Source organism: Pararhodobacter oceanensis (assembly GCF_003076755.1).
Lineage (GTDB): Bacteria > Pseudomonadota > Alphaproteobacteria > Rhodobacterales > Rhodobacteraceae > Pararhodobacter > Pararhodobacter oceanensis.
Genome location: NZ_QDKM01000005.1, coordinates 228,572 through 283,052, shown reverse-complemented (window position 1 = coordinate 283,052; position 54,481 = coordinate 228,572). Strand labels below are relative to the sequence as shown.

Annotated in this window: 57 protein-coding genes (2 of these 57 cut by a window edge); 28 read left to right on the top strand and 29 right to left on the bottom strand. The window is 63.6% G+C overall.

The annotated features are described in order from the left end of the window. The 3 genes in view from sdhD to DDE20_RS13150 are tightly spaced (at most 13 nt apart) and all read left to right on the top strand, a layout consistent with a single transcriptional unit that may run on beyond the window. Positions 1-153: the 3' end of a succinate dehydrogenase, hydrophobic membrane anchor protein gene (sdhD, locus tag DDE20_RS13160; protein ID WP_116558964.1), read on the top strand. 228 nt of this gene lie to the left of the window's left edge; 153 of the gene's 381 nt are visible here — the last part of the coding sequence; its start codon lies beyond the left edge, outside the window; its stop codon occupies positions 151-153. 10 nt (positions 154-163) lie between these two features. Beyond that, positions 164-1,969, top strand: a complete 1,806-nt coding sequence (sdhA, locus tag DDE20_RS13155; protein WP_116558963.1) for a succinate dehydrogenase flavoprotein subunit — start codon at positions 164-166, stop codon at positions 1,967-1,969. A gap of 13 nt (positions 1,970-1,982) precedes the next feature. Next, positions 1,983-2,762, top strand: coding sequence for a succinate dehydrogenase iron-sulfur subunit (locus tag DDE20_RS13150; protein WP_116558962.1), 780 nt, complete (start codon positions 1,983-1,985; stop codon positions 2,760-2,762). Positions 2,763-2,961: 199 nt separating this feature from the next. Here DDE20_RS13150 and DDE20_RS13145 read toward each other — a convergent pair whose 3' ends face one another. The 6 genes from DDE20_RS13145 to DDE20_RS13120 form a co-directional block, all read right to left on the bottom strand. Then, positions 2,962-3,783 carry a DUF1217 domain-containing protein gene (locus tag DDE20_RS13145; RefSeq protein ID WP_116558961.1) on the bottom strand — a complete coding sequence of 274 codons (822 nt, stop codon included), beginning with the start codon at positions 3,781-3,783 and terminating at the stop codon, positions 2,962-2,964. Continuing rightward, positions 3,780-4,184, bottom strand: coding sequence for a flagellar biosynthesis repressor FlbT (gene flbT, locus DDE20_RS13140; RefSeq protein WP_116558960.1), 405 nt, complete (start codon positions 4,182-4,184; stop codon positions 3,780-3,782). Before flbT ends, DDE20_RS13145 begins: the two co-directional genes overlap by 4 nt. Next, positions 4,181-4,561: a flagellar biosynthesis regulator FlaF gene (gene flaF, locus DDE20_RS13135; RefSeq protein WP_116558959.1), complete on the bottom strand. Its 381-nt coding sequence runs from the start codon at positions 4,559-4,561 to the stop codon at positions 4,181-4,183. The genes flbT and flaF overlap by 4 nt, the downstream gene beginning before the upstream one ends. Before the next feature lie 127 nt (positions 4,562-4,688). Then, complete coding sequence (locus DDE20_RS13130) at positions 4,689-5,516, bottom strand: flagellin N-terminal helical domain-containing protein (RefSeq protein ID WP_116558958.1); 828 nt, start codon at positions 5,514-5,516, stop codon at positions 4,689-4,691. 265 nt (positions 5,517-5,781) lie between these two features. Further along, positions 5,782-6,141 (bottom strand): hypothetical protein, encoded by a 360-nt coding sequence (locus DDE20_RS13125; RefSeq protein WP_116558957.1) that lies wholly within the window; start codon positions 6,139-6,141, stop codon positions 5,782-5,784. Continuing rightward, a complete protein-coding gene (locus DDE20_RS13120; RefSeq protein WP_116558956.1) occupies positions 6,138-6,437 on the bottom strand; it encodes a rod-binding protein in 300 nt (99 codons plus the stop codon). The genes DDE20_RS13125 and DDE20_RS13120 overlap by 4 nt, the downstream gene beginning before the upstream one ends. Before the next feature lie 100 nt (positions 6,438-6,537). Between DDE20_RS13120 and DDE20_RS13115 the strand changes: the two genes are divergently transcribed. Next, complete coding sequence (locus DDE20_RS13115; protein WP_116558955.1) at positions 6,538-7,959, top strand: flagellar hook-length control protein FliK; 1,422 nt, start codon at positions 6,538-6,540, stop codon at positions 7,957-7,959. Between the two features lie 12 nt (positions 7,960-7,971). Further along, positions 7,972-8,631 (top strand): flagellar hook capping FlgD N-terminal domain-containing protein, encoded by a 660-nt coding sequence (locus DDE20_RS13110; RefSeq protein WP_116558954.1) that lies wholly within the window; start codon positions 7,972-7,974, stop codon positions 8,629-8,631. A 67-nt stretch (positions 8,632-8,698) separates the two neighbouring features. Here DDE20_RS13110 and ubiB read toward each other — a convergent pair whose 3' ends face one another. Beyond that, entirely contained in the window at positions 8,699-10,231 is a 1,533-nt protein-coding gene (gene ubiB, locus DDE20_RS13105; protein ID WP_116558953.1) for a 2-polyprenylphenol 6-hydroxylase, read from the bottom strand. Between the two features lies 1 nt (position 10,232). After that, on the bottom strand, positions 10,233-11,000 hold the full coding sequence (gene ubiE, locus DDE20_RS13100; protein WP_116558952.1) for a bifunctional demethylmenaquinone methyltransferase/2-methoxy-6-polyprenyl-1,4-benzoquinol methylase UbiE: 768 nt from the start codon (positions 10,998-11,000) through the stop codon (positions 10,233-10,235). A gap of 94 nt (positions 11,001-11,094) precedes the next feature. Between ubiE and mutM the strand changes: the two genes are divergently transcribed. From mutM to gyrB, 9 genes are all read left to right on the top strand, one after another. Next, positions 11,095-11,958, top strand: coding sequence for a bifunctional DNA-formamidopyrimidine glycosylase/DNA-(apurinic or apyrimidinic site) lyase (mutM, locus tag DDE20_RS13095; RefSeq protein WP_116558951.1), 864 nt, complete (start codon positions 11,095-11,097; stop codon positions 11,956-11,958). 61 nt (positions 11,959-12,019) lie between these two features. After that, on the top strand, positions 12,020-12,796 hold the full coding sequence (locus DDE20_RS13090) for an enoyl-CoA hydratase (protein WP_116558950.1): 777 nt from the start codon (positions 12,020-12,022) through the stop codon (positions 12,794-12,796). A gap of 276 nt (positions 12,797-13,072) precedes the next feature. Beyond that, positions 13,073-13,339, top strand: coding sequence for a 30S ribosomal protein S20 (rpsT, locus tag DDE20_RS13085; RefSeq protein ID WP_116558949.1), 267 nt, complete (start codon positions 13,073-13,075; stop codon positions 13,337-13,339). 466 nt (positions 13,340-13,805) lie between these two features. Then, positions 13,806-15,203 (top strand): chromosomal replication initiator protein DnaA, encoded by a 1,398-nt coding sequence (gene dnaA / locus DDE20_RS13080; RefSeq protein WP_116558948.1) that lies wholly within the window; start codon positions 13,806-13,808, stop codon positions 15,201-15,203. Positions 15,204-15,305: 102 nt separating this feature from the next. Then, positions 15,306-16,424, top strand: coding sequence for a DNA polymerase III subunit beta (dnaN, locus tag DDE20_RS13075; protein WP_116558947.1), 1,119 nt, complete (start codon positions 15,306-15,308; stop codon positions 16,422-16,424). A 20-nt stretch (positions 16,425-16,444) separates the two neighbouring features. Further along, entirely contained in the window at positions 16,445-17,536 is a 1,092-nt protein-coding gene (gene recF, locus DDE20_RS13070; protein WP_116558946.1) for a DNA replication/repair protein RecF, read from the top strand. Beyond that, entirely contained in the window at positions 17,536-17,979 is a 444-nt protein-coding gene (locus DDE20_RS13065) for a VOC family protein (protein WP_420812368.1), read from the top strand. Before recF ends, DDE20_RS13065 begins: the two co-directional genes overlap by 1 nt. Further along, positions 17,976-18,596 (top strand): LysE family translocator, encoded by a 621-nt coding sequence (locus DDE20_RS13060; RefSeq protein WP_116558945.1) that lies wholly within the window; start codon positions 17,976-17,978, stop codon positions 18,594-18,596. Before DDE20_RS13065 ends, DDE20_RS13060 begins: the two co-directional genes overlap by 4 nt. A 147-nt stretch (positions 18,597-18,743) precedes the next feature. Beyond that, complete coding sequence (gene gyrB, locus DDE20_RS13055) at positions 18,744-21,179, top strand: DNA topoisomerase (ATP-hydrolyzing) subunit B (protein WP_116558944.1); 2,436 nt, start codon at positions 18,744-18,746, stop codon at positions 21,177-21,179. Between the two features lie 74 nt (positions 21,180-21,253). On the opposite strand, the gene DDE20_RS13050 is transcribed toward gyrB, so the two are convergent. Next, on the bottom strand, positions 21,254-22,243 hold the full coding sequence (locus tag DDE20_RS13050; RefSeq protein ID WP_116558943.1) for a glutathione S-transferase family protein: 990 nt from the start codon (positions 22,241-22,243) through the stop codon (positions 21,254-21,256). A 190-nt stretch (positions 22,244-22,433) separates the two neighbouring features. Here DDE20_RS13050 and DDE20_RS13045 point away from each other — a divergent pair, with 190 nt between their 5' ends. Continuing rightward, entirely contained in the window at positions 22,434-22,793 is a 360-nt protein-coding gene (locus tag DDE20_RS13045; RefSeq protein ID WP_116558942.1) for a hypothetical protein, read from the top strand. Positions 22,794-22,845: 52 nt separating this feature from the next. Here the strand turns inward: DDE20_RS13045 and DDE20_RS13040 are convergent, their stop codons facing one another. Continuing rightward, a complete protein-coding gene (locus tag DDE20_RS13040; RefSeq protein WP_116558941.1) occupies positions 22,846-24,018 on the bottom strand; it encodes a MalY/PatB family protein in 1,173 nt (390 codons plus the stop codon). Between the two features lie 125 nt (positions 24,019-24,143). Here DDE20_RS13040 and def (DDE20_RS13035) point away from each other — a divergent pair, with 125 nt between their 5' ends. From def (DDE20_RS13035) to fmt, 3 genes are all read left to right on the top strand, one after another. Beyond that, a complete protein-coding gene (def, locus tag DDE20_RS13035) occupies positions 24,144-24,665 on the top strand; it encodes a peptide deformylase (RefSeq protein ID WP_116558991.1) in 522 nt (173 codons plus the stop codon). A 93-nt stretch (positions 24,666-24,758) separates the two neighbouring features. Continuing rightward, entirely contained in the window at positions 24,759-25,262 is a 504-nt protein-coding gene (gene def, locus DDE20_RS13030) for a peptide deformylase (protein WP_116558940.1), read from the top strand. Positions 25,263-25,274: 12 nt separating this feature from the next. Further along, positions 25,275-26,189, top strand: a complete 915-nt coding sequence (gene fmt / locus DDE20_RS13025; RefSeq protein ID WP_116558939.1) for a methionyl-tRNA formyltransferase — start codon at positions 25,275-25,277, stop codon at positions 26,187-26,189. Positions 26,190-26,295: 106 nt separating this feature from the next. On the opposite strand, the gene smpB is transcribed toward fmt, so the two are convergent. After that, complete coding sequence (smpB, locus tag DDE20_RS13020; protein ID WP_116558938.1) at positions 26,296-26,772, bottom strand: SsrA-binding protein SmpB; 477 nt, start codon at positions 26,770-26,772, stop codon at positions 26,296-26,298. 79 nt (positions 26,773-26,851) lie between these two features. On the opposite strand from smpB, the gene DDE20_RS13015 reads away from it, so the two are divergent. From DDE20_RS13015 to DDE20_RS13005, 3 genes are all read left to right on the top strand, one after another. After that, complete coding sequence (locus DDE20_RS13015; protein ID WP_116558937.1) at positions 26,852-27,133, top strand: I78 family peptidase inhibitor; 282 nt, start codon at positions 26,852-26,854, stop codon at positions 27,131-27,133. Between the two features lie 274 nt (positions 27,134-27,407). Continuing rightward, the gene (locus DDE20_RS13010; RefSeq protein WP_338066515.1) at positions 27,408-27,713 is read left to right on the top strand and encodes a DUF2794 domain-containing protein; all 306 of its coding nucleotides are present in this window, start codon (positions 27,408-27,410) and stop codon (positions 27,711-27,713) included. 41 nt (positions 27,714-27,754) lie between these two features. Next, positions 27,755-28,450, top strand: a complete 696-nt coding sequence (locus DDE20_RS13005) for an RluA family pseudouridine synthase (RefSeq protein ID WP_116558935.1) — start codon at positions 27,755-27,757, stop codon at positions 28,448-28,450. 603 nt (positions 28,451-29,053) lie between these two features. On the opposite strand, the gene DDE20_RS13000 is transcribed toward DDE20_RS13005, so the two are convergent. From DDE20_RS13000 to DDE20_RS12950, 11 genes are all read right to left on the bottom strand, one after another. After that, the gene (locus DDE20_RS13000; RefSeq protein ID WP_116558934.1) at positions 29,054-29,518 is read right to left on the bottom strand and encodes a PTS sugar transporter subunit IIA; all 465 of its coding nucleotides are present in this window, start codon (positions 29,516-29,518) and stop codon (positions 29,054-29,056) included. Between the two features lie 68 nt (positions 29,519-29,586). Then, the gene (gene hpf, locus DDE20_RS12995; RefSeq protein ID WP_116558933.1) at positions 29,587-30,153 is read right to left on the bottom strand and encodes a ribosome hibernation-promoting factor, HPF/YfiA family; all 567 of its coding nucleotides are present in this window, start codon (positions 30,151-30,153) and stop codon (positions 29,587-29,589) included. Positions 30,154-30,233: 80 nt separating this feature from the next. Further along, positions 30,234-31,520 (bottom strand): RNA polymerase factor sigma-54, encoded by a 1,287-nt coding sequence (locus tag DDE20_RS12990; RefSeq protein WP_116558932.1) that lies wholly within the window; start codon positions 31,518-31,520, stop codon positions 30,234-30,236. A gap of 40 nt (positions 31,521-31,560) precedes the next feature. Beyond that, entirely contained in the window at positions 31,561-32,301 is a 741-nt protein-coding gene (gene lptB / locus DDE20_RS12985; protein WP_116558931.1) for an LPS export ABC transporter ATP-binding protein, read from the bottom strand. Positions 32,302-32,310: 9 nt separating this feature from the next. Beyond that, entirely contained in the window at positions 32,311-32,856 is a 546-nt protein-coding gene (locus tag DDE20_RS12980) for an LptA/OstA family protein (protein ID WP_240608043.1), read from the bottom strand. A gap of 10 nt (positions 32,857-32,866) precedes the next feature. Then, complete coding sequence (locus DDE20_RS12975; RefSeq protein ID WP_116558930.1) at positions 32,867-33,511, bottom strand: hypothetical protein; 645 nt, start codon at positions 33,509-33,511, stop codon at positions 32,867-32,869. Positions 33,512-33,529: 18 nt separating this feature from the next. After that, positions 33,530-34,141 (bottom strand): ribonuclease D, encoded by a 612-nt coding sequence (locus DDE20_RS12970; protein ID WP_116558929.1) that lies wholly within the window; start codon positions 34,139-34,141, stop codon positions 33,530-33,532. 143 nt (positions 34,142-34,284) lie between these two features. Further along, a complete protein-coding gene (locus DDE20_RS12965) occupies positions 34,285-35,253 on the bottom strand; it encodes a formylglycine-generating enzyme family protein (RefSeq protein WP_116558928.1) in 969 nt (322 codons plus the stop codon). A gap of 6 nt (positions 35,254-35,259) precedes the next feature. Then, positions 35,260-36,009 (bottom strand): maleate cis-trans isomerase family protein, encoded by a 750-nt coding sequence (locus DDE20_RS12960; RefSeq protein WP_116558927.1) that lies wholly within the window; start codon positions 36,007-36,009, stop codon positions 35,260-35,262. After that, the gene (locus tag DDE20_RS12955) at positions 36,006-37,199 is read right to left on the bottom strand and encodes a M24 family metallopeptidase (protein WP_116558926.1); all 1,194 of its coding nucleotides are present in this window, start codon (positions 37,197-37,199) and stop codon (positions 36,006-36,008) included. The genes DDE20_RS12960 and DDE20_RS12955 overlap by 4 nt, the downstream gene beginning before the upstream one ends. Then, positions 37,192-38,241, bottom strand: a complete 1,050-nt coding sequence (locus DDE20_RS12950; RefSeq protein WP_116558925.1) for a pyridoxal-phosphate dependent enzyme — start codon at positions 38,239-38,241, stop codon at positions 37,192-37,194. Before DDE20_RS12950 ends, DDE20_RS12955 begins: the two co-directional genes overlap by 8 nt. Before the next feature lie 255 nt (positions 38,242-38,496). Here DDE20_RS12950 and DDE20_RS12945 point away from each other — a divergent pair, with 255 nt between their 5' ends. The 3 genes from DDE20_RS12945 (at position 38,497) to DDE20_RS12935 (ending at position 41,722) form a co-directional block, all read left to right on the top strand. Next, entirely contained in the window at positions 38,497-39,402 is a 906-nt protein-coding gene (locus DDE20_RS12945; RefSeq protein ID WP_165814519.1) for a LysR family transcriptional regulator, read from the top strand. Between the two features lie 228 nt (positions 39,403-39,630). Beyond that, a complete protein-coding gene (locus DDE20_RS12940) occupies positions 39,631-40,611 on the top strand; it encodes a membrane dipeptidase (RefSeq protein ID WP_116558923.1) in 981 nt (326 codons plus the stop codon). A gap of 97 nt (positions 40,612-40,708) precedes the next feature. Continuing rightward, entirely contained in the window at positions 40,709-41,722 is a 1,014-nt protein-coding gene (locus DDE20_RS12935) for an Ldh family oxidoreductase (protein WP_116558922.1), read from the top strand. 18 nt (positions 41,723-41,740) lie between these two features. On the opposite strand, the gene DDE20_RS12930 is transcribed toward DDE20_RS12935, so the two are convergent. Continuing rightward, on the bottom strand, positions 41,741-42,715 hold the full coding sequence (locus DDE20_RS12930; protein ID WP_116558921.1) for an ornithine cyclodeaminase family protein: 975 nt from the start codon (positions 42,713-42,715) through the stop codon (positions 41,741-41,743). Positions 42,716-42,908: 193 nt separating this feature from the next. Between DDE20_RS12930 and DDE20_RS12925 the strand changes: the two genes are divergently transcribed. After that, a complete protein-coding gene (locus tag DDE20_RS12925; protein ID WP_116558920.1) occupies positions 42,909-43,424 on the top strand; it encodes an MgtC/SapB family protein in 516 nt (171 codons plus the stop codon). 45 nt (positions 43,425-43,469) lie between these two features. On the opposite strand, the gene DDE20_RS12920 is transcribed toward DDE20_RS12925, so the two are convergent. Genes DDE20_RS12920 through DDE20_RS12910 form a run of 3 tightly spaced genes read right to left on the bottom strand, consistent with a single transcriptional unit; the run spans position 43,470 to position 47,184 of the window. Beyond that, positions 43,470-45,827 carry a xanthine dehydrogenase family protein molybdopterin-binding subunit gene (locus DDE20_RS12920; protein ID WP_116558919.1) on the bottom strand — a complete coding sequence of 786 codons (2,358 nt, stop codon included), beginning with the start codon at positions 45,825-45,827 and terminating at the stop codon, positions 43,470-43,472. Continuing rightward, complete coding sequence (locus DDE20_RS12915) at positions 45,824-46,318, bottom strand: (2Fe-2S)-binding protein (RefSeq protein ID WP_116558918.1); 495 nt, start codon at positions 46,316-46,318, stop codon at positions 45,824-45,826. Before DDE20_RS12915 ends, DDE20_RS12920 begins: the two co-directional genes overlap by 4 nt. Then, positions 46,315-47,184 (bottom strand): FAD binding domain-containing protein, encoded by an 870-nt coding sequence (locus DDE20_RS12910; RefSeq protein ID WP_116558917.1) that lies wholly within the window; start codon positions 47,182-47,184, stop codon positions 46,315-46,317. The genes DDE20_RS12915 and DDE20_RS12910 overlap by 4 nt, the downstream gene beginning before the upstream one ends. A gap of 221 nt (positions 47,185-47,405) precedes the next feature. On the opposite strand from DDE20_RS12910, the gene DDE20_RS12905 reads away from it, so the two are divergent. The 3 genes from DDE20_RS12905 to DDE20_RS12895 all read left to right on the top strand — a co-directional run bounded on the left by DDE20_RS12905 (position 47,406) and on the right by DDE20_RS12895 (position 53,013). Further along, entirely contained in the window at positions 47,406-48,677 is a 1,272-nt protein-coding gene (locus DDE20_RS12905) for an ArgE/DapE family deacylase (RefSeq protein WP_116558916.1), read from the top strand. A gap of 54 nt (positions 48,678-48,731) precedes the next feature. Beyond that, positions 48,732-49,367 carry an SRPBCC family protein gene (locus DDE20_RS12900; RefSeq protein ID WP_116558915.1) on the top strand — a complete coding sequence of 212 codons (636 nt, stop codon included), beginning with the start codon at positions 48,732-48,734 and terminating at the stop codon, positions 49,365-49,367. A 205-nt stretch (positions 49,368-49,572) separates the two neighbouring features. Then, the gene (locus DDE20_RS12895; protein WP_116558914.1) at positions 49,573-53,013 is read left to right on the top strand and encodes a pyruvate carboxylase; all 3,441 of its coding nucleotides are present in this window, start codon (positions 49,573-49,575) and stop codon (positions 53,011-53,013) included. 263 nt (positions 53,014-53,276) lie between these two features. On the opposite strand, the gene DDE20_RS12890 is transcribed toward DDE20_RS12895, so the two are convergent. The 3 genes from DDE20_RS12890 to DDE20_RS12880 all read right to left on the bottom strand — a co-directional run. Further along, positions 53,277-53,960 (bottom strand): GntR family transcriptional regulator, encoded by a 684-nt coding sequence (locus DDE20_RS12890; RefSeq protein WP_165814518.1) that lies wholly within the window; start codon positions 53,958-53,960, stop codon positions 53,277-53,279. Positions 53,961-54,040: 80 nt separating this feature from the next. Continuing rightward, entirely contained in the window at positions 54,041-54,373 is a 333-nt protein-coding gene (locus DDE20_RS12885; protein ID WP_116558912.1) for a cupin domain-containing protein, read from the bottom strand. Positions 54,374-54,440: 67 nt separating this feature from the next. After that, positions 54,441-54,481 carry the end of a thiamine pyrophosphate-binding protein gene (locus DDE20_RS12880; RefSeq protein WP_116558911.1) on the bottom strand. It continues 1,621 nt past the right edge of the window, so 41 of the gene's 1,662 nt are visible here — the last part of the coding sequence; the start codon falls outside the window, past its right edge; its stop codon occupies positions 54,441-54,443.

Sequence of the window (54,481 nt, the reverse complement as noted above, 5' to 3'; positions counted from 1 at the left end):
TGGCATTTCTCCATCGGCATCCAAGTGGTGATCGAAGATTACATCCATGGCACGGGCGCGCGCGTCGCGCTTTTGATCCTGACCAAGCTGTTCAGCTATACGCTGGCCGCCGCCGGTATTCTGGCGATCGCCAAAATCCTGTTCAGCGCCTGAGGACCCAAAAATGTCTGCATATCCTATTGAACAACATACCTATGATGTGGTCGTGGTCGGCGCCGGTGGTGCCGGTCTGCGTGCCACTTTGGGCATGGCCGAGCAGGGGCTAAAGACCGCCTGCGTGACCAAAGTTTTCCCGACCCGTTCGCATACCGTGGCCGCGCAGGGGGGCATTGCCGCCTCGCTGTCGAACATGGGCCCCGACAATTGGCAGTGGCATATGTATGACACGGTCAAAGGCTCGGATTGGCTGGGCGATATGGACGCGATGGAATATCTGACCCGTGAGGCGCCGAAAGCGGTTTACGAGTTGGAGCATTACGGCGTGCCCTTCTCGCGCACCGAGGACGGCAAGATTTACCAGCGTCCCTTTGGTGGCCATACCACCGAGTTTGGCGAAGGCCCGCCGGTGCAGCGCACCTGTGCCGCCGCCGACCGCACCGGCCATGCGATGCTGCACACGCTGTATGGGCGCTCGCTGAAGGAAAAGGCCGAGTTCTACATCGAATATTTCGCCATCGACCTGTTGATGAGCGATGACGGCGAATGCACCGGCGTGCTGGCGTGGAAGCTGGACGACGGCACCCTGCACCAGTTCAACGCGAAGACCGTGGTGCTGGCCACCGGCGGTTACGGGCGGGCGTTCTTCTCGGCGACCTCGGCGCATACCTGCACCGGTGACGGCAACGGGATGGCGGCGCGCGCGGGTCTGCCGCTGCAGGATATGGAGTTCGTGCAATTCCACCCGACCGGGATTTACGGCGCTGGCTGTCTGATCACCGAGGGCGCGCGCGGCGAGGGTGGTTATCTGACCAACTCGGAAGGCGAGCGGTTCATGGAGCGTTATGCACCGACCTATAAGGATCTGGCCTCGCGCGATGTGGTGTCGCGCTGCATGACCATGGAGATCCGCGAAGGCCGCGGGGTGGGGCCGAATAAGGACCACATCCATCTGCACCTGAACCATCTGCCGCCCGAGACTTTGGCGCTGCGGCTGCCGGGGATCTCGGAATCGGCGCGGATTTTTGCCGGTGTTGACCTGAACAAAGAGCCGATTCCGGTGCTGCCGACGGTGCATTACAACATGGGCGGCGTGCCGACGAACTATTGGGGCGAAGTGCTGAACGCCGATGCCGAGAACCCGACGCGCACCGCGCCGGGCCTGATGGCGGTGGGCGAAGCCGCCTGCGCCTCGGTGCATGGGGCGAACCGTCTGGGCTCGAACTCGCTGATCGATCTGGTGGTCTTTGGCCGTGCGGCGGCGATCCGCGCCGGTCAATTGATCGACCCGAATTCGGCCAACCGCGAAAGCTCGAAAGCCGCGGTCGAGAAAGCCGTGGAGCGGTTCGACCGTTTGCGCAACGCCAATGGCGGCACCCCGACCGCCGAGCTTCGGTTGGAGATGCAGACCACGATGCAGGCCGATGCGGCGGTGTTCCGCACCGATAAAACGCTGGCCGAAGGGGTCGAGAAGATGACCCAGGTGGCGGCGAAAATGGATGATCTAAAGGTCACCGACCGCTCCTTGGTGTGGAACTCGGACCTGATGGAAACGCTGGAGCTGGAAAACCTGATGCCGAGCGCGCTGGCCACGATCCACGGCGCCGAGGCGCGTAAGGAATCGCGCGGCGCCCATGCGCATGAGGATTACCCCGACCGCGACGATGTGAACTGGCGCAAGCATTCGCTGGCCTGGGTCGAGGGCAATCAGGTGCGTCTCGATTACCGCGGAGTGGTCACCGAGCCGCTGACCTCGCTGGACGAGGGCGGCATTGATCCGAAGAAAATCGCGCCCAAAGCGCGCGTGTATTAAGGAGGCGGCGACAATGGTGGAACTGGCACTCCCGAAGAATTCGAAAATCCGCACCGGCAAGACCTGGCCGAAACCGGCGGGGGCGAAGAACCTGCGCACCTTCCGGATTTACCGCTGGTCGCCCGATGACGGGGAAAATCCGCGCGTCGATACCTATTTCATCGACCTCGATAGCTGCGGGCCGATGGTTCTGGACGCGCTGATCAAGATCAAGAACGAGATTGATCCGACGCTGACTTTCCGGCGGTCCTGCCGTGAGGGGATTTGCGGCTCTTGCGCGATGAATATCGACGGGCGCAACACGCTGGCCTGTATTTTCGGCATGGATGAGGTGAAGGGCGACGTCAAAATCTACCCGCTGCCGCATATGCCGGTGGTCAAGGATCTGATCCCCGATCTGACGAATTTCTACGCGCAGCATGAATCGATCATGCCCTGGCTGGAAACCAAGACCAACACGCCGGCGAAGGAATGGCGCCAGTCGATCGACGACCGCGCCAAGCTGGACGGGCTTTATGAATGCGTGATGTGCGCCTGTTGCTCGACCGCCTGCCCCAGCTATTGGTGGAACTCGGATCGCTATCTGGGCCCTGCGGCGCTGCTGCATGCCTACCGCTGGATCATCGATTCGCGCGATGAGGCTCAGGGTGAGCGGTTGGATGATCTGCATGATCCGTTCAAACTCTATCGCTGCCACACGATCATGAATTGCACCTCGACCTGCCCGAAGGGGTTGAACCCCGCCAAGGCGATTGCCGAGGTGAAAAAGCTGATGGTCGAGCGCGTCGTCTAAGCGGTGCTATAGCGAGAATTGCAAAGGCCGCGACATGGTTTGTCGCGGCCTTTGGCTTTTATGGTTTGGGGATGAAACGCCGGGTATCGAAGCGGCGCTTGGTGCATTTTGCGTTGAGTTGCCCCCTTGGCGTGGCTGCAATTGCCCTGCGATCATCGCCCCCGCCGAACAGATAGCCCCTTAGCGGATGCGGCGGGTGTTAGCGGCCGAGCAGCGCGTTGAGCGAGGCTTGGCCGTTTTGCAGCAGGCTCAGGGCCGAGCTACCGGCGCTTTGGGCCTGAATCGCCTGCACCTGACCAGCGAGGAAGAAGCGTTCGGTCAAGGCATTCATCGCCTCGGGATCGGTGAATTGCGAGATCGAGTCGCTGCCGGTCAGCCGTTCGGTGCGCGATTGCAGGATATCCACCTGCCGGTCGATATCGAGCGTGCCGAAACTGCTGGGCAGCATAAAGGCGGTCTCGAAGACGCGGCGCAGGCTGGGGGTGCCGAGAATGGTGAACCATTTCGCCGATTCGGAACTGTCTTGACCGGCGAGCTCGGAGAGGTCGCGTTCGAGGGCCAGCGCCATACGCATATTGTCATTCTGCGCGCCCACCGCCTCTTCGAAACTGCGGTTCTGGAATTTCGCGATCAGGTCATCGGCAAAACTGGGCAATTGCGTGCGCGGGACCAGACGGTCGCCAAAGGCGAAGGCCTCGGCGAGTTTGTGATAGCGTTTGTCGGTCAGGCGGTTGACGAAACTGCCCTCTTCTTTGGTCGAGCTTTCCAGCACTTTCTCGATATAGGCGCGGTTTGGCAGATCCTCGGCGAGCCCGTAAGCGGTCAGCGCGATGCGCAGCATGCGGCGGTCGGCGACCAGCTCCTGCGCGGAGGTGATCGCGCCGATATTCTCGCGCACATAGGCTTCGTCGCGCTGCGCCATCGGGGTGGAGGCATGGGCGGCGGATTGGCTGGGCAAAGTGCGCTGCAAAAAGCGCCAGCCGACAAAACCGTCGAGAGGGATGACCGGTTGATAGCTCATTGCCGTGTCACGGCCAGAAGCCGTTTCTCGCGCGGCAAAAGCGCCCGCAGATGGCGCATCGCCGGATAGAATTCACCATTCATCACCGCCTCGGAAGCGCGGTTCAACAGGTTGCGGCTGTCGAGATCGGTGAGCACCTGACTGAGCTGTTCGATCCCGCGCAGCAATTGCGGCTCGGCCTCCTCGGCGGTGGTATCGCCCGACAGCACCAGCTGCGCGATATAGCAAACGCGGCTGACCGGCGTGCTGGCATCCTCAGGGTGGATTGCGTCGCGCAGACGCAGGATATTGGCATGCGGCGAGACGATGGAGAAACGGCTGCGCCGGTCGCCATTCTCGATCACCGCGCCGTTGATCAGCACCCGCTCATGCGGGGCAAGTTTTAGAATGAGGCCACTCATGCAGCCTGCCCCTGGCCGCGCAAGCCACGCATCACCGAGGTGTTGATTTCAACGAGAACATCGGCCGAGGCCTTGCCCGCCAGCACCTTATGGGTGTGTTGCAGGGTGAATTCCGCCAGATAGAACATCTGCGCGCGCAGGTCTTGCGGGAACCCATTGTCTTTATCGGCCAGATCCGTCGCGAACGTGGTCCAGAGGCGGCGGTTTTCATCGAGAACGGCGACCAACTCGGGCGTAAGGCGTTTGGCGTCTTGCGGCAGATGCTTTTGCAGGCGTCCGGTGATGCGGGCCAAGACATCATATTCGATGTCGCGCGGGGTTTTGAGAATTCTTGTCGTCGACCCGTAGGCCGATTGTGCATGTGCTGCGACGTTCATTTCAGAGCCTCATGGTGCGAGTCATGGGATGGAAGATGGCGAAGAGAAGACGGGAGGCGGCGGTTAGAAGACGGTCAACGGGAGGATGGGCGAAAGAGGCCGGAGCCCGAAGGCTCCGGCCAGTATTTTAGCGGAACAGCGAGAGGATGTTCTGCGGCGCCTGGTTGGCGATCGACAGCGCCTGAATGCCCAGCTGCTGCTGAACCTGCAGCGCCTGCAATCTGGCCGAGGTCTCTTCCATATCGGCATCGACCAGCGAGCCAATCCCCGAACGCATGGAGTCGGTCAGGCTGGAGATATACTCGCTTTGGATGTCGATCCGGCCCTGCACCGAACCGAATGCGGCGGCAGCGTCGATGGTTGTGGCAATCGCAGCTTCGACCGAGGTCAGATGCGCCTGCGTGCCGCCAGCGGTCACATCAATGCCGGCAGCGTCGACGCCCAGGGTCGCAGCCGAAAGATCAGCAGCCACCACGTCGATGGAGCTTGCCGTCACAACGCCAGCTGCACGGTCCATAGACGAGAGGACAGTGGTGTCGGTGCTGCCGTTTTCAACGAGATTCAGACCGTTGAACTGCGCCGCTTTCACGACACCGTCGATCTGCGCTGCGTAGCCGGCGATATCGGCCTGGATCTTGGCATGGTCAACGTTTTCACCCTGCGCCGAAACGATTTTCTCTTTCATCTCGGTCAGCAGTTCAGTGACCGTTTCAGCGGCCGAACGGGCCACCGCAACCGTCGAAGAGCCAAGCGCGAGCGCGTCGCTCACCCCGTTGAAACCTTGCACATCCGCTTCCATGGTTTTCGAGATCGCCCAGACAGCAGCGTTATCTTTGGCCGTTGCCACCGACTTACCGGTCGAAATCTGGCTCTGGGTCTCGGCCATGTTGCTGTTGATGTTGCGCAGGGTTGCCAGCGCAACCATTGCGCTATTGTTGGTCATGATTGAGGACATTATTTTTCCTTAGAGATTGGGCGCATTCACGCCGGTTCACTGCCGCATCTTGCGGCAAACACGCCCATTCTGGACCTACGGCTATTCAGGTTTCCTGCCAGCCGCGCCACCGTATTGGTGCCCCCTCAACCTCGCCGGTAATCCCTAACATGACCTTAACCGCGCAACGCCCTACCGGGTATTTTTCACTCAAATGCGAGACAGTTACGGGCTGGCCGCGGGTGGCGAATCGCCGGGGGTGCGGATTCGCCGGAAGACCGCTGAGTCACGCGCGCCGTTGCACGGTTCCGGCGGGCGGATCGATCACCTGACGGGCGCCATCGCGGCTATAGGTGCGGTCATCCGGCGGGGCAGTGCAGCGGGTGATCAGGCTGCGCGCGTCCTGCAACCCCTGGATCGCGGCCTGATATAGCTGTGCATTCTCGCGCGCGCCGTCGCGCACCGCATGAACCAGCGATTCGGCGCCATCCTGCGGGGCGATCCCCGCCTCAAGCCGTGCCAGCAGCGCCTCTTTGCGCGGGGCGAGGCGCGAGAGCCGGTCGAGGTCATAGGCGCGCAGGGCCTTACGCTCTTGCTCAAGCAGGGTTAACATCCGCGTCAGATCGGGTTTCGACGAGCGGCTCATACGCCACCGCCTTGCCGCGCGATCAGCGTGCGCTCGATGTGATCGGCCAGCCCGATGCCGCCGCGGGCGACCATGGCGCGGGCATGGGCATCGGCGATAAACGAGGTGAATTGCGCCTCCCCCTCGCCGCCGCCGAATGATTCGCCGGGTTTGAACACACCGGCGTTTTTCAGCATTTCCGCCAGAAAGGCGCTTTCCAATGCCTCGGCGCTTTGGCGGATTCGTGAGGGATTGTCAGGGGTTACAGCGGTGGTGCCGGGTATTTGTGGCGGCAGGGAAGGCAGAATCACGGTCATGGGAACTCCTGTTTGATAGGGACAGTTTCTGCGCTGCCGGTAAAGAAGCGGTAACTTTCTGCTGCTAAACCTAAGAAAACCCAGTGAAGGGGACAGGTTTATGGTCGCTATGTTGCCGATTGATTCGAATTTGCCGCCGCCGCGTGCGGGGGGGCCGCTGCCGGAGGGTAAAAACGGCGGGGCGGAGTTTACCTCGCTGATGACGGCCCTGCGCGCGGAGACGGCGCCGCAGGATGGTGCCGAGGATGCGACGGCTCTGGCCGAGCAGGCGGAGGTGGAGGCGCCCAAGGATCAGGGGGATGTCGAGGCGCTGGCCGATGCCGAGCCGCAGGTGGCTGGCGAGGGTGCTGTTGATACGGTGTCCGAGGGGCCGGTGACGGGGTTTGAGGCGCTGGCGGGTTTGCCCGTGGTGCCTGCCGTTGCGGGTGTCGCTGAGGGGGCTGGCATGGGGGAGGCCAAACAGGCGTCCGATCCCAAAGCCGAACAGCAGGTCACACAACAGACCGCAGAAAAGAGCGCGAAAAAAGCCGGCGCGGCGCAGAAAGCGGAGGCGGCGCGGGAGGGTGTGGAAACACGGGCAACCGCGCTCTGGTTCGGGCGTTTGTCGCTGCAGGGCTCGGGCGGAGTTGGGGCCGGTGTTGGGGCTGAGTCGGGGGCATTGGCGGGCGCCGCGCAAGACCCGCTCATCACATCTATTATAGGCGCCACCACGATAGGGGCTGCAGGGACTGCAGCCCCGACCGCATCCACGTCCACGGCGCAGAGCACTGCGGGCGCCGCGCTCACCGCGCAACTGACCGAGGCGGATATGCTGCGTTTGGGCATCGGCGGAGGGGTGCCGAAGGTGAAGGGTCTTGCCGACAAAGCGCTGCCGACCGAGGCCCCCACCGCAGTCACGCCAACAACCGCCCCGCCAACCGCAGCACCCACCGCGCCTGAGATGCCGAATGCCATCGCCGCGCTGGCCTCGAACGACGGCCCTGCCCCCGCACCGCTTGGCGCGTTGTCCGCTGTGACGGCGGCGGGGTTCTCGGTGGAAACGCTGATGCCGCTTGACCCCGCCACGCCCGCGACCAGAGCCAGCCCGGCGGTGATCCAGAGCATCGCCCAGCAACTCGCGCCGCATCTGCCCGCCGCCAATACCCGCGGCTTCGAGATCGCGCTGGCGCCCGAGGAACTGGGTCGCGTGCGTATGCGGCTGACCGGCACCGAGACCCAAAGCACGCTGATCATTCAGGTCGAACGCCCCGAAACCTTGGTGCTGATGCGCCAGCATATCACCGCGCTGGAGCAGGATCTGCGCCTGCTTGGCCATGACAATCTATCGGTGAGGTTCGCCGGTGAATCGGGCGGCGGCGCCACCGGAGAACAGACCGGACAACAAACGGGTCAGCAAATGGGCCAACAGGCGGGACACCAGAGCGCGCAACCCGCCGCGGCGCAAACCCCGCCGGATAAGGGCGATAGCGCGGCGCCATCTGCGCCCGAGATGCCCGATGACCACCTTGATCTGCGCTTATAACAGGAGCCGCATATGGACGTTTCAGCCACCACCGCCACAACCACCCAAGCCACCAGCACCGCCGCCGCAGCGGGCGAGCAATCGGACTATCAGACATTCCTCAACATGCTGACCGTGCAGATGCGCAACCAAGACCCGCTGAACCCGATGAATTCCACCGATTTCGCCGTGCAACTCGCCACATTCTCGGGGGTTGAGCAGCAAAGCCATACCAATCAACTGCTGACCTCGATGCTGAGTCAGGCGGGGCTGGCCGGGCTGGGCACCTGGGTCGGGATGGAGGCGCGGATTTACGGCGGCGTGACATTCACCGGCGCGCCGATCGAACTGACGCCGGATCCGGCGCTGGGGGCCGATGCGGTCACTTTGATCGTGCGCGACCGTGACGGCGCAATTGTTGACAGCCGGGTGTTGGCGCCAGATACGCTGAGTTATCAATGGGATGGCGTCGGGCCTGAGGGTGTGCCCCTGCCCGAGGGCGCCTATACATTCGAGATTGATTCGCGGCTGAACGGCGAGGTGATGGATACCCAGCCCGTCGCCGCCTATGTGCCGGTTCTCGAAGCGCGCTATGAAAACGGCGCGACGATGCTGGTGATGCCCGGTGATCTCTGGATCGACAGTTCGGCGGTGACCGGCCTGCGGCCTGCGGTGGCAGAGGCGCAGATTTAACCCGCGTAATTACAAGCCGCCCTGTCAACGGGGCGGCTTGGTTCATCGGGGCGGGCGCTGACGGGGGTTAAAAGAGAAACAACACCGTCAGCATCCCCGCCCAAGCCAGACCGGCACCGGCGAGAAACCATGCCACCGGCGTATAATCGCGCGGCGCGGGCTGGCGCACCTCGGGGGTGCGGGCGCGCAAAAGCGCGGTTTCAACGGCTTTCGGCAAATGCGGGCCAAAGCGGCTGAGCACCAGCGCGGTGCGTTTGAGATCCAGCGCCAAAGCCTTCGGGCCGAGGCTGGTGCGGATGTAATCCTCGACCACCGGCTGCCCGACCTTCCAGATATTGATCGACGGGTTGAGCGAGCGCGAGACGCCTTCGACCACCACCATGGTGCGCTGCAACAGGATCAGCTCGGTGCGGGTTTCCATGCCGAAACGCTCGGTCACTTCGAGCAGATAGTTCAGCAGCCGCGCCATCGAGATATGGGTCGCATCCATGCCGAAAATCGGCTCGCCAACCGAGCGCAGGGCGCGGGCGAATTCGTCGATATCGCGGTCGGCGGGGACATAGCCGGCCTCGAAATGCACCTCGGCGACGCGGCGGTAATCCTTGGAAATAAAGCCGAAGAGGATCTCGGCATAGACGCGGCGGGTGTATTCGTCGATCTGCCCCATGATGCCGAAATCATAGGCGATCAGATCGCCATTCGCCGCGACTTTCAGGTTGCCCTGATGCATATCGGCGTGGAAATACCCGTCGCGCAGCGCGTGTTTGAGGAACAATTGCAAGACCCGCTCGCTGAGCTCGGCGCGGTCAACGCCCAGAGCGTCAATCGCGGCATTGTCGCCCAAAGAGGCGCCCTCGGCCCAGCCCAGCGTCATCACCTCGCGGCCCGAGAGGTTCCAGACCGGTTTCGGCACCTGAAATCCGGCGTCGCCCTCGGTATTGGCGGCGAATTCGGCGGCGGCGGCGGTTTCCAGCCGCAGGTCCAATTCGCCCATCACCACGCCCTCGAAATGCGTGATCACATCATTCGGGCGCAACCGGCGGGCCGAGGGCAGCGCCCATTCGACAAGGCTGGCGATCAGGTAGAAAGCGTTGATATCACGGCGAAACGCCCGCACGATCCCGGGGCGCAGCACTTTCACCGCGACATCCTCGCCGGTGGCTTTGACGCGGGCGCGGTGGACCTGCGCGATCGAGGCGGCGGCGACGGGTTCCGAGAACTCCGAGAACAGCGTATCGACCGGCGCGTCCAGCTCGGCCTCGATCATCGCGCGGGCCTGCGCGGTGGGGAACGGCGGCAGTTGGTCTTGCAGATAGCGCAGTTGCGTGGCCAGTTCCGGCCCGACGATATCGGGGCGGGTCGAGAGGATTTGACCGAATTTGATATAGGCCGGACCCAGCGCCGAGAGCGCGCGGGTCACTGGCGGCAGTTCGGGATCACCGCGCAACCCGAGGAATTTGAACGGCCAGCCGAGCACCCGCGCCAGAACGCGCAGACGCGGCGGGACATTGGCGGCCTCGAACACCACTTGCATGGCGCCGGTGCGCTCGAATGTGGCGCCGGTGCGGATCAACCGCCAGATGTTGTGTGGGCCGCGCATGTCAGAGCTTCCAACCCGAGTGCAGGGCGGCGATGCCCATGGTCAGATTGCGGTATTTGACCTGCTCGAATCCGGCCTCGCGGATCATCTGGGCGAAACGCTCTTGATCGGGGAATTTGCGAATGGATTCAACGAGGTATTGATAGGACTCGCGGTCATTGGCGATCACTTTGCCCATCACCGGAATCACATTGAAGGAATAGAGATCATAGGCTTTTTGCATCGCGTCATTGGGTAGCTGGCTGAATTCCAGCACCATCAGACGGCCACCGGGACGCAGCACGCGGTAGGCCTCACTCAGTGCGTCGGGAATGCGGGTGACGTTGCGGATGCCAAAGCTGATTGTGTAGACGTCAAAGCTGTTGTCGGCAAAGGGCAGCGCCATCGCGTCACCGACAACCCACTCCAGATGCTCGGATTTCTGCGCGGCCTCGGCGCGTTGACGACCGGCTTCAAGCATCGAGGCGGTCATATCGCAGACCGTGGCCTGTGCGCTGTCGCCCGCGCGCTCCAGAAAGCGGAAGGCGACATCGCCGGTGCCGCCCGCCACATCCAGCAGATGCTGCGACGGGCGCGGCGCCAGCCAGTCCATCATCGCGTCTTTCCAGATGCGGTGGATGCCCATCGACATCACGTCATTCATAATGTCGTATTTCGACGCCACATTGGTGAAGACTTCATGAACCATGCCCGCCTTGGCGTCCTCATCGACGGTTTGAAAGCCGAAATGCGTGGTGCGCTGGTTTTCTTCGCGCCTGTCTTGGCTCATGCTGCCATCCTCTGCCGATCTTCGGTGGATCTTGCGTGTTGCTCTTCCTTATCCGAGGATAGAGGCCAAGCACAATGCGACGCCGGAGCCCGAAGTGCCCGAATTACCCGAAGTCGAGACCGTTCGCCGCGGATTGACCCCCGCGATGGAGGGCCGCGTGATCACCAGCGCCGAGGTGCGCCGCGAGGGGCTGCGCTGGCCCTTCCCCGAAGGCATGGCCGAACGGCTGCAAAATGCGCGGGTCGAGCGGCTGCGGCGGCGGTCGAAATACATCCTGATTGATCTCGATAGCGGCGAGACTTTGCTGGTGCATCTGGGCATGTCGGGGCGGATGACGATCTCGGGGCTGGCGGCGCCCTTTGTGCCCGGGGTGTTCCATCATCACCATCCGGCGGCGCTGAAACATGATCATGTGGTGCTGCATATGGAGGGGGATGTGCGCGTCACCTTCAATGATCCGCGGCGCTTCGGGGCGCTGGATCTGGCGCCGACGCCGCAAATGGACGGGCATCTGCTGCTGCGCAATCTGGGACCGGAGCCTTTGGGCAACCAATTCTCGGCGCAGCATCTACAGGCGGCGCTGAAGGGGCGGAAAGCGCCGATCAAAACCCTGCTTTTGGACCAGCGAATCGTTGCTGGCTTGGGCAATATCTATGTTTGCGAGGCGCTGCACAGGGCGCGTATCCACCCCGAGCGGGCGGGCGGGCGTATCGGCATGGCGCGGCTGGAGGCGCTGGTGGTGATCATCCGCGAGGTGCTGATGGAGGCGATCGAGGCGGGCGGCTCGAGCCTCAAGGACTTTCGGCAGGCGGGCGGCGAATTGGGTTATTTTCAACATAATTTCCGCACCTATGACCGCGAATCCCACCCCTGCCCCAGCGAGGGCTGCGCGGGCGTGATCCGGCGCATCGTGCAATCGGGACGCTCGACCTACTACTGCCCGCAATGTCAGAGATAGCTTGATCCCAGCAATTGGAGTGGTAGAGGTGGGCGCTGAATTCAAGGAGCGAGGCATCCTGATGGCATATGAGACCATTACTGTTGAGGTCGAGCATTACGTCGCTCTGATCCGGCTGAACCGGCCCGAAGCGCTGAACGCATTGAACGCGCAGCTTCTGACCGAATTGGCCGATGCGATGAAATGCGCCGACCGCAATGAAAAAGTGCGCTGTCTGGTGATCACCGGATCCGACAAAGCCTTTGCCGCTGGCGCTGATATCAGCGAAATGGCCAAGCAGAGCTTTGTCGATATGTTCGAGAGCGACTATTTCACCCCCGAGACCGATGCGATCTGCGCCACCCGCAAGCCGGTGATTGCCGCCGTGGCGGGCTATGCTTTGGGCGGTGGCTGCGAATTGGCGATGATGTGCGATTTTATCATTGCCGCGGATACCGCGAAATTCGGCCAGCCCGAGATCAATCTGGGCGTCGTCGCCGGTATCGGTGGCACCCAGCGGCTGACGCGGTTTGTCGGCAAATCCAAAGCGATGGATATGCATTTGACCGGCCGCTTTATGGACGCCGAAGAGGCCGAGCGCTCGGGGCTGGTGAGCCGCGTGGTGCCCGCCAAAAAGCTGATCGAAGAAGCGATGGCGGCGGCGGAAAAGATCGCCGCGAAATCGGCAATTGCCACCAAAGTGGTGAAAGAAGCGGTGAACCGCAGCTATGAAACGACGCTGCGCGAAGGTCTGTTGTTCGAGCGGCGGGTGTTCCATTCACTCTTTGCCACCGAAGACCAGAAAGAGGGCATGAATGCCTTTTTGGAAAAGCGCGAAGCGCAGTTCCGCGACCGCTGATTCGGGTGAAACCCGTGGAAAGGCCGGGCCTGAGCGCCCGGCCTTTCGCATTTCGGGGCGGATTTAGCGGTTTCGCGCCGAAATCTGGCATTTCATTGAGGGAAATCGCCCCATGGCCGCGCCGCTGGCGGTTTGCGCTTTCCTTTCTGCCCGCGCTGGCCTATACGCCGCGTCACATGCGCGTGGGCCCGCTTCGGCAAGAGATGACCTGTTCCTTTAGGAATCGGTGGGTCTGTGTGCAATTGCAATTGAAACAGATCCGAAAGAGCCCAGACCATGGCCAATACCCGTCAGTCCCAAAAACGCGCCCGCCAGAACGACGCCCGCTTTGAAATCAACAAAGCCCGCCGTTCGCGTATCCGCACCCATCTGCGCGCCGTCGAAGAAGCGATTGCCACCGGCAACGCCGACACCGCCAAAGCCGCCCTGGCTGCGGCCCAGCCCGAGCTGATGCGCGGCGTCACCAAAGGCGTGCTGCACAAGAACACCGCCGCGCGCAAAATGTCGCGCCTCTCGGCCCGCGTGAAAGCGCTGAACGTCTGATTTCAGGATGTTTTTCAAGTGAGTCGCTGCTGCATTGCAGCGTGAAAGGCGCATCTTCGGATGCGCCTTTTTGCGTTCCCATGGCAATTTGCAACGATTTTTCGCGACCTGTGGCAGGAAACCCACGCCCGTTTGATTCCTTCCCCCCCGATCTGTGTCAAGCGCGTTGTTCGGTTGCCGCCGCCGCCCGCGGCTTGCTAGTTTGAACCTGCGATTCACGAACCCTGGGGGGGTTCCGAGCCGGTCCGAGTAGTCCTTGATCCCACGCGCTTTGCGTGGGGCGTGTGTTTTATACGCCGCGTCAGTTGACGCGCTGCGATGTGCCTTTTCCTCCCGCACCTTTGATGCCGCACCACCTGCAGGCACCGGGGTTTTGTGTCTTGCCGCAATCTATGCCCCGGAGAACCGGGCCGCAAAAACAAGAACACTGCGCGCTAACGCCGCGTGGATAATGGGTCGGGACAGGATGACGATAGAAGCGTGGAGCGACGTACGAAGACACTTGCGCGGGCAAGTCGGTGAAAACAACTTCATCACCTGGATTGCGCCGCTGGAACTGGCCACGGTGGATGACGGTGTCGCGCGGATTTCCGCGCCGACGAACTTCATCGCCAATTGGGTGAACCGCAATTTCGCCGAGCAGATCCTGCGCAGCATGACCCAGCACGGGATGGTGACGCATCGCATCCAGATCGATGTCCAGCCGCGCGCTGCGGCCTCGGCTGCCGAACGGGTGCAGCGCACGATTGACGCGCCCGCCGATGGCGCCCAGATCACCCCGCCCGCCAGCACCGCCGCCGCCCCGCCGCAGGTGGAAAGCGATGTGCAATCGGCCGCACTTGATGCGCGGTTCACCTTTGACAATTTCGTTGTCGGCAAACCGAACGCACTGGCCCATGCCGCCGCGCGCCGTGTTGCCGAGGGCGGCGAGGTGACCTTTAACCCGCTGTTTCTTTATGGGGGCGTGGGGCTCGGGAAGACCCACCTGATGCACGCCATCGCCCATGAGTTGAAGATCCGCCAACCGGGCGCGCGTGTGCTCTATCTCTCTGCCGAGCAGTTCATGTACCGGTTTGTGCAGGCGCTGCGCGAACGCCAGATCATGGACTTCAAGAGCCTGTTCCGCTCGGTTGATATCCTGATGGTCGATGACGTGCAGTTCATCGCCGGCAAGGAAAGCACGCAGGAGGAATTCTTCCATACGTTCAACGCCTTGGTGGACCAGCGCAAACAGATCGTGATCTCGGCTGACCGCGCGCCGGGGGAGATCAAGGGACTGGAAGAGCGGATCAAGAGCCGCCTCTCCTCGGGCCTCGTGGTGGACCTGCATCCGACCGACTATGAATTGCGCCTCGGTATCCTGCAGCAGAAGGTCGAGTTGAACAATGTGACCTACGGCGATGTGCATATCGGCACCGGCGTGCTGGAGTTTCTGGCGCATCGGATCACCACCAACGTGCGCGTGCTTGAAGGGGCGCTGACCCGTCTGTTCGCGCTCGCCTCTCTGGTCGGGCGTGAGGTGACGCTGGATCTGGCGCAGGATTGTCTGGCGGATATTCTGCGCTCGTCGGATCGCAAGGTCACCGTTGAGGAGATCCAGCGCAAGGTTGCCGAGCATTACAACATCCGCCTGTCGGATATGATCGGCCCGAAACGCGTGCGCCAGATTGCCCGCCCGCGGCAGATCGCGATGTATCTGTCGAAACAGATGACCACGCGGTCCCTGCCCGATATCGGGCGGCGATTCGGTGGCCGTGATCACACCACGATCATGCACGGGGTGCGCAAAGTCGAAGAATTGCGCACAAACGACCCGCAACTGTCCGAAGACCTTGATTTGCTGCGGCGTCTTTTGGAAAGCTAACTTGACGTTGCCCGCAAAGGGCCGCAAACAAATGACAATGAATTTTAAAAAGGCCGGGCTGGCGGATGTCAGCACCGGCCTGACCTGTCGGAGGGGACCGCGATGAAACTGAGCATCGAGCGCGCAACGCTGCTAAAAGCCGTGTCACAGGCTCAGTCCGTGGTCGAGCGGCGCAACACCATTCCAATTCTGGCCAATGTGTTGATCGAAGCCGAGGGTGATACCGTCAGCTTTCGCGCCACCGATCTGGACATCGAGGTGGTCGACCGCGCCAATGCGATGGTCGAACGCGCCGGCGCCACCACCGTCTCGGCGGTGATGCTGCATGAGATCGTGCGCAAACTGCCCGATGGCGCCTTGGTGTCGCTGACCGATGACCAGCGCACCGGACGGCTGTCGGTGGAGGCGGGGCGCTCGACATTCTCGCTGGCGACATTGCCGCGTGAGGATTTTCCGGTGATGGCGAGCTCGGAATACCAGAGCAATTTCACCGCCAAGGCGGGTGATTTGCGGCGGCTGTTCGAGAAGTCGAAATTCGCCATTTCCACCGAAGAGACGCGCTATTACCTGAACGGTGTCTATATGCATGTGGCCGATGGCGACGAGGGGCGCGCGCTGCGCTGTGTCGCCACCGATGGCCACCGTCTGGCACGGATCGACGCCGCCCTGCCCGAGAATGCCGAGGGCATGCCCGGGGTGATCGTGCCGCGCAAAACCGTCAATGAGCTGCGTAAACTGCTGGAAGATGACGACGCCGATATCGCGATCTCGGTCTCGGAAACCAAAGTGCGCTTTGCCACGCCTGATCTGGCGCTGACCTCGAAAGTGATCGACGGCACCTTCCCCGATTACACGCGGGTGATCCCCGCCGGCAACACCAAGCGGCTGGAAGTCGACGCCACGGAATTCGCCAAAGCGGTGGACCGGGTGGCGACGGTCTCCTCGGAACGCTCGCGCGCGGTGAAGCTGAACCTTGAGGAAGACAAGCTGACCCTCTCGGTGAACTCGCCGGACAGTGGCAACGCGCAGGAAGAACTGGTCGTGGCTTACGGTGACGAGGCGCTGGAGATCGGGTTCAACGCCAAATACCTGCAGGAAATCGCCAACCAGATCGACCGCGAGAACGCCGTCTTCATGTTCAACTCCTCGGGCGATCCTGCTCTGGTGCGCGAAGGCTCCGACGCCAGCGCGGTCTATGTTGTGATGCCGATGCGCGTGTGATGCGTGTCTGACCTCGTGCTTTGACCCATCTGACCACCCTGCGCCTGTCGCATTTCCGCTCGCATATTGCTGCCTCTGCCGCATTTGACGGGCGGCCGGTGGTGTTGTTTGGCGATAATGGTGCGGGGAAGACCAATCTGCTGGAGGCGATCTCGCTGTTGTCGCCGGGCCGTGGATTGCGCCGCGCTTTGGGCGAGGATCTGATCGGGCGGCCTGCGGGGCTGGGCTGGAAAATCAGCGCCACGCTGACCCATAATGGCACCCCCCATGAGATCGAGACCGAGGCCCGCCCCGGCGCGCCGCGCAGCGTGCGGATCAACGGCAAGACGGCGACGCAGACCGCGCTTGGGCGGCTTTGCCCGATGCTCTGGTTAACGCCGGTGATGGACCGGCTGTGGCTGGAGGGGGCCGAGGGGCGGCGGCGGTTTCTCGACCGGCTGGTGCTGGGGTTTCATCCCGACCATGCCGAGGCGGTGCTGGAATATGAGAAGGCCATGCGCGAGCGTAACCGGCTGTTGCGTGACGAGATCCGCGATCCGGCGTGGTATGGCGCACTCGAGACCCGTATGGCGCAGGCGGGCGCGCAGATCACCGCCAATCGGCTGGCCACTTTGACCCGGTTGCACGCGGCTGCCGACCCTGACAGCGTCTTTCCGCAAGCCGATCTGACGCTACTGGACGATGCGCCGCGCAGTGAATTCGATCTGGCGCAGGCCTTTGCCGAGGGGCGCGCCCGCGATATGGCGGCGGGGCGCACATTGACGGGGCCGCACCGCGCCGATCTGGGCGCCTATTGGGCGGCGCGGGATATGCCCGCCGCGCAATGCTCGACCGGTGAGCAAAAGGCGCTGTTGATCGCGCTGATCTTGAGCCATGCGCGCGCACTCTCGCAGGACAGTGGCACGCCGCCGATTGTGCTGCTCGATGAGGTCGCGGCGCATCTTGACGAGGGGCGGCGCATCGCGCTCTATGACGCGATCTGTGCGTTGCGGGCGCAGGCGGTGATGACCGGCACCGGGCCGGAGTTATTCGCGCCATTGGGGGCCCGCGCGCAGGTGTTTGAATTGCGTGAAACCGGTGGCGCCTCCACCCTGAGCGAAAGCCCGCTGTGATGAGTTCCAAACCCCCTGCCCTGCCCGCGCAACGTGTCACCCTGATCACCCTCGGGGTGCAGGATCTGGCGCGCAGCATGGCGTTTTATGCACGGCTGGGCTGGACGCCGGACGAGCAGACCGAGAGCGTGGCGTTTTATGATCTGGGCGGGATGAAGCTGGGGCTCTTTGGGCTGGAGGCGCTGGCTGCGGATCAGGGGCGCGCGGGGGCGGAACTGGGCGTGGGTGCGGTGACGCTGGCGCAGAATTACGCCGATCGCGCAGGCGTCGATGCGGCGTTCGCGCTGGCCGAGGCGGCGGGGGCCGAGCTGCTCAAACGTCCCGAAGCGGTGTTTTGGGGCGGGTATTCGGGCTATTTCGCCGATCCTGACGGGCATGTCTGGGAATTGGCGCATAATCCCTTTTGGGGTTTGGACGGCAACGGAAAGTTAACCTCTGCATGACACTCTCGGCGCAGGAGCTCTTGATATACGCGGGCGCGATGGCGCTTTTGTGGGCGGTGCCCGGGCCGGTCTGGGTGGCGCTGATCGCGCGCTCGCTGTCGGGCGGGATGCGCGGGGCGTGGCCCTTGGCGGTGGGCGTGGCGCTCGGTGATCTGATCTGGCCGCTCTGCGCGGTCTTCGGGCTGGCGTGGATCCTCTCGGTTTACGGCGGGTTTCTGGAGGCCTTGCGCTGGGTGGCGGCGGGCGTGTTCATCATCATGGGGGTGATGATCTGGCGCAAACCGGCGGAAACCCTGACCGCCGACCGGCGGATGACGCGGCCCGGTGTCCTGCCCGGATTTCTGGTCGGGCTGGCGGCGGTGACCGGCAATCCCAAGGCGATCCTGTTCTATATGGGGGTGCTGCCGGGGTTCTTTGACCTGACCCGCATCACCGCGCTGGATATCGCCGCGATCATCGCGGTGTCGGCGATTGTGCCGATGCTGGGCAATCTGGGGCTGGCGCTGTTTTTGGACCGCGCGCGGCGGCTGTTGCAAAGCCCGCAGGCGATGCAGCGGCTCAATATGGTCTCTGGCGTGCTGCTGGTTCTGGTCGGTCTGGTGATCCCTTTCACCTGATCCGCGACCATGCCCGCGCGGAAGCCCGCGCAGTGACCAGCGCAGTGGCCCGACCAAAGCCCGAGACCCCCTAAATCTTGTGGCCAAGGCGTGACAACCCCGGCAAAAACCGCTACAAGTCGTGGAGGTTATTCACGGATTTATAGCATGACTGCAGTACCCGCCCCGCGCGAAGATTATGGCGCGGATTCTATCAAGGTTCTCAAAGGCTTGGATGCTGTCCGCAAACGTCCGGGCATGTATATCGGCGATACGGATGATGGCTCGGGCCTGCACCATATGGTGTATGAGGTCGTGGACAACGGTATTGACGAGGCGCTGGCCGGCCATGCGACCTCGGTGACGGTGAAAATCCACGCCGATAGCTCGGTTTCGGTGCGCGACAACGGCCGCGGCATTCCGACCGCGATCCACCAGGAAGAGGGCGTCAGCGCCGCCGAGGTCATCATGACCCAGCTGCATGCGGGCGGTAAATTCGACAGCAACAGCTATAAGGTCTCGGGCGGTTTGCACGGGGTTGGCGTCTCGGTGGTCAACGCGCTGAGCGACTGGCTGGAACTGCGTATCTGGCGCAATGACAAGGAATGGGTCGCACGGTTCGAGCGTGGCGATACCGTCGAGCATCTGCGCGAGGTCGGCCCGGCAAACGGCCAGTCCGGCACCGAAGTGCGGTTTCTGGCCAGCGTCAAAACCAGCGCCGATGACGGCACGTTTTCGAACCTCGACTATGTGTTCAAAACGCTGGAAAACCGGCTGCGTGAGTTGGCGTTCCTGAACTCGGGCGTGAAAATCGTCCTCGAGGATGAGCGTCCCGCCGAGCCCCTGCGCACCGAATTCTGCTTTGAGGGCGGGGTGCGCGAGTTTGTGCGTTTCATCGACCGCTCGAAATCGCCGGTGCTCTCCGAGCCGATCTATATCGAAGGCATGCGCGACGATATCGGCGTTGAGGTGGCGATGTGGTGGAACGATAGCTACCATGAGACGGTGCTGCCGTTTACCAACAATATCCCGCAGCGCGATGGCGGCACCCATATGGCGGGCTTTCGCGGCGCGCTGACCCGCACGATCAACTCTTATGCGCAATCCTCGGGGATCGCCAAGCGCGAGAAGGTGAATTTCACCGGCGATGACGCGCGCGAAGGGCTGACCTGCGTGCTCTCGGTGAAAGTGCCGGACCCGAAATTCTCGAGCCAAACCAAGGACAAACTGGTGTCCTCGGAGGTGCGTCCGGCAGTGGAGAACCTCGTCGGCGAGAAACTCTCGGAGTGGTTCGAGGAAAACCCGCAGGACGCCAAACAGATCGTCGGCAAGATCATCGAGGCGGCGCTCGCCCGCGAGGCGGCGCGCAAGGCGCGTGACCTGACGCGGCGCAAAACCGCGCTGGATGTGGCCAGCCTGCCCGGCAAACTGGCCGATTGCCAAGAGCGCGATCCGGCGAAATCCGAAATCTTCATCGTCGAGGGTGACTCGGCCGGTGGTTCGGCGAAACAGGGCCGCAGCCGCAACAATCAGGCGGTGCTGCCGTTGAAGGGTAAGATCCTCAACGTCGAGCGCGCGCGGTTTGACCGGATGCTGGCCAGCCAGGAGATCGGCACGCTGATCACCGCATTGGGCACCGGTATTGGCCGTGATGAGTTCGACCTGAGCAAACTGCGCTACCATAAGATCGTGATCATGACCGACGCCGACGTGGACGGCGCGCATATCCGCACGCTGTTGCTGACGTTTTTCTACCGGCAGATGCCCTCGCTGATCGAGGCGGGGCATTTGTATATTGCTGAGCCGCCGCTTTATAAGGTCGCGCGGGGCCGGTCCGAGGTCTATCTGAAAGACGAGCTGGCGCTGGATGATTATCTGGTCGAACAGGGGATCGAGGGCGCGATCCTGCGGCTGAAATCCGGCGACGAGATTGCCGGTGCCGACCTGATGCGCGTGGTCACCGAGGCGCGGCAGGTGCAGCGTATTCTGGGCGCCTTCCCGACCAATTACCCGCGCAATATCCTTGAGCAGGCGACGATTGCCGGCGCGCTGTTGCCGGGGCAGATGGACAGCAATGCGCAGGGCGTCGCCGATGCCGTGGCCGCGCGTCTGGACCTGATCGCACCGGAATATGAAAAGGGCTGGCAGGGGCGTCCGACACAGGATCACGGGCTGCGGCTGTCGCGGATTCTGCGCGGCGTCGAGGAACAGCGGCTGTTGGACGGGCCGGTGTTGCGCTCGGGCGAGGCGCAGAAGCTGGCGACTTATACTGGCGCGCTGCAAGAGGTTTACCGCGACACCACCACTTTGGTGCGCCGTGACCGCAGCGTGAAGATCAACGGCCCGCTGGACCTGTTGCAGGCGATTCTGGCCGAGGGCGAGAAGGGTCTGACCATGCAGCGCTATAAGGGTCTGGGCGAGATGAACCCGAACCAGCTGTGGGAAACCACCCTCGACCCCGAGGCGCGGACGCTGTTGCAGGTGCATATCGACGATGTCGCCGAGGCCGATGATATCTTTAGCAAGCTGATGGGCGATGTGGTTGAACCCCGCCGCGAATTCATCCAGCGCAACGCGCTGAGCGTGTCCAATCTGGATACGTGACGGCGCGGTCAAAGGTTAAATGAAAAACGCCCGGCTTTGATTGCCGGGCGTTTTTTATGAGCATTGCCAGTCGCTTAGGCGGGTAGCGCTGCGCCGCGATCATGGGGGGCCATGAAGTCGAGATCGGGGCCGATGGGCACGATGCGGTGCGGATTGATCGTCTCGTGCGAGTAGTGATAATGCCGCGTGATGTGGTCCATATTCACCGTCCCGGCGACGCCCGGCACTTGGTAAAGCGCGCGGGTATAGGCCCAGAGGTTGGGGTAATCGACCACGCGGCGGCGGTTGCATTTGAAATGCCCGTGGTAGACCGCATCAAAGCGCACCAGCGTGGTGAACAGCCGCCAATCGGCCTCGGTCAGCCTATCGCCCATCAGAAAGCGGTTCTCGGAAAGATGCGCCTCCAGCCAGTCCATCGTCTCGAACAGCGGGATCACCGCGGCCTCATAAGCCTCTTGCGAGGTGGCGAAACCGGCTTTGTAAACGCCGTTGTTGAACGTGTTGTAAATCCGGTCGTTGATCGGCTCGATCGCCGCGCGCAGGTCTTCGGGCCAGAGGTCCAGCGTATTGCCGGTGACCTGATCAAAGGCCGAGTTGAACATGCGGATGATCTCGGCGCTTTCATTCGAGACGATGGTGCCGCGCTGTTTGTCCCAGAGCACCGGCACGGTCACACGGCCCGAGGCCTGAGGGTCGGCGCGGGTGTAGATCTGGTGCATGAAATCAGCACCGAAAAGGTCATCGCCGGTGGCGCCGGGGTAGTCGGTGGCGAAGGTCCAGCCATTCTCGAGCATGTCGGGATGCACGGCGGAGATCGAGATATGATCCTCGAGCCCCTTCAGCGCGCGGAAAATCAGCGTGCGATGCGCCCAGGGGCAGGCGTAACAGACATAGAGGTGATAGCGCCCGCTTTCGGCGGGAAAGCCACCCTCGCCCGAGGGGCCGGCGCTGCCATCGGCGGTGATCCAATTGCGAAACTTGGCGGTGGTGCGTTTGAACGCCCCGCCGGTGGCCTTGGTGTCATACCAGCCGGTGGTCCACTGACCGTCGATTAACTGTCCCATAAGAAACTCCTTGCTATGGTGGTAAAGATGGGATCGCCGGTCTGTTCGTCAATCGGGGGGTAAGCGCAGCTATTGTGCAGGGGTGCACAGAGAGGCCGCGCGCCGCCAAAAAACCCCGAGTGTGTCCCGCCTGCATCTTGTTTTTGCCCCGCCGCGCGACGACCATATAAGAGAGAATCAGGAGCAAGAGATGCTGGAATTTTTGCCGGAAGATGTCCGTCGTGGTTTGGAAATGGCGCGCAAACGCGAGGCCCGCAAAGGCTCGCGGCTCTGCGTGCATATCGGCGAAGAGGTCTATCCGATTCAGGATCTTGGCGATGAGGGGTTCGCCGTGGATCGCACCCGCGTGCCGGGGCTGCGCGGGCTGGTCGATATCTATGACGGGCCGCGGCATCTGAGCCAGGCGCTGATCATTGCCGCCGATGAGGACGGCGATTTGATGCGCTATGAGTTCAAACGCGAAACACCGGTGAGCGACGATCCGATCCGCGATTACGCCGAGGAACGCGAGACGCCGCGCGGGCTGTTGAACGGGCCGATTGCGATGTGATCACAGCCCCCGCGCGCGGCGCTAATACCGCGCGCGAGGGCTCTGAACATGGTTACTGCAGATCGCTGAACGCCGCTTGCATGCGCGCGACCGCCTCGACCACGCGGACGCGCGGGGTGGCGACATTGAAGCGCAGGAAACGCTCGCCGCCCATGCCGAAGGATTCGCCGTGGTTGGCGGCAATCTTTGCGGCTTCCTGCACGCGGCGTTGCAGTTCTTCGACCTCCATTCCGGTGTCGGTGAAATCGCCCCAGACCAGATAGGTCGCCTGTAGCGGGATCACTTTGGCACCGGGGATCGCGGCGATCCCCTGCTCCATGATCTTGCGGTTTTCATCGAGATATTCGACCAGCGCATCGACCCAAGCCGCGCCCTCGGGGCTGTAGGCGGCGGTGATCATCGCCAGACCGAAAGAGTTGGCCGAGATGCCCAAACCGTTCATCACGCTGGCAAATTTCTCACGCAGCACCGGATCGGCAATGATCACATTGCCGGTATGGGCGCCGGCGATGTTGAAGGTCTTGGACGCGGCGGTCATCATCACCAAACGGTCCGAGACCTCGGGCGCGGCCAGCGGCATGACCGTGTGTGTATGGCCCGGCATCACCAGATCATGGTGGATCTCATCCGAGACCAGCACCAGATCATGACGCTTGGCGAATTCGGCGACCCCGCGCAATTCCTCGGACGTCCAGACCTGCCCACCGGGGTTATGCGGCGAGCAAAGGATCAGCATTTTCTCGCGGCCACTCATCTGCGCGTCATAGGCGGCGAAATCCATCACCATGCGGCCGTTAACTTCGGTTAACGGGCATTCCACCACCTCGCGTCCGGCGCTGCGGATCACGCGGGCGAAGGCATGGTAAACCGGCGAGAACAGCACCACGCCGTCGCCCGGCTGGGTGAAGGCCTGCACGCAGAGGCCGGTGCCGTTGACCAGCCCGTGGGTGGTGAAAATATGGGCGGGATCAACCTCCCATCCGTGGCGGTTTTGCATCCACCAGCGGATCGCGTCTTTATACTCGGCATCACCGCCGAAATAGCCGTAGATCCCGTGCTCAAGCATCCGCGCCAGCGCGTCCTGCACCACCTGCGGCGGCTTGAAGTCCATATCGGCGACCCACATCGGCAACCCGTCCTCAGGGCTGACGCCGTAAACAGTCTCCATCGCGTCCCATTTTGCCGAATGGGTGCCGCGGCGCTCGATGATCTCGTCGAAATTCATATGGCTCTCCTAGATTTGGCCGCAGTGTGCCGCGCAAATCGACAGGCGCAAGCCCTAGGCGTGGCAAATCGCATAAATGCACCGAAACCGTTGCACCCGCGCCGGTGATCCCCTATCTGATCGCCATGACCCTGCGCCCGATCCTGATCCATCCCGACCCGCGGCTGAAAAAGCGCTGCGCCCCCGTTGACTCGGTGACGCCCGAGATTGGCGCGCTGGCCGAGGATATGCTGCAAACCATGTATGACGCGCCCGGCGTTGGCCTTGCCGCACCGCAGATCGGCGTGTTGCAGCGGCTGTTCGTGATGGATTGCGTCAAGGAAGAGGGCGAGGCGCCGCAGCCGATGGTGTTGATCAATCCCGAGGTGATCTGGACCTCGGAAGAGACCAACACCCATGAGGAAGGCTGCCTGTCGATCCCCGATCAATACGCCGAGGTGACGCGCCCCGAACGGGTGCAGATGCGCTGGCTGGGGCTGGACGGCAAGCTGCATGAGGACGAGTTCGACGGGCTCTGGGCGACCTGCGCGCAGCATGAGTTGGACCATCTGAACGGCAAGCTGTTCATTGATTATCTGGGCGTGATGAAGCGGCAGTTGATCACCCGGCGGATGGAGAAACTCAAGCGCGAGCGGGCGCGGGGGTAAGCCCTTTGGCCCCTGCTCTCGGGCATTGCTCGGTGGACGCAGCGGCGGGCGAATGGTAGCTGCGGGCAGATTTTTGACCCGTCAGGAGCGCCGATGATCCGCAGATGTATTCCATGGCCCGACAAACGCCTGCGCACTGCGGCGGCCGAGGTCGATGCGATCACCGATGAGGTGCGCGTGGTCTGGGACGATATGATCGACACGATGGAGGCGATGCCCGGCGTTGGCATGGGCGCGCCGCAGATCGGGGTGATGCTGCGGTTGGCGGTGGTTGATGCCTCGACGGCGCGCGGGCAAGTGGTGCGGATGGCCAATCCCGAGGTGTTGCACGCCTCGGTGCAGCCGCGCAGCCATGAGGAGGCGAGCCCCAATCTGCCCGGTGTGCATGCCGAGATTTCCCGCCCGCGGGCGGTGACGGTGCGGTTTATGAATGAGGCCGGCGAGGTCGAAGAGCGCGATTTCGTCGGGCTTTGGGCGACCAGCGTGCAGCACCAGATCGACCATCTGAACGGGGTGATGTATTTCGATCACTTAAGCAAAACCAAACGCGATATGCTACTGCGGCGGGCGAAGAAATTCGCCGGTAAGCCGGGCTAAAGGGGGGCGGACATGCGGGTGATTTTCATGGGCAGCCCCGAGTTTTCGGTGCCGGTGCTGGAGGCTTTGCACGCCGAACATGAGGTGGTCTGCGTCTATTGCCAGCCGCCGCGTCCGGCGGGGCGTGGCAAGAAGGACCGGCCGACAGCGGTGCAGGCGCGGGCCGAGGAACTGGGCCTGATGGTGCGCCACCCTGAGCGGTTGCGCGATGCGGCGGCGCAGGCGGAGTTTGCCGCGTTGCAGGCGGATGTCGCGGTGGTGGTGGCTTACGGGTTGATCCTGCCGCAGGCGGTGCTGGATGCGCCGCGCTTGGGGTGCCTGAATATTCACGCCTCGCTGCTGCCACGCTGGCGTGGCGCCGCGCCCATTCACCGCGCGATCATCGCGGGGGATGCGGAAACCGGCGTCTGCATCATGCAGATGGAGGCGGGGCTGGACACCGGGCCGGTGCTCTTGCGCGAGACGCTGGCGATTGGTGGCGAGGAGACCACCGGAGAACTGCATGACCGGCTGTCGCTGATGGGCGCGGAGTTGATCGTGCGGGCGCTGGATCAATTGCCGGAGTTGACGCCGGAAGTGCAGCCCGACGAGGGTGTGAGTTATGCGCATAAGATCGACAAGGCGGAGGCGCGGGTGGATTGGCGGAGGTCAGCGGAAGAGGTGGCGCGGTTGATCAACGGGCTGTCGCCGTTTCCGGGGGCTTGGTGCGAGACGCCGGCGGGGCGGCTGAAGCTGCTCAAGGCGCGGGTGGTGGCGGGGGATGGTGCCGCCGGTGAGGTGCTCGGCGGGCTGGTGATTGCTTGCGGCAGCGGCGCGGTGGAGATCCTGCGCGCGCAGCGGCAGGGCAAGCGGGTGATGGAGGCCGACGAGCTGTTGCGCGGGTTGGACCTGCCGGTGGGCACGGTGTTGGACGCGCCGCCTGCGTGATGCGGGGTTAGGGGGCGCTGCCCCCTCGCCCTTCGGGCTCTCCCCCGGGATATTTTTGGACAGATGAGGGCGGTTTTAGATAAATTGTCGGGATTTAGAGCAGACGTCAGCCGTTTTCTTTGAGCAACCGGCGCTTTTGGCGGTCCCAGTCGCGTTTGGCGCTGGTCTCGCGTTTGTCGTGGTTCTTTTTGCCCTTGGCGATGCCGATCTTCAGCTTCACCCGCCCGCGGTCGTTGAAATACATCCGCAAGGGCACCAGCGTCATCCCCTGTTTCGCCGTCGCGGCCCAGAGTTTCGCCAGTTCTTTCTTGCTGACCAGTAGCTTACGCTTGCGGCGCTCGTCATGGCCCCAGGTTTTCGCCTGTAGATAGGGGGCGATATAGCCGTTGATCAGCCACAATTCACCGTCTTCAACGCTGGCGTAGCTTTCGGCGATATTGGCGCCGCCCTCGCGCAGGGATTTCACCTCGGAGCCGAACAGCACCACGCCGCATTCGAGATCATCCTCGATGAAATAATCATAGCGGGCGCGCCGGTTGTCGGCGATCAATTTGCTGTTGGGGTCGTGTTTTTTCTGGCTCATCCATGCGAGATATGGGTTCGAAGCTGCTCTGTCCAGTCTTGGCAGGGGCAGAAACCGCTTTGTGCAAAGGAGTATCGAGATGAGAGTGATCTTGGGGATGGCCGTTCTGGCGCTGATCGCGGGTTGCACCACCGAACTGCCGCAAGAGCGCGCGGATAATGCGGATCCGGTGGATGCCTGCGGGGCCGCGCAGTTGCAGCATCTGGTCGGCGCGCCACTGCCGCAGCCGTTTAGCCATCAGGGCGATGTGCGGATTTACACCAGCGGCTCGCCGGTGACGATGGATAACCGGCCCGACCGGCTGAACATCGAACTGGCGCCAAGCGGCGGCCAGCAGGTGGTGGCGGTAAGCTGCGGGTAAAACCGGTGCCGGGCCGCCAAGGCGCACCCGGCACCATAACTTGCGCCGCGCATCTTTGACCCGACGAGTGGGGGCCCGGCGGAGATACACGGCGCTTAGGCGCAGAGTATCCGCGAAATATGGCGCATATGCGGCGCGATTGTGGCGGCACTGGCACTGAGGGCGGGAATTTTGCGCCTGCGATTGCTGCGGGCGCGAAACACTTGCTTTTGCCGGCCACCGGCGGCAGTTTGAGGCGATGACCCTGCATTCGCTTCGCCCGCACCCCGCCCCTATGCCCGAGCAGACCAGCTTTGACCGGCATGAGCTGGGCGAGATCCTGCGGCTTTACGGGCGGTTTGTGGCGGCGGGGATCTGGCGCGATTACGGGATTTCCTGTCTGCGCGAGCGGGCGGTGTTCTCGGTGTTTCGCCATGCCGCCGAGACGCCGCGCTACCGGATCGAGAAAATCCCCGCGCTGCGCCACAAACAGGGGCTTTACGCGCTGTTCGGACCGGCGGGGCAATTGGTCAAACGCGGTTCGACCCTGCGCTCGGTGATGGCGCCATTGGAGCGTAAATTGCTGCGGGCGCTGGACTGAGCCTCTGGACGGGAGCCCCGCGCGCGGGATATGCGGGCGCTATGAGTGAAAAAGCCCAGAGTGAACACGCCGCGGATGAACAGGCCGCGCGTAGGTTTATCTACAACCCGCCGCCGGATGCTGCCGCGATCCTGCATGCCGACGACGATATTCTGGTGGTCGATAAGCCCGCCGGTCTGCTGTCGGTGCCCGGCCGTGGCGCGGACCGTGCGGATTGTCTGATTGCGCGGCTGCGGGTGGAATTCCCCGATGTGCTGCTGGTGCATCGGCTGGATCTGGACACCTCGGGGGTGATTATCTTCGGGCTGACCAAACAGGCGCAGGCGCATCTGGGCAAGCAGTTCGAGACCCGCAAGACCCAGAAGCGCTATGTGGCGCTGGTTGCGGGGCATCTGGCCGAGGCGCGCGGGCGGGTGGATCTGCCGCTGATTGTCGACTGGCCGAACCGGCCGCGGCAGATGGTCTGTCATGAGACCGGCAAAGCGGCGCAGACCGACTGGCGGGTGGCGCGGCAGGAGGGCGAGAACACGCGGGTGATCCTGAAGCCCCTGACCGGCCGCAGCCACCAGTTGCGGGTGCATATGCTGGCGCTGGGGCATCCGATTCTGGGCGATCCGCTCTATGCCAGCGGCGCGGCGGCGGCGTTCCCGCGGTTGATGCTGCATGCCGAGGAATTGCGGCTGCGGCATCCAGCGACGGGAGCGGCGATGAGTTTTAAGGCGAAGGTGCCGTTTTAGGGGCGGACTTGCTGTTTCGCCCGGGGGCACCCCGGGCCGCGCCCGACCCTCCCCCCGGGAGGGCGCATTGGCGATGCCGCACGCTGTTCGCATGACATGAGTGCTTTTGAGCGTGATCTGCTGTGGCGAGCGAGCGGGCGCCCACCCAGGGTCGGGCGCGGCCCTTAGGGCTTTCGAATGGTTATTGAACGGCGGGTTCAGGCGGCGCTGGTAACTGGGTCGCCATTGATCAGCCGTCTGGCGCATGGGGACCGCGGGCAGCGACCGACGCTTGGCGCTTCGGTTGGCGCGGAATGGTGGCAGGCGCTGGTAGATGAGTCGCCGCTGTTCAACCGTCTGGCGCGTGGGCACCACGGGCCGCGCCCGACCCTCCCCATGGGAGGGCGCATTGGCGATGTCATTCGCTGCTCGGACGACATGGATGCTTTGGAGGGCAGTCTGCTGTGGAGAGGGAGCGGCGCCCACCCAGGGTCGGGCGCGGCCCTTATCGCTTTGCTCCGCGGGTGTTGCAGACAGCGGTTCAGGCGGGTGATTTCAAGCCAAGCATCATCGGACACGCAGCCTTCAGGGCTTATACCACCGGTTAAACCCGTGGCCGCCTGATCAGGCGGCTTTGGTTTCGGGATGCTCGCAGAGGATCGCGAAGAGTTTGTCGGGATCGTCATTCGCCCGCAGTTTCGCGCAGATCGCCGGATCGCGCAGGGTGCGGGACACGAGGGCCAGCGCCTTGAGATGCTCGACCCCGGCCTCGCGCGGGGCGAAGAGCGCCAGCACCAGATCCACCGGCGCGCGGTCCACCGAGCCGTAATCCAGCGGGCGATCCAGCCGGATGAACACGCCTTTCACCCGCTCGATCCCGTCAATCCGCGCATGCGGCAGCGCCACACCACGGCCCACGCCGGTGGGGCCGAGGCTCTCGCGTTCCTGCAGCGCGTCAATCGCCAGCGAGTCGTCGATCTGATGCGCCTGTCGGGCGGTTTCGGCAAGGTCCTGGAACAGACGCTTCTTGCTTTTCACAGCATTGCACACCCGGATTGCGCCCGGGGTCAACAAATCAGCCAGTTCCATTCAGGCCTCCTGCTCGAGTCATTCTGTAGGCGGGCCAATGGCGGCGTGCCACCACTGGCCTTGTCCTGTTAGTCCGGATCGATCCAACCGATGTTGCCGTCGTTGCGGCGGTGCACCACGTTGATCTTGCCGTGTCGTTCGTTGCGGAACACCAGAACATCTGACTGCCCCAATTCCATCTGCATCACCGCCTCACCGACCGAGATCGACGGAATACGGGTTTCCATCTCGGCAATGATCATCGGCTGCAGCGAATCCGGCTCGTCGCCGTTCACGGCGTCTTCTGCGGCGAGGATATACGACGGGGCGCCCGCGAATTCAACGGGCGAGCGGCGATCTTTGTAATGGTCCTTCAATCGCCGTTTGTAGCGACGCAATTGCTTGTCCATCCGCTCGGCACAGGATTCGAACGCATTGTAGATTTCGTTGGCCTGACCGCGGGCTTGCACCGTCAGACCACTGGAAAGATGAACCGTTGCTTCGCAAACATGATGGTGGGCATCGCGGGAAAACACGACTTGGGCGTCGGTCGGTCGCTGGGCATATTTCGCCATCAACTCATCGACTTCGGTCTCGACATGGGTCTGCAGGGCTTCCCCGATGTCGATCTGTTTTCCGCTTATTTGATACCGCATAGGCCTCTCCTCTTTGGCGCGGAGCCAGCGGGGTCAAAACGGCCCCGAGGGTCTCCGCCATCTCGGCCTGTCGTTGCGGATCATTCCCCGGTGTCGGCGCCCCGTCTGGCTTTGGCCAAGCGGCGCCGTACCGCCGACGAGGGAATGCGCAGGCCTTGCCTGTATTTGGCGACAGTTCGACGTGCGATGTCAACGCCTTCCGCATTCAGTTTTTCGACAAGTGATTCGTCGGACAGGGGCTGGCCCGCGGGTTCACCGGCGATCAGCTCGGCCAGACGCTTTTTCACCGCGCCCGCCGCGACCGGCCCATCGGCGCCTTTGATCGCGCTGGAAAAGAACACCGAGAGCGGCCAGAGACGCCCGTCCACATCAATCGCCTTGCCCGAAACCGCGCGGCTGATCGTCGAGGGGTGCAATTGCAGATCGGCGGCGAGATCGCCGCGGGTGCAGGGGGTCAAACCCTTCGGCCCCTCGGCGAAAAACCGCGCTTGATTGAGCGCCAGCCAATCGCCGATTCGGGAGAGCGTCTGGCCGCGTTGCTCGAGCGCAGCGATCAGGGCGCGGGCGCGCTCCAGCAACTCAGGCGCGAAGCCGTCGTCACTGGCGCGGGCGACCATGGCGCGGTCGAGATGCAGCGCGGGATGGGCGCGGCGCTCGGGCAGGATGCTGAGCGTGCCGTCGCTGTTGCGCTCAAGCCGCAGATCGGCGCGCAGATGCTGGGCGGGGGCTGCCATGGTCTCGGGCACGGGGCGCGGGGTCAGGCTTTGCAACAGCGTGGCGCGGGCTTTGAGTGCGGGCAGCGGCAGGGACAGCGCCTTGCGCAGCGCCGGCCAGTCGCGACGGCCAAAACCGTCGAGATGGGCGAGGGTCTGGGTGGCGTCCTCCTCGCCCAGCCCTTTGGCGCGCAATTGCAGATGCAGACATTCGGGCAGGGTGCGCGCGCCGATCCCCGCCGGTTCGCAGGCTTGCAGGGCGCGCAGCCCGTCCTCGAGCAGCGCCAGCGGCAGCGCGAGTTCCGTGGACAGCTCGGCCAGCGTCACATCCAGAAACCCGTCGTCACGCAATTCGCCGATCAGGAAGTCGGCGGCGGCGGCGGTTTTGGGCGGCAGGTCCTGGCGCGAGAGTTGCAGGCGCAGGTCTTCATGGAAGCCCAGCGCAGGGGCGATCTGCTCGGCGACCATGCCATCAGAGGGCGCGGGCGCAGCGGGCGGGCTGTGCAGCAGGAAGGGGTTGCGCGCGGCCTCGCGGGCGACCTCTTCGGCCAGCTCCAAGGGCGACATGCGCAAGACCGCCAGCCGCGTGCGCAATTGCGGCGTCAGGGCGAGGCGCTGCTTGAGTTGCAGGTCAAGCCGTGGCGTCAGGCTCATAATGCCCCTTTCTCGCCGCCGTAACTGCCCCAGCAGCGGGCTACTTGAAGCTGTCGCCCAGATAGACGCGGCGCACGTCTTCGTCCTGCACAACCTCTTCGGGCGTGCCGCTCATCAGCACTTTGCCATCATGCAGGATATAGGCGCGGTCAACGATCTCAAGGGTCTCGCGGACGTTATGATCGGTGATCAACACGCCGATGCCGCGTTCGGTCAGATCACCGACCAGCGCGCGGATATCGCCGACGGCAATCGGGTCAACACCGGCGAAAGGCTCATCAAGCAGCACAAACGAGGGGTTGGAGGCGAGGCAACGGGCGATCTCGGTGCGCCGCCGCTCACCGCCCGAAAGCGCCATCGCGGGGGATTTGCGCAGGCGGGTGATGGAAAATTCCTCGAGCAATTCCTCCAGCCGCGCGGCGCGTTGCGTGCGGTCGGGGACCGAGAGTTCCAAAATCGCGTTGATATTATCCTCTACCGACATGCCGCGAAAGATCGACATTTCCTGCGGCAGATAGCCGATGCCGAGGCGCGCGCGGCGATACATCGGCCAGCCGGAAACATCGCGCCCGTCGATCAACACCTGCCCCGCATCGGCGGGCACCAGACCGGCGACGCAGTAAAAACATGTGGTCTTGCCCGAGCCATTCGGCCCCAAAAGCGCCACCACCTCGCCACGGGCCAGCGACAGGTCGATGCCGCGCAGCACCGGCCGGCGTTTGTAGGCTTTGCGCAGGCCTGCAATCTGCAGCCCGCTGTCTGGCGTCGCATGGTCAGTCATAGGGGGAAATCAATCAAATTGGATAATCGTCCGCACGCGGCCCATCATACGGCCAGTGCCATTGCGCAGATCGGCGATGAAACGCTCGCCCGAGAGCAGGTTCGGCCCCTGCACCAGCATCACATCGCCGGTCATCTCGAGGGTCTGGGCGCGCATCGAATAGACCGCGCGTTCGGCCTCGACCGCCTCTTCGCTGGTCACCATGGCAACGTCGCCGGTGGCGGTCAGCGTGCCGATCCGCCGCGAGCCTTCGGTGGCGCCTGCTTCATAGACCAGTTGCAGCAGATTGGCCGAAATCCGCATATCGCCCTGCGCGGCCAGCACATTGCCGGTGAACACGGTGGCGCCGGTGGTCTGGTCAACCTCGAGCGAGTCGGCGGTGACCTCGAGCGCGCTTTCCTCCAGCCGAAGCGACGAGCCGAAACGGATTTGCACATCCTGCGCCTGTGCCGGTAGCGAGACCATCAGCGCCGCAGCCAGCACCGCCATGAGAAAGCCGCTCAATACAGGGCCCATGGCGTAGGTCAGGACGGGTCGCGGCATCGGATGGATCATTCGGCGCTCCTCAGTTCTCTGGTTGATATATCAACCGCACACCGCCCCCGAAAACAAGCACATAACCCTGTTCCATGGGCGAATCGACGCGCATTACCATGTTTCCGGCGTGGATTTCCCCCGCAGGCGCCCGTCCCGAGACCTCGCCCGGGGCGCGGATATGGGTGGAATCCAGCAGCCCCTCGATGCGTTCGGTGCGCAGATCATAGCCCGGTGTCGCGCTCAGCCGCAGCCCGCCGCTCATCTCGAAGCTGCCGGCGCCGCGGTCAACCACGCCGGACTCGGCATGGGCCATCAGCGTCTCGCCCTCGGCGCCCTCAAGGCTCAGATCCAAGCCGGTGACCTCGAGCCGCATCGCTGCATTGGGGTCGGAACGCGCGGTCTCGGTGACAATGGTCAGCGCCGCCCCGTCCTCGGTGACACCGGCAAAGCGCGCGCCGGACAGACGCGGATCGCGGGCGCGGTCCTCGACATCAATCGAGGCCATCGAGATCCCCTGCGTCGGGTCAATCGTGCGCGCCAGCAGGAACACCAGCGACAGCAGCACCAGCGCGGTCAGCGGCAGCACGATCTTGAGCACGCCGATCAGCCGTGAATACCGCGAGCGCGTCGCGCGTGCCCCCTGCCGTGATCCTTGCCTGATGAGACGCGCCATGCCCCTGATCTCCGTGGGTTAATGCGAGAAGATATCCGTGTCGGACCAGCCGGCGATATCCAGTAGCGCGCGCTGCGGCAGAAAGTCGAAACACGCCTGCGCGAGGGCCACGCGGTCTTCGCGCACCAGCATGAATTGCAGCCGCTCCTTGAGCCGGTGCAGATAGAGCACATCCGAGGCGGCATAGTCACGCTGCGCCTGAGAGATATCCGCCGCGCCCCAGTCGCTGGATTGTTGCAGTTTCGAGATATCGACGTTGAGGAGTTCGCTGAGCAGGTTTTTCAGCCCGTGGCGGTCGGTATAGGTGCGCACCAGTTTCGAGGCGATCTTGGTGCACCAGACCGGTGCCGCCAAAACGCCAAAGCGGTGATAAAGCGCGGCGATATCAAAGCGGCCGTAGTGAAAGAGTTTAAGCACCTGCGGATCGGCCAAGAGCCGCGTCAGATTGGGCGCTTCGCTCTGGTCTGGGCTGATCTGCACCAGATGCGCGTTGCCGTCTCCGCATGATAGCTGCACCAGACAGAGCCGGTCGCGCTGCGGGTTCAGCCCCATAGTTTCGCAATCAATCGCCACCACCGCGCCGAGATCGAGATCATCGGGCAGGTCGTTTTTATAGAGATGAATTGCCATAGCGCCCCTTTCGGCCCCGTTTCCTATTCGCGGTTTGATCGCGGCGGGTGTAATCGCCTAGCCCGCGCGGCGATAGCGCTTTCTGCCCGATCCGCTGCTGTCAGGCAACTCGGGCGGCCATTCGGGCCGGGTTTACCCCGCGTCTAGGCGGGCGCGGCGACGCGAAACCCGATATTGCCGGTGGAGCTTTCGGGGTCGTTGCGGGTGCGTGAATGCACATGATACCGGTCGCAATAGCTGTCGTGGCAGAGATAGGAGCCCCCGCGCTGCACCCGTGCATGGCCGGTGGCGGCGCCCTGCGGCTCGCGGTCGGGCTTGCCCTTGATCGGTGCCGGATGCGGGCCGAAGCGGTCGCTCACCCATTCCCAGACATTGCCGGTCATATTGTAGAGGCCGTAAGCGTTGGGCTGATAGGCGCGCACCGGCGCGGTGCCGATATAGCCGTCCTCGGCGGTGTTCTGCTGCGGGAAACTGCCTTGAAAGATGTTCATCGCGTGCTGGCCCTGCGGCAGCAGCGTATCGCCCCAGGGGTATTTTTTATGCGCCAGCCCGCCGCGGGCGGCGCGTTCCCATTGCGCCTCACTGGGCAGGATCAGACCGGCCCAGCGGCAATAGGCCTGTGCGTCAAACCAGCTGATATGCACCGCCGGATGGTCCATGCGGGTGGTGATACTGCTGCCCGGCCCCTCGGGGTGCTGCCATGACGCGCCATGAACTTGCCGCCACCAGTTCAGGCCCGGCGGGCTGGTCGGATGCGCCTCGGGGTCAGCGAGTAGAAGGTGGAAGACAAAGCTCCAGCCCTCCGCCTCGGCAACGGTGCGGTAGCCGGTGGCTGTGGTGAACCGCGCAAACTCGGCATTGGTGACCGAGGTCGGCGCGATCAGATAGGGGCGCAGATGCACCTTGCGGCGCGGGCTGTCGCCATCGTCGGGATAGGTCGAGCGCCGTGTGCCCATGTCAAAGAACCCGCCGGGGATTTCGACCAGTGCGTCGCGCAATTCCGCCTGCACCTCCGGCGTGGCGGGGGTGACCTCTGCCAGCGCCGCCTCGCAGCGCGCGGTCAATGCCGCCATCGGGTCAATCTCGGGGGTGCAGCAGGGTTTTGTGTCCATCTCGGCTCACTCGGTTAGGGCGCGCAGCAATTGGCCCGGCGCGCCCTTGGGCAGTGTTAGCCCGCAGTGCCGCGCCATCTGCCAAGCCAGCGCCTGATTGCTGCTGATGACCGGCAGGCCCAGTTTCTGCTCCAGATCGTCCAGAATATCCAGCGTGCGCAGATTGGTGCAAGAGATGAACACCGCTTCGACGCCCTCGGTGCGGCCCGCTTGTAGCGCGGCGGCGTGGATCGAAGCGGGATCTATGCGCGCGACATTGGCCTCGACGGTCTCGCCGAAGGACAGGGTGGCAGGGATGTGGAAACCGGCGCCCTCAAAAGCGCGGCGGATCGGCTGCGCGACCGCCTCGATATAGGGCGAGACAATGGCCAGAGAGCGGGTGCGCAGATGGGTGAAGGCGCCCAGCGCGGCAGTCAGGGGATCGGCCACCTGTGCGGTATTGCAGGCGGAGTGGATCATCCCCGCGACGGCCTCGGCGCCGATCAATGTGGTGCCCGAGGTGCAGCCGTAGCCGACAGAGTCGAACGCGGCGGCGGGCGGCAGGAGGGCGGCGGCGCGGGGCAGGTCCACAGCCATTTGCCCGATGGTGTCGGGGTTGAGATCGGCGCCCGAGGGGATGCGGCTGATATGGAGCGCGAGTTGCGGGTCGGGGAAGAGGCGGCGGAAGTCCTGCTCGATGGTCTCATCGACCTGCAACACAATCAGCCCGAGGGTCTTGCGGCCAATCGGACCGGTGAGACGATAGGGCTGACTCATAGCGCCAGTTCCGGAAGGATGGCGGGAGCGCGAGGTGACAAGAGCTCCGGCCCCGTGTCGCGCAGCACGATGTTTTCCTCATGCACGAGGATCTTGCCCTTGGCCACCTCAACCCCCGGTTCCAGCGTCAGCACCATGCCCGCGCGCAGCTCGGTCTGGTCCCGCGCGGTGAGCGAGGGCCATTCGGTCAGGGTCAGCCCCAAACCGTGGCCCAAGCGCCCGCCCAGCGGCGTGGCGCCTTTGGCGCTTAGGGCGTCGCAGAGGATCCGGTGCAGATCGGCGGCGCGCATGCCGGGGCGCAAGGTGGCGAGCGCGACTTCGGTGGCATGAGTGAGCGCGTCATGGGCGCGGCGCGCATCATCCGAGGGTGGGCCGACGGCATAATTGCGGTCAAAATCGCAGAAATACCCGTCACGCACCGCGCCGGTGTCGAGCATCACTATATCGCCTTTGCGCAGCGGCACGGCCTCGGCGGGCGAGATCACATCGCCGTAGCCCCCCTGCCCCGCGCCGCCTGCGGTATAGCTGACCCAATCCGCCCCCGCTTGCAGCAGCGCCACCTGAAAATCGCGAAACACCTGATCCAAAGGCACACCCGCGGCGGCGAACTCGGGCACCTGCGCGAAGGCCTGATCGGCAATGCCGCAGATGGCGCGGATCTTGGCGATCTCGGCGTCGGATTTCACCTCGCGCACCCGCTGCACCGTGGCGGTGGCATCGAGGATGCGGCGCGGGGCAAGGCGCTGGATCACCCGCGCATAATCGCCCAAGGGCATGCGCAGATGCGTCTCCAGCCCCATCGGCACCCCGATGGCGCCCGATGGCGGCACCAGTTCGGCCAAAGCCTCGGATAGCAGGCTGACGCCATCGTCCTGCGGATCGGGCGCCTCCCATGTGCGGATGTCACGGACCCATGTGCGCGCCATCAGATCGGCGCCAATCGCGGGGATCACCGCGACAGGGGCGCCCAAGGCAGGGACGACCACGAACCACGGGCGCGCGGGGCTTTCCCAGAAGCGGGTCAGAAAGCCGGTGGTATAGTAGATATCGGGCGGGGTGGTCAGCAGCAGCGCCTCCATCCCCGCCTGCGCCATAGATGCTTGCAGGGCGGTGACGCGGCGCTGGTATTCCGCGGGCGGAAAGCCGCGCGCGGGCAGAGGTGTGGCTGCGGGGGCTGCCGCCTCAGGCATCCTCGGGGCCTTCGCTGAGGATCGCCAGCACCTGCGCCTCGGGGCCGATCTCGGGCAGACCGGCGATCAGCGCCGCCAGCCCCGCCGCGCCCGAAGGCGTCGAGGCGAACCCCTGCTGCGCCATCACCGCGACGCCGCGCTCGGCCTCGGCATCGCTGATGGTGACGAAATAATCGGCGTCGCGCGCCAGTCCGGCCAGCGCCACCAGCGAGGGCGTCTTGCAATCGAGCCGCCCCATATTCGACACCCCGCCCTGCGTCTCGACCAGAGCGCCGGCGCGGATGCTATCGGCAAGGGCGGGCGCCTGATCGGGCTCGACGACGATGATTTTCGGCGCCTCGCCCCATGCCGCGCGGGCTTTGACAGCGACGGCAGCGGCAAGCCCGCCGACACCGGCCTGCAACAGGATATGGCTGGGCGGGGTGACCATCTGCGCGACAATCTCGGCGGCGAGCTGCACATAGCCCTCCATCACCCGCGTCGGCACCTCGATATAGCCGGGCCATGAACTGTCGGACAAGAGCGTCCAATCATTGGCATCGGCGGCCTGCGCGGCGGCCTCCATCGAGGCCTCGTAATTGGCACCCGCGCGCACCACCTGCGCGCCCATATCGCGCAGACGGCGGGCGAAAGCCTCGGGCACGGTCTCGGCCAGATAGATCACCGCCTGCGCGCCGAAAACCCGCGCCCCCGCAGCCACCGAAAGCCCGTGATTGCCGGCGCTGGCAGCGACATAGGTGCGCCCGCGCAACGCCTGCTCCCAAGCATCGCCGCGCACCACTTCCGAGGCGTCATGGGCGATGACAAAGGCCGCGCCCAGCGCCTTGAAACTGCCCAGCCCCATGCGCTGGCGTTCATCCTTGATCTGCAGACCGGCAATGCCGAGATCGGCGGCCACCGCGGCGGCGTCGATCAGCGGCGTGCGCTCATAGACCGGACAGAGCGCCAAAAGCGCGCCGACCACCTGCGAACTGCTGCGCGGAAACTCGGTCAGCCCGGGCAATCCGGCGCCGCGAAACGGGTTTTGCAAGGTGACGGGCACGGGGTTCTCCTTGGCTGGTCCGGTGGCGGACAAGGGCGGGCAGCGCAGCGCCGGTCACCCCAGCGATCTGACTTGATGGAGGGTTTTGATGCGCTGCTTTGCGACGCTTTGCAACACTGCAGAGAGGCGGATCGCGGATTTGGCGGATTTGCCCGCTGCCAAACCGGCCTGCGCAGCATCGACTTGCGGGCCAACCGCGCTTAGGTTGAGCGCGGGCACAGGATGCCCCAACCGGCGGCTGCAGGAGCCTTTGTCATGGCGATCAAGATCGAAATGCTGCGGTGTTTTCAGGCGGTGGTCGATCACGGGCGGCTGTCGGATGCGGCGGCGGCGCTGGGCCGCACCCCCTCGGCGGTGTCGATGACGCTCAAGCAGCTTGAGGATCATATCGGCGCGCCCCTGTTCGAGACCAGCCGCAAGTCACGGCTCAGCACGCTGGGCGAACAGGTCTATCAGGAGGCGCTGCTGGCGCTGGCGCATTTCGAGCGCTCGCTGGCCACGATCGACAGTCTGTCGCGCTCGCAGGCGGGCTATGTGCGGCTGGCGGTGACGCCCTCAGTGGCGGCGATGATCCTGCCGCCGATCATTCAGGCGTTTCTGGCCGATCACCCCGGCGTGCGGATCGAGATGCATGATATGACCAGCGCCGCCGTGCAGCGCGACTTGCAGAACGAGCGCGCCGATATCGGGCTGGCCAGCATCCCGCCGACCGAGGGGCTGGCGCGCAAACCGCTGTTTCGCGATCCTTTCGGCGTGGTTTGCCGCGCCGATACGCCGCTGGCGCGCGCCGGGCTGCCGCTGACATGGGAGGCGATCGCCCGCGAGGAGTTCATCACCAACGGGCTGTGCGCACAGATCACTGATCCGCAGTTTCAGCCGGTGCTCTTGGGCGCGCGGTTGGAGGTGCCCAATACCGCCTCGCTGCTGGCGCTGATCCGTGCTGGTGTCGGGGTCACCGTGCTGCCGCGTCTGGCGGTGCCCGAGGATATCGCCGATCTGGTGTTCCTGCCGCTGCCCGATGCGACGATCCAGCGCGAGGTCTGGATGGTGACCTCGGACCGCATCCGCCCGACACCGGTGGTGCGCGATTTCGCCAAGGCGATCCTGCAGGCGGCAGCGAGCGACCTGCGGGGACATAGTGATTTCAGTTTTTCTGAATAATCATCAATTATTTTGCGTTTGATTTAATATTCGCGCGCAGGCTTATTGGGAGTCCAGACTTCCCCCTGCCCGTTCAGGGGCAAAACGGGCTGTGCTGCGCGCTGTGATCCGAACCTGCTGCCTCCGACACCCTCGGGTGGGGCGGGTATCGCCGGTTGCATCCGCTGCCAGAGGCCAAAGCCCTTTGGCCCTATGCACGCGCGCCGCACCGCCAGAGATGAGGATACTATGACGAACTACCGGATTGATAATCTGCAATACGCCAATTGGTCGGAGAAGATCTTTCGCCAGATGCGCGAGGGCGGCGTGGATGCGGTGCATGTCACCATCGCCTACCACGAGAATTTCCGCGAGACGGTGCTCAATATCGAGCAGTGGAACCGCTGGTTCGAGCAATATCCCGACCTGATTTTCCACGGCGAATGGGCCAGCGACGTGGCAAAAGCCCGCGAGACCGGCCGCACGGCGATCTTCTTTGGCTTCCAGAACCCCAGCCCGATCGAGGATGATATCGGTCTGGTGGCGGTGCTGCACAAGCTCGGCGCGCGGTTCATGCAGCTGAGCTATAACAACCAGTCCCTGCTGGCCACCGGCTGCTACGAGGCCGAGGATCCCGGTATCACCCGCATGGGCAAACAGGTGATCAAAGAGATGAACCGCGTCGGGCTGGTCATCGACATGAGCCATTCGGCGGATCGCTCGACCATCGAGGCTGCCGATCTGTCCACGCGTCCGATCACCGTCACCCATGCCAATCTGCACGCATGGCAACCCGCATTGCGCAACAAGCGTGACGATGTGGTGCGCGCGGTGACGCAAAACGGCGGCATGATGGGCTTCTCGCTCTATCCGCATCACCTCAAGGACAAATCCGCCTGCACGCTGACCAGCTTTTGCGAGATGATCGCCCGCGCCGCCGAGCAGTTCGGCGCCGAGCATTTCGGCATCGGCAGCGATCTGTGTCAGGACCAGCCCGATTCGGTGGTCGAATGGATGCGCGTTGGCCGCTGGAGCAAGGAAATCGACTATGGCGAAGGCTCGGCCGCCGCCCCCGGTTTCCCGCCGATGCCCGAGTGGTTCCGCGACAACCGCGATTTTGGTAATATCGAGGCCGGTCTGCGCGAGATCGGTTTCAACGCTGAAGAGACCGCTGGTCTGATGGGCAACAACTGGCACCGGTTCTTTGCCGAGAATTTCACGCCAGAATAACCCGCCGCTATAAGCCGCCGACGTAACCTGTGGCGAAGAGCCTGCGCCCCACCCGCGCCTGTCTCTTCGCCACCACCTGACCCGAAAGGACCGCCTGATGAGCGCAATCGAGACCGAGATACTGAGCCTGAGCGAAATCGAAACACTGGCCTATGACGCGCTGCTTGCGGTCGGCACCACGGCGCAGAACGCCCGTCCGCTGGCCATCGCCACCGCCGCGACCGAGGCCGAGGGGATCGCCAGCCACGGGCTCGCCTATATTCCGGTCTATTGCGAGCATGTCACCTGCGGCAAGGTTGACGGGGCCGCCGTGCCACTGCTGACCCGCCCGCGCCCCGGGGTGATCGTCGCCGATGCCGCCACCGGCTTTGCCCATAGCGCAATTGCCGCCGGTTTCGCCGAATTGATGCCCCTCGCGCGCAGCCAAGGGATCGCGGCTTTGGCGGTGCGCAACTCGTATAACTGCGGGGTCTTGGGCTATCACACGCGGCAACTGGCGGCCGAGGGGCTGTTGGGGCTGGGGTTCACCAATGCGCCCGCCTCGATTGCGCCGGTCGGTGGCACCGGCAAGGTCGTCGGCACCAACCCGTTCTCGATTGCCGCGCCCGATGGCAAGGGCGGGATTGCGCTGTTGATCGACCAGAGCGCCAGTGTGATCGCCAAAAGCGAGATCATGAAGCACAACCGCGAGGGCAAGCCGATCCCCGAGGGTTGGGGGCTGGGGCCGGACGGGCAGCCGACCACCGATGCCGCCGTGGCGCTACAGGGCTCGATGGCGCCCTCGGGCGGTTACAAGGGCGTCGGCGTGGCGCTTTTGGTCGAGGTGATGGCGGCGGCAATGACCGGTGCCAGTTTGGGCGTTGATGCCAGCCCCTTCTCGGGCACCGCGGGCGGGCCGCCGAAAACCGGCCAGTTCTTTATCGCGATTGATCCCGAGGTGACCTCTTCGGGCGATTTCGCCGCCCGCATTCAGGCGCTGGTCGGCGAGATGCACGCGCAGGACGGGGTGCGCACACCGGGCGATGCGCGCAGCGCCGCCCGCAAGCGGGCCGAGGCCGAGGGCGTCGCAGTCAATGCCGCCACTTTGGCAAAAATCCGCGCTTTGTTGTGACGCGCGCAGGGGCCGGGGTTACAGTTGCTGATCCTGCGCCCCCGCCGCTCGCGCCGCCTTTTGCACGTGATCCGCGCAGGCCAGATCCTGCGCCGCCACCCCCAGTGACCGATAGAGCGTGATCTCACCGTCACTGCTGCGCCCCACAACCTGACCGGCGAACAGCGTGCCGATCTCGCCGCGCAGATGCGCCTGATCAAACAGCCCTTTGGCCAGCCCGTCGATCACATCTTTGGCCTGCGCCAAGGCCGAGGGCATATAGTCGACAAAGGTCACCGCGCGGGCGATCAGCGCGCTGTCGATCTCTTGCCAGAAGGGCACCGAGGCGCCGACCGCATTCACATGGGTGCCGGGCTGCACCCAATCTGCGGGCAGGATGGATTCGGTGGCCGAGGTCACCGTGCAGAGGATATCCGCACGCAATGCTGCCTCTTGGATCGAGGGCGCCGCGTGGAAGGTCAGCGCGGGGAACCTCTCGGCCATACGGGCGGCGAAGCCCTCGGCTTTGGCGTGGCTGCGGCCCGCGATATGCACCTCGGCAATCGGGCGCACCTGCGCGATCGCTTCGATATGAAACTCGGCCTGCTCGCTGGTGCCGATCACCGAGAGCCGTGTCGCATCCGCCCGCGCCAAGGCCCGTGTCGCCGCCGCTGAGGCCGCCGAGGTGCGGATCGCGGTGATCATATCGGCGTTGACCATTGCCGTCGGCGCGCCGGTCTCGGGATCAAACAGCACCACCGCGCCGATATGCGAGGACAGGCCCTTGGCCGGGTTTCCGGGAAACAGGCTGAGGATTTTCACGCCATACAACCCACCCGCCGAGAGCGCGCCGGGCATGATCCCGATCCGGTTGTCGCCGCCGATCTCGATGACATTGCGCAGGGGCAGGATCGCGCGCCCCTCGGCGACATCAATCATCGTGGCGGTGACCAGATCAATGGCCTGCGCCATCGGTAGATGTTGTTGAACGTGCTCGGCCGAAATGACGATCATGCTGCTGTCCCCCTCGGGTGCTATGGCGCAAACTGGCTTTGTTCTGGCATATCACCGGCGGGATTTCGAGGGCAGCCATGCGCGTTTTTGCGCGCATATCGTGGCGATCCGCGGCTGTCCTGCGCGTTTCGCTTGCGCCGCGCGGGCAAACGCGCAAAGTTGATGATAACCCTAACAATTTCGAAAAACCCCTATGTGGCAAGACATCTGGACCTCCATAATCGGCGAATTTTCCGATATCCCCGACCTGCATACCTTCGTCACCGTCGGCATGCGGCTGTTCTTTGCCGCGCTTCTGGGCGGCCTCTTGGGCTATGAACGCGAGGTCAAACACCATAACGCGGGGCTGCGTACCCATATGTTGGTCGCGGTCGGCTCGGCGGCCTTTGTGGCTGGGTCGCTGCAGGCGGGGATCGAGGTTAAGGACCTGTCGCGGGTGATTCAGGGCGTGGTGCAGGGCATTGGCTTTCTGGGTGCCGGCGCGATCATCGTGCGCAAATCGACGCAGACGGTGCAGGGGCTGACCACCGCGGCAAATATCTGGGCGACCGCAGGGATCGGCGTGTTGGCGGGTCTGGGAATGATCGCGACGGCGGTGCTGGCCACGGTGCTGCTGCTGGCAATCCTGGCGGTGATCCCGTTTATCATCAAACCGGTAAAACCCATCCCCGCCGACAAACGCGAGAAGGAAGAGACCGAGCCGAAGTGAGCCGCGCTCGCCGCCGCCCATCGTCAGGGCGGCGGCGGGAGTGGATTAACCTTCGCTGCGGGTCGCCTTGGCCAAGCGCCAGATCGCCTGCGCATTGAGCGGCGTGGCCTCGACCTCGACACCCAAAGCATTCGCCACCGCATTGGCAATCGCGGCGGGCGGGCCGATTGCGCCGCCCTCGCCCAGCCCTTTGGCGCCCAAGGGCGTCAGCGGCGTCGGGGTTTCGATGTGATGCACGTCAATCTCGGGCATCTCGGTGGCCAGCGGCATCAGGTAATCGGCGAAAGTGGTGGTCAGCGGCTGCCCCTCTTCGTCATAGATCATATGCTCCATGATGGCCGAGCCGATGCCCTGCACCACGCCGCCGCGCACCTGCCCGTCGACGATCATCGGATTGAGGATCGTGCCGCAATCCTCGACCACAACAAAGCGGCGCAGCTTCATCTTGCCGGTTTTCACGTCGATCTCGACAATCGCCGCATGCACCGCGTTGGCATAGGTGCCGTCTTTCGGGCCATCGAGCGAAAATTCCTCGGTCAGACCCGGCGTCATGCCCTCGGGCAGGCGGTCAACGTTGCGCAGGGCCGCGCGCGCCAGTTCGGGGATCGGCACAAAGCGGGCCGGATCGCCGATCACCGAGGCGCGGTTTTCATCCAGCTGGATCGTTGCGGGGTCAGCGACCTGCAGGATATGCGCCGCAATCAGCCGCAGTTTATCGGCGATCTTGTTGGCCGCGATATGCACCGCACCGCCGCCCAGAGGCCCGCCGCGGCTGCCCCAAGTGCCCACCGAATAGGGCGAGGTCAGCGTGTCGCCGTGGCGCACAAACACCCGCTGCGGCCCGACACCCAGCGCATCGGCGGCGACCTGCGCGCAGGTGGTTTCCAGACCCTGCCCGTGGCTTTGCAGCCCCAAGCCGATCAGCACCTCGCCATCGGTCGACATCTCGACCCGCGCCGAAATATAGCCGGTTTCAATCGGCGAGCGGCGCTTGGTGAAATCGCCGGTGCCATGGGCGGTTTGCTCGATGAAACAGGCGATGCCGACGCCGATGCGGCTGTCAGGCGAGGCTTTCGAGGCCTCCGCCGCCTTAATATCCTCGGCCAGCAATTCGCGCATTTTCAGCAGCGATTCCTCGTATGATCCGGGATCATAGGTGAAGCCGAGAACGTTCTTATAAGGGAACTCCTTGACCACATTTTTCAGCCGGAACTCGATCGGGTCCATGCCGATTTCCTGCGCGATCACATCCATCAGCCGCTCTTGCGAGAACACCGCCGAGGGGCGCCCCACGCCGCGATAGGTGCCGAGCGGGCATTTATTGGTGGCCAGCGCGCGGAAGGTCGCTTCATAGGCCTGAAAATCATAGGGGCCGGGCATCACTTTGGCGGCCATGCCGGGGTCGCCGCCAGCGGTGAAGGGAAAGGTCGAATAGGCGCCGACATCGGTGCTGATATCGGCTTTGAGGCCCAACAGCCGCCCCTCCGCCGAGACATAGGCCTCGAGCGTGTGCTCATGGTCGCGGGCGTGGATCGAGGCGATCAGGTTTTCGCGCCGGTCCTCAACCCATTTCACCGGCCGCCCGGTCTGGATCGCCAGCCATGCGATCAGCACCTCATCGGCGAAGACCTGCCCCTTGACGCCAAAGCCGCCGCCCACATCAGGGGCAATGACGCGAATACGCGATTCCGGCAGGCCCAACTCCTCGCAGATATAGGTGCGCACCAGATGCGGCATCTGCGTCGACGACCAAAGCGTGAGCACCCGCGTGCCCTTGTCGTAATCGGCAATCACCCCACGGCCTTCCATCGGCACGCCGGTCTGGCGCTGGTTGCGGTAGGTGCGGCGGATCACATGCGCGGCCTGCGCGCGCGCCGCCTCCAGATCGCCGCCTTTCATCTGCCGCTCGACAAATTTATTGCCGGTCCAGCCATCAAACAGCGGCGTGGTATCCTCGGCCAACGCCTGTTCCATGGTGGCGACCACCGGCAGCGGGTCGAAGTCGATGAACACCAATTCAGCGGCATCCTCGGCGAGATAGGGGTCATCGGCCAACACCACCGCCGCCGGATCACCGACAAAGCGCAGCCGGTCGAGCGCCAGCAGGGGTTGTTCCGAGCGCTGCACGCCGGGCAGGTCCTGATTGGCCTTAAGCGACAATCCGTCGGTGTCTTTGCCAGTGAACACCTGCACCGGATAATCGAGATCCTCGAGCATGGATGTATCCACCTCAAGGATTTTGGCATGCGCAACCTGCGAGCGCACGAAGCTCAGATGCAGCATATCCGGCAGGGTGATATCGGCGATATATTTCGCCGCGCCGGACATCAGGCGGGTGTCCTCGAAGCGCTGCACACGGGCGCCGATCTGGCGCTTGCTCAGGTTTGGAATAGGGGCGTTCATTGGGTGCTCTCCCCGTTGCGACGTTGGGTGATCGCCAGACGGACGGCGGCGACAATGCTCTGGTAGCCGGTGCAACGGCAGATATTGCCGCTCATCGCGTGGCGGATTTCCGCGTCCTCGGGCATCCGGTCCTGCGCCGCCATCTCTTCGACATAGGGCGCCATGGTCATCAGAAATCCGGGCGTGCAATAGCCGCATTGCAGCCCGTGTTCCTCGCGGAAGGCGCGTTGCAACAGGTGATGCGCATCATCGCCGCCGAGGCTTTCGACGGTGTTGATTTCAGCGCCGTCGCACTGCACCGCGAAGGTCAGACAGGACAGGCGCGGCACCCCGTCGACATGCACGGTGCAGGCGCCGCAGGCACCATGGGCGCAGCCGATATGGACGCCGGACAGGCGGAAATCCTCGCGCAGCACATCGGCGAGCAGGCGGCGGGGCTCGAGGCTCAGGTTTTTGGTCTGGCCGTTGGCGGTGATGGTGGTTTTGCTCATGACGCTTGCATCGCTTTTTCACAGGCGCGGGTCAGCGCGCGTTGGGTCAATTCGACAATCAGGCTGTGGCGGAACTCGGCGCTGGCCATCGGGTCATCCAAGGGCGTGATCCCAGCGCTCATTGCCTGTGCGGCGGCCTCGGCCTCAGGCGCGCTGAGGGGTTTGCCGCGCAAGAGATCACCGGCCCTCTCGGCCATGACCGGCGCCAGATCGACGCCGGACCAGACGACGCGGGCATCGGTAATCGCGCGCCCGTCATGCTCTAGGGTCACACCGGCGCTGATGATCGCGAAATCACCGCTGCGCTCGGCGAATTCCTCAAAGGCGCCGCTGCTCTTGCCCTTGGGCAGCGGCAGGTCGATGCCGGTGACCATCTCGCCCGCTTCAAGGCTGGTGACATAGGCGCTGATGAAGAACTCGGCGGCGGGAATGCGGCGGCTGCCCTCGGCGGATTGGGCGATGATCTCGGCGCCGAGCAGCACGCAGAGCGCGGGCAGTTCGGCGGTCGGATCGGCATGCGAGATGCTGCCGCCCAAGGTCCCGCGCCGCCGGATCGTCGGATGGCCGATCCATTCCACCCCCTCGGCAAAGGCGGGAAAATGCTGCGCAATCAATGACTCGCGCGCGTAACGCTCATGGCGCACCAAGGCGCCGATATGCAGGTGATCACTGCGCAGCTCGATCGTGTCGAGGTCCAGCGCATTGATATCGACCAGATGCGAGGGCCGCGCCAGACGCAGGTTCATCATCGGCACCAAGGACTGGCCACCGGCAATCGGGCGAGCATCCTCGCCGAACTCGGCAAGCAGGGCGAGCGCCTGATCGAGGCGCTCGGCTTTATGATAGCTGAAGGGGGCTGGGCGCACCTGAATCTCCGCAGTTAAAGGCCCGCAGTCGTGGCGGGAGCCGACAGTTAAACTGCCTTCAGCCTAGTTCAGCGGATTGCTGTATGCAATAATAAAGATGTTGTAGACATATTGTAGGGCCGTGTTTATGGTCTGATTCACATGTGCCCCTTGCGACATCTATCCACGCGCGGGGCCGCAACAGCAACACCGCCAGCATAGTGATCAATGAGGACACCCAGATGAGCAGCGCAAACCGGCAGAAAATCCTAAGCACCATTGACCAGAAGCGCGACCATGCGGTGGCGTTCCTGCAAGAGATGGTGGCGATCCCCAGCGTCACCGGCGACGAGGGCGCGATCCAGAAGTTCGTCGCCGACTATATGAACAAAATCGGCCTTGATGTCGACATGTGGGAGACGGATTGGGACGAGCTCAAGAAACACCCGGGCTATCGTCCGGTCGCCATGGGCTATGAGGGCCGCCCCAATATCGTCGCCACCTATAAAGGCACCGGCGGCGGGCGCTCGCTTTTGCTCAACGGCCATACCGATGTGATCCCCGTCGGCAAAGGCGAAGGCTGGAGCGATGATCCGTGGTCGGCGAAAATCGAAAACGGCCGCATCTACGGGCGCGGCACGGCGGATATGAAAAGCGGTGTCGCCAGCCATATTCTGGCGGTCGAATACCTCAAGCAGATGGGCGTCAAGCTCAAGGGCGACGTCTATATCAACGTGGTGATCGACGAGGAAGTCTCGGGCCACGGCACTTTGGACACGGTGATGCGCGGCTATAAGGCCGACGCCGGTATCTCGGGCGAGACCAGCGATCTGGCGGTGCAGCCGGCCTGTATCGGGCGCATCTGGTTCGAGATTTCGGTGCAGGGCAAACCCGCCGGTATCCAGCAGCGCTATAACGGCATCAGCGGCATTGATCTGGGCAATAAGGTCGCCGCTGCGGTCGCCGAATTGGAGGCCGAGCGCATCGCCACCGTGACCCATCCGCTCTATCCCAGCGCGGTGGATTCGCTGCCCTGTATCATCGGCTCGTTTCAGGCCGGCAACTATCCCAGCGCCTTCCCCGATACCGCGCTGCTGAAGGGTTCGATCGGCACCGTGCCGGGCGAGGATCACGAGGGCGTCAAGCAAAGCCTCGTCGACAAGATCGCGGCGCTGGCCGAGACCGATGAGTGGATGCGCGACCACCCGCCGGTGGTGCGGTTTGTCGGCTATGACGCGCAGGCGTCGGAAATCCCCGTCGATCATCCGGTGGTTGATCTGGTGTCCTCGGCCTATACCGAGATCACTGGCAAACAGCCGGAAATCTCGGGCCGTCAGGGCGCGGCTGACACGCGGTTCCTCAATGAATACGCCGATACGCCGACGGTGATCTTCGGCCCCGGCTCGACCGCGGTGATGCATTCCAACGACGAATATGTGTCGATCGACGACTACATCACTTCGATCAAAGTGATGGCGCTTTGCCTGATGGACTGGTGCGGCGTCGAGGAGTGATCGCCGCCTAACTTACCGCAAAGCCCTCCGAACTAACGAAAGCGAGTGCCTAATATGCCCGAGATCAAACAACAATTCACCGTCAACCAGCCCCGCGCGAAGGTCTGGGAGGCTTTTCAGGACATCCCGAAGATTGTCGGTTGCATCCCGGGCGCCTCGCTCGAAGCGCCGCCCGTCGACGGCAAGGTGACCGGCCAGATGACCGTCAAACTGGGTCCGGTGAAAGCGAATTTCACCGGCGAGGCGACGATCATTCCCGATGAAGCGGCGCAAAGCGGGCTGATCAACGGGCTGGGCAGCGATAAAAAGCACGGCGCGCGGGCCAAGGGGAAGGTGAACTATCACCTCGAAGAGGCCGAGGGTGGTGCTGCAACGCTGGTCAAAGTGGTGGTCGATTACACGATCAGCGGCACTTTGGCGCAATTTGCCCGTGGCGGGATTGTCGACGCCGTGGCGGCGCAGATCACCCGCGATTTCGCCGAGAACCTGAACGCCGAACTCGCTGCCGAGGCGCAACCCGTTGCCGCGGTGGCGCCAGAAGCCGGCGCTGCACCTGCCGCCAATGCCGGTGAGGCCCCCGCTGCTGCCCCTGCCCGCCCCGCGCGGCAGAAAAAGAACGAGCTGAACGCGCTCACGCTGCTTTGGGCGGTGCTGCGCAACAGTCTCGGGCGGATTTTCGCCCGCGGTTAAGCGCAGCTGCGGGCCGATGATGGCGGGCAGTGATGGCGGGCGGGCGATCCTTGGCAAAAACCTCGGTCGCCCGCACCCCCTTGCCCCGCTGAAACCGGTTGCTGCCGCCAGCTAACCTCAAGATTATCAATGCCTTGCAAGGCTGTGGGCGCAGGCTCTGCGGGGTTTTCGCGCGCCATGCCTTCCAACGCAGGAAAGACTGCTGATGACCGAATTCACCAAGATCCTGATCGCCAACCGCGGCGAGATTGCCATTCGCATCATGCGCGCCGCCAACGAGATGGGCAAACGCACCGTCGCGGTCTTTGCCGAAGAGGACAAGCTGTCCCTGCACCGGTTCAAGGCCGATGAAGCCTATAGGATCGGCGAAGGTCTGGGGCCGGTCGCCGCTTACTTAAGCATCGACGAGATCATCCGCGTTGCCCGCGAATGCGGTGCCGATGCGATCCACCCGGGCTATGGTCTGCTGGCCGAAAACCCCGATTTCGTCGATGCCTGCGTCGCCAACGGAATCACTTTCATCGGCCCGCAGGCGAAGACCATGCGGCAGGTCGGCGACAAGGCCAGCGCGCGGCGCATTGCCGTCGAGGCGGGCGTGCCGGTGATCCCCGCCACGGATGTGCTGGGCGATGATTTCGACGCGATCCGCGCCGAGGCCGAGGCGTTGGGCTATCCCCTGATGCTCAAGGCGTCATGGGGCGGCGGCGGGCGCGGGATGCGCGCGATTGAAGGCCCCGAGGAGCTGGAGGAAAAGCTCTTGGAGGGTCGCCGCGAGGCCGCCGCTGCCTTTGGCAACAGCGAAGGCTATCTGGAAAAGATGATCCTGCGCGCGCGCCACGTCGAGGTGCAGATCCTTGGTGACAAACACGGCAATATGTATCACCTCTATGAGCGCGATTGCTCGGTGCAGCGGCGCAACCAGAAGGTCGTCGAACGCGCGCCCGCCCCCTATCTGACGGACGCGCAGCGCGCCGAGGTCTGCGAGCTGGGCTATAAGATTTGCAAACATGTGAATTACGAATGCGCCGGCACCGTTGAATTCCTCATGGATATGGATACCGGGCGCTTCTATTTCATCGAGGTGAACCCGCGCGTGCAGGTCGAACATACGGTGACCGAGGAGGTCACCGGCATCGACATCGTGCAGGCGCAGATCATGATTGCCGAGGGTAAAACCTTGGCTGAGGCCACGCGCAAAGCCTCGCAAGACGAGATCGAGCTACGCGGCCATGCCCTGCAAACGCGGATCACCACCGAAGACCCGCAGAATAATTTCATCCCCGATTATGGCCGCATCACCGCCTTTCGTGAGGCCACCGGCATGGGCGTGCGGCTGGATGGTGGCACCGCCTATTCGGGCGGGGTGATCACCCGCTATTACGACAGTCTGCTGGTCAAGATCACCACCCATGCACAGACGCCCGAGACCGCTATTGCGCGGATGGACCGTGCGCTGCGCGAGTTCCGCATTCGCGGGGTTTCCACCAATATCGCCTTTGTCGAAAACCTGCTGAAACACCCGACCTTCCTGAGCAATGACTACACCACCAAATTCATCGACCAGACGCCCGCGCTGTTTGATTTCGCCAAGCGCCGCGACCGGGGCACCAAGGTGCTGACCTATATCGCCGATATCACCGTCAACGGGCACCCCGAGACCAAGGACCGCCCGCGCCCTGATCCGGCGTTGAAAGAGGCGCGCGCGCCCAAGCCCCGCGTCACCCCGCAGATGGGCACCCGCAACCTGCTGGAACAACACGGGGCGCAGGCGGTGGCGGATTGGATGAAGCAGCAACAGCGGCTGTTGATCACCGACACCACCATGCGCGACGGGCACCAGTCCCTGCTGGCCACCCGTATGCGCAGCCGCGATATGATCCGCGTGGCCCCTGCCTATGCCGCGCATCTGCCCGAGCTCTTCTCGGTCGAATGCTGGGGCGGGGCGACCTTTGATGTGGCGTATCGGTTCTTGCAGGAATGCCCGTGGCAGCGGCTGCGCGATCTGCGCGCGGCCCTGCCCAATGTGATGACCCAGATGCTGCTGCGCGGCTCGAACGGGGTTGGCTACACCAATTACCCGGACAATGTGGTGCAGGCCTTTGTCGCCCGCGCCGCCGAGACCGGCGTTGATCTGTTTCGCGTGTTCGACAGTCTGAACTGGGTCGAGAATATGCGCGTGGCGATGGATGCGGTGATTGACGCCGGTAAGCTGTGCGAAGCCACGATCTGCTATACCGGCGATATCCTGAACCCCGACCGCGCCAAATATGATCTGAAGTATTACCTCGGCATGGCCCGCGAGTTGGAGGCGGCTGGCGCGCATGTCTTGGGCCTTAAGGATATGGCCGGATTGTTGAAACCCGCCGCCGCCCGCGTGTTGATCCGCGCGCTGAAAGAAGAGGTCGGGCTGCCGATCCATTTCCACACCCATGACACCGGCGGCATGGCCAGCGCGACGATCCTCGCCGCCGCCGATGCCGGTGTCGATGCGGTGGATTGCGCGATGGATGCGCTGGCGGGGAACACCTCGCAGGCGCCGCTGGGCTCGATTGTCGAGGCGCTGGCGCATAGCGAGCGCTGTACGGGGCTGAATATCGCTGCGGTGCGCGAGATTTCCGATTATTGGGAGGGGGTGCGGGGCCATTACGCGGCGTTTGAATCCGGCTCCTCCGCGCCCTCCTCCGAGGTTTACCTGCATGAGATGCCCGGTGGCCAGTTCACCAACCTCAAAGAGCAGGCCCGCGCCATGGGGCTCGAGGATCGCTGGCCCGAGGTCGCGCAGACCTATGCCGATGTGAACCAGATGTTCGGCGATATCGTCAAGGTCACGCCCTCGTCAAAGGTGGTCGGCGATATGGCGCTGATGATGGTCACGCAGGGGCTGACCCGCGCGCAGGTCGAAGACCCCAAACGCGAGGTGTCGTTTCCGGATTCCGTTCTCGACATGCTGCGCGGCAATCTCGGCCAGCCGCCGGGGGGTTTTCCGCCCGCACTTTTGGACAAGGCGCTCAAGGGCGAGCGCCCCTGTCTGGAGCGCCCCGGCAAATCGCTGCCGCCGGTGGATCTTGAGGCCACCCGCGCGGAGCTCAGCGCCAAGTTGGACGGGCGCGCGGTGGATGACGAGGATCTCAACGGCTATCTGATGTATCCCAAGGTGTTTCTCGACTATATGGGGCGTCACCGCAGCTATGGGCCGGTGCGTTCCTTGCCGACGCGGACGTTCTTTTACGGGATGGAACCGGGCGAGGAAATCACCGCCGAGATCGACCCCGGCAAAACCTTGGAAATCCGCCTGCAAGCACTCAGCGAGACCGATGACGACGGCGAGGTTCGGGTGTTCTTTGAGCTTAACGGCCAGCCGCGGGTGGTGCGGGTGCCCAACCGTCTGGTCAAATCTGCGACCAAAGCGCGACCCAAGGCCGAGGCGGGCAACCCCGCGCATATCGGCGCGCCGATGCCCGGCGTGGTGGCCAGTGTCTCGGTGGAGGTCGGGCGCGACGTGAAGGCCAATGACCTGTTGCTGACCGTCGAGGCGATGAAGATGGAAACCGGGCTTTACGCCGAGCGCGACGCGGTGGTGAAGGCGGTGCATGTGGTGCCGGGCGGGCAGATCGACGCGAAGGATCTGCTGGTGGAATTGGCGTGAGGGGGCTTGGGCGTTCTGAGCGCGAAACTCCACTGTTTGGCCCGTGGGAACCACGGGCCGCGCCCGACCCTCCCCCCGGGAGGGCGCTTTGGCGATGTCGCTCACCGCTTGCATGACTTGGATGCTTTTGAGCGCGCGCCCTGCTCAAGCGCAGCACGCGCCCACCCAGTGTCGGGCGCGTCCCTTATCTCATAACATTGATAACAAACAAAAAACCCGCCTCCATCAGGACGCGGGTTTTTCCATGCCTAGGGCGCAGCAACCTACCCGTCGCTCGGCCCGTGCTTGTTTTCCAGCGCGATCAGCACATCCGTCGCCGATCCGGCCAGCAGGTTGACGTGTTTGCGCATCAGGATATGCGCCGCCTCTTCGTCACCCTTGCCGATTGCGTCGATGATCTGGTTGTGCTCCTCGACCGAGCGCATCATCCGCCGCGGCTGCAGAGTGATGAAGCGCCGGTAGGCATTCAGATGCTTCGACATCTTGTGGATCTCGGACAGCAGGTAATTGTTCTTTGACCGCGCATCGAGGAAATCGTGGAACTCGAGATTGGCGCGGAAAAACTTGTCGGCGTCATCTTCCTCGGCGGCATCGGCACAGACCTGATTGAGCGCGCGCAGCTTGTCGATTTCGGCGGAACTCAGCCGGCGGGCGCCCAATTGCGCGCCGAGCCCGCAGAGCTCACCAAAAACCTGAAACATCTCGATCAGATCCGAGGTGGTCAACCGGCGCACGGTGGTGCCTTGATTGGGTTTGATATCCACCAGACCGCTGGAGGCCAGATGCCGCAGCGCCTCGCGGATCGGCGTGCGCGACACATTAAAGCGTCGCGCCAGCCCCTGTTCGTCAAGCCGGTCTTCGGGTGCGAGGGTGCCGTTCAAGATCTCGTCTTCGAGCACAGAAATAATATTTGCGGTCGATGAGACGGCAGGAGCAACTTTGGTCATGTGACGCATTCTTCCTTTAACCACACACGCGGACAACCGGCTTTGACCAGATCATACGCCAAATGTATGCAGATCGCCGATCAATGTTTTACCGTGATGACCATGGCGACGCAATCACCATCCTGCTCGTTCAGCGTGTAATGCGGGTCTTTGGGCTCGAAGAGCACCGCCTGCCCTTGGGTCAGGGTGAAGCGTTCCGAACCGGTGTCAAAGGTCAGCGCGCCTTCCATGATGAAAAACACCTGCGACCATGTATCGTGATGGTGCAACTCGCCGCCACCGCCCTTGGGGGCGCGCGAGATCTGCACGCTGAAATCGCCGTCGCCAAAGGGCACCACATCCAGCACCTTCAGGTCGCCAAAATGCGCCGGTGGCGTGACGCCGGTTTTATCGCCATCTTTCCAGATTTTCATTGCTCTCTCCGTCTGTGTTTGAGGGCGCCCGCCTGCGGGTGGCGCGCGCGATATGTTGGCTAAGGGATTACGAAATGAACTGCATGTAGGGGCTGATCACGCTGCGCA

Excerpts from the sequence above, each read along its gene's own strand:
- sdhA (WP_116558963.1), top strand. The coding sequence starts at position 164 with ATGTCTGCATATCCTATTGAACAACATACCTATGATGTGGTCGTGGTC.
- DDE20_RS13150 (WP_116558962.1), top strand. The coding sequence starts at position 1,983 with ATGGTGGAACTGGCACTCCCGAAGAATTCGAAAATCCGCACCGGCAAG.
- DDE20_RS13145 (WP_116558961.1), bottom strand. The coding sequence starts at position 3,783 with ATGAGCTATCAACCGGTCATCCCTCTCGACGGTTTTGTCGGCTGGCGC.
- flbT (WP_116558960.1), bottom strand. The coding sequence starts at position 4,184 with ATGAGTGGCCTCATTCTAAAACTTGCCCCGCATGAGCGGGTGCTGATC.
- flaF (WP_116558959.1), bottom strand. The coding sequence starts at position 4,561 with ATGAACGTCGCAGCACATGCACAATCGGCCTACGGGTCGACGACAAGA.
- DDE20_RS13130 (WP_116558958.1), bottom strand. The coding sequence starts at position 5,516 with ATGTCCTCAATCATGACCAACAATAGCGCAATGGTTGCGCTGGCAACC.
- DDE20_RS13125 (WP_116558957.1), bottom strand. The coding sequence starts at position 6,141 with ATGAGCCGCTCGTCGAAACCCGATCTGACGCGGATGTTAACCCTGCTT.
- DDE20_RS13120 (WP_116558956.1), bottom strand. The coding sequence starts at position 6,437 with ATGACCGTGATTCTGCCTTCCCTGCCGCCACAAATACCCGGCACCACC.
- DDE20_RS13115 (WP_116558955.1), top strand. The coding sequence starts at position 6,538 with ATGGTCGCTATGTTGCCGATTGATTCGAATTTGCCGCCGCCGCGTGCG.
- DDE20_RS13110 (WP_116558954.1), top strand. The coding sequence starts at position 7,972 with ATGGACGTTTCAGCCACCACCGCCACAACCACCCAAGCCACCAGCACC.
- ubiB (WP_116558953.1), bottom strand. The coding sequence starts at position 10,231 with ATGCGCGGCCCACACAACATCTGGCGGTTGATCCGCACCGGCGCCACA.
- ubiE (WP_116558952.1), bottom strand. The coding sequence starts at position 11,000 with ATGAGCCAAGACAGGCGCGAAGAAAACCAGCGCACCACGCATTTCGGC.
- DDE20_RS13090 (WP_116558950.1), top strand. The coding sequence starts at position 12,020 with ATGGCATATGAGACCATTACTGTTGAGGTCGAGCATTACGTCGCTCTG.
- rpsT (WP_116558949.1), top strand. The coding sequence starts at position 13,073 with ATGGCCAATACCCGTCAGTCCCAAAAACGCGCCCGCCAGAACGACGCC.
- dnaA (WP_116558948.1), top strand. The coding sequence starts at position 13,806 with ATGACGATAGAAGCGTGGAGCGACGTACGAAGACACTTGCGCGGGCAA.
- dnaN (WP_116558947.1), top strand. The coding sequence starts at position 15,306 with ATGAAACTGAGCATCGAGCGCGCAACGCTGCTAAAAGCCGTGTCACAG.
- DDE20_RS13065 (WP_420812368.1), top strand. The coding sequence starts at position 17,536 with ATGAGTTCCAAACCCCCTGCCCTGCCCGCGCAACGTGTCACCCTGATC.
- DDE20_RS13060 (WP_116558945.1), top strand. The coding sequence starts at position 17,976 with ATGACACTCTCGGCGCAGGAGCTCTTGATATACGCGGGCGCGATGGCG.
- gyrB (WP_116558944.1), top strand. The coding sequence starts at position 18,744 with ATGACTGCAGTACCCGCCCCGCGCGAAGATTATGGCGCGGATTCTATC.
- DDE20_RS13050 (WP_116558943.1), bottom strand. The coding sequence starts at position 22,243 with ATGGGACAGTTAATCGACGGTCAGTGGACCACCGGCTGGTATGACACC.
- DDE20_RS13045 (WP_116558942.1), top strand. The coding sequence starts at position 22,434 with ATGCTGGAATTTTTGCCGGAAGATGTCCGTCGTGGTTTGGAAATGGCG.
- DDE20_RS13040 (WP_116558941.1), bottom strand. The coding sequence starts at position 24,018 with ATGAATTTCGACGAGATCATCGAGCGCCGCGGCACCCATTCGGCAAAA.
- def (WP_116558991.1), top strand. The coding sequence starts at position 24,144 with ATGACCCTGCGCCCGATCCTGATCCATCCCGACCCGCGGCTGAAAAAG.
- def (WP_116558940.1), top strand. The coding sequence starts at position 24,759 with ATGATCCGCAGATGTATTCCATGGCCCGACAAACGCCTGCGCACTGCG.
- fmt (WP_116558939.1), top strand. The coding sequence starts at position 25,275 with ATGCGGGTGATTTTCATGGGCAGCCCCGAGTTTTCGGTGCCGGTGCTG.
- smpB (WP_116558938.1), bottom strand. The coding sequence starts at position 26,772 with ATGAGCCAGAAAAAACACGACCCCAACAGCAAATTGATCGCCGACAAC.
- DDE20_RS13015 (WP_116558937.1), top strand. The coding sequence starts at position 26,852 with ATGAGAGTGATCTTGGGGATGGCCGTTCTGGCGCTGATCGCGGGTTGC.
- DDE20_RS13010 (WP_338066515.1), top strand. The coding sequence starts at position 27,408 with ATGCCCGAGCAGACCAGCTTTGACCGGCATGAGCTGGGCGAGATCCTG.
- DDE20_RS13005 (WP_116558935.1), top strand. The coding sequence starts at position 27,755 with ATGAGTGAAAAAGCCCAGAGTGAACACGCCGCGGATGAACAGGCCGCG.
- DDE20_RS13000 (WP_116558934.1), bottom strand. The coding sequence starts at position 29,518 with ATGGAACTGGCTGATTTGTTGACCCCGGGCGCAATCCGGGTGTGCAAT.
- hpf (WP_116558933.1), bottom strand. The coding sequence starts at position 30,153 with ATGCGGTATCAAATAAGCGGAAAACAGATCGACATCGGGGAAGCCCTG.
- DDE20_RS12990 (WP_116558932.1), bottom strand. The coding sequence starts at position 31,520 with ATGAGCCTGACGCCACGGCTTGACCTGCAACTCAAGCAGCGCCTCGCC.
- lptB (WP_116558931.1), bottom strand. The coding sequence starts at position 32,301 with ATGACTGACCATGCGACGCCAGACAGCGGGCTGCAGATTGCAGGCCTG.
- DDE20_RS12980 (WP_240608043.1), bottom strand. The coding sequence starts at position 32,856 with ATGATCCATCCGATGCCGCGACCCGTCCTGACCTACGCCATGGGCCCT.
- DDE20_RS12975 (WP_116558930.1), bottom strand. The coding sequence starts at position 33,511 with ATGGCGCGTCTCATCAGGCAAGGATCACGGCAGGGGGCACGCGCGACG.
- DDE20_RS12970 (WP_116558929.1), bottom strand. The coding sequence starts at position 34,141 with ATGGCAATTCATCTCTATAAAAACGACCTGCCCGATGATCTCGATCTC.
- DDE20_RS12965 (WP_116558928.1), bottom strand. The coding sequence starts at position 35,253 with ATGGACACAAAACCCTGCTGCACCCCCGAGATTGACCCGATGGCGGCA.
- DDE20_RS12960 (WP_116558927.1), bottom strand. The coding sequence starts at position 36,009 with ATGAGTCAGCCCTATCGTCTCACCGGTCCGATTGGCCGCAAGACCCTC.
- DDE20_RS12955 (WP_116558926.1), bottom strand. The coding sequence starts at position 37,199 with ATGCCTGAGGCGGCAGCCCCCGCAGCCACACCTCTGCCCGCGCGCGGC.
- DDE20_RS12945 (WP_165814519.1), top strand. The coding sequence starts at position 38,497 with ATGGCGATCAAGATCGAAATGCTGCGGTGTTTTCAGGCGGTGGTCGAT.
- DDE20_RS12940 (WP_116558923.1), top strand. The coding sequence starts at position 39,631 with ATGACGAACTACCGGATTGATAATCTGCAATACGCCAATTGGTCGGAG.
- DDE20_RS12935 (WP_116558922.1), top strand. The coding sequence starts at position 40,709 with ATGAGCGCAATCGAGACCGAGATACTGAGCCTGAGCGAAATCGAAACA.
- DDE20_RS12930 (WP_116558921.1), bottom strand. The coding sequence starts at position 42,715 with ATGATCGTCATTTCGGCCGAGCACGTTCAACAACATCTACCGATGGCG.
- DDE20_RS12925 (WP_116558920.1), top strand. The coding sequence starts at position 42,909 with ATGTGGCAAGACATCTGGACCTCCATAATCGGCGAATTTTCCGATATC.
- DDE20_RS12920 (WP_116558919.1), bottom strand. The coding sequence starts at position 45,827 with ATGAACGCCCCTATTCCAAACCTGAGCAAGCGCCAGATCGGCGCCCGT.
- DDE20_RS12915 (WP_116558918.1), bottom strand. The coding sequence starts at position 46,318 with ATGAGCAAAACCACCATCACCGCCAACGGCCAGACCAAAAACCTGAGC.
- DDE20_RS12905 (WP_116558916.1), top strand. The coding sequence starts at position 47,406 with ATGAGCAGCGCAAACCGGCAGAAAATCCTAAGCACCATTGACCAGAAG.
- DDE20_RS12900 (WP_116558915.1), top strand. The coding sequence starts at position 48,732 with ATGCCCGAGATCAAACAACAATTCACCGTCAACCAGCCCCGCGCGAAG.
- DDE20_RS12895 (WP_116558914.1), top strand. The coding sequence starts at position 49,573 with ATGACCGAATTCACCAAGATCCTGATCGCCAACCGCGGCGAGATTGCC.
- DDE20_RS12890 (WP_165814518.1), bottom strand. The coding sequence starts at position 53,960 with ATGACCAAAGTTGCTCCTGCCGTCTCATCGACCGCAAATATTATTTCT.
- DDE20_RS12885 (WP_116558912.1), bottom strand. The coding sequence starts at position 54,373 with ATGAAAATCTGGAAAGATGGCGATAAAACCGGCGTCACGCCACCGGCG.